43 protein-coding genes (2 of these 43 running past the window's edge) are annotated in these 57,671 nt (G+C 71.3%); 30 read left to right on the plus strand and 13 right to left on the minus strand.

The genetic code is table 11. The annotated features are described in order from the left end of the window. Together AC0VX6_RS04210 and AC0VX6_RS04215 are read left to right on the plus strand one after the other, a co-directional pair. A protein-coding gene (locus AC0VX6_RS04210; protein ID WP_013151193.1) for a hypothetical protein crosses the window boundary here: on the plus strand, positions 1-294 show its 3' portion. The gene continues 24 nt to the left of window position 1, outside the view; 294 of the gene's 318 nt are visible here — the last part of the coding sequence; its start codon lies beyond the left edge, outside the window; its stop codon occupies positions 292-294. A gap of 18 nt (positions 295-312) precedes the next feature. Then, the gene (locus tag AC0VX6_RS04215; protein WP_475467412.1) at positions 313-4,956 is read left to right on the plus strand and encodes a TcpE family conjugal transfer membrane protein; all 4,644 of its coding nucleotides are present in this window, start codon (positions 313-315) and stop codon (positions 4,954-4,956) included. 192 nt (positions 4,957-5,148) lie between these two features. On the opposite strand, the gene thpD is transcribed toward AC0VX6_RS04215, so the two are convergent. Beyond that, positions 5,149-6,057, minus strand: a complete 909-nt coding sequence (gene thpD / locus AC0VX6_RS04220; RefSeq protein ID WP_274976277.1) for an ectoine hydroxylase — start codon at positions 6,055-6,057, stop codon at positions 5,149-5,151. A 511-nt stretch (positions 6,058-6,568) separates the two neighbouring features. On the opposite strand from thpD, the gene AC0VX6_RS04225 reads away from it, so the two are divergent. From AC0VX6_RS04225 to AC0VX6_RS04240, 4 genes are all read left to right on the plus strand, one after another. Further along, complete coding sequence (locus AC0VX6_RS04225) at positions 6,569-7,231, plus strand: HNH endonuclease family protein (RefSeq protein WP_274976278.1); 663 nt, start codon at positions 6,569-6,571, stop codon at positions 7,229-7,231. A 196-nt stretch (positions 7,232-7,427) separates the two neighbouring features. Then, positions 7,428-9,902: an ATP-binding protein gene (locus tag AC0VX6_RS04230; RefSeq protein ID WP_274976279.1), complete on the plus strand. Its 2,475-nt coding sequence runs from the start codon at positions 7,428-7,430 to the stop codon at positions 9,900-9,902. Between the two features lie 272 nt (positions 9,903-10,174). Beyond that, positions 10,175-11,206, plus strand: coding sequence for a hypothetical protein (locus AC0VX6_RS04235; protein ID WP_475467413.1), 1,032 nt, complete (start codon positions 10,175-10,177; stop codon positions 11,204-11,206). A 163-nt stretch (positions 11,207-11,369) separates the two neighbouring features. Next, the gene (locus AC0VX6_RS04240) at positions 11,370-12,662 is read left to right on the plus strand and encodes a DUF6891 domain-containing protein (RefSeq protein ID WP_475467414.1); all 1,293 of its coding nucleotides are present in this window, start codon (positions 11,370-11,372) and stop codon (positions 12,660-12,662) included. 94 nt (positions 12,663-12,756) lie between these two features. On the opposite strand, the gene AC0VX6_RS04245 is transcribed toward AC0VX6_RS04240, so the two are convergent. Beyond that, positions 12,757-13,260, minus strand: a complete 504-nt coding sequence (locus AC0VX6_RS04245; protein WP_274976282.1) for a DUF3995 domain-containing protein — start codon at positions 13,258-13,260, stop codon at positions 12,757-12,759. 94 nt (positions 13,261-13,354) lie between these two features. Continuing rightward, entirely contained in the window at positions 13,355-15,364 is a 2,010-nt protein-coding gene (locus tag AC0VX6_RS04250) for a serine/threonine-protein kinase (RefSeq protein ID WP_475467415.1), read from the minus strand. Positions 15,365-16,192: 828 nt separating this feature from the next. Between AC0VX6_RS04250 and AC0VX6_RS04255 the strand changes: the two genes are divergently transcribed. The 4 genes from AC0VX6_RS04255 to AC0VX6_RS04270 are packed head-to-tail and all read left to right on the plus strand — an operon-like array spanning position 16,193 to position 21,193. Continuing rightward, positions 16,193-18,550 carry a type IV secretion system protein gene (locus AC0VX6_RS04255; protein WP_475467416.1) on the plus strand — a complete coding sequence of 786 codons (2,358 nt, stop codon included), beginning with the start codon at positions 16,193-16,195 and terminating at the stop codon, positions 18,548-18,550. Between the two features lie 19 nt (positions 18,551-18,569). After that, positions 18,570-19,247 carry a hypothetical protein gene (locus tag AC0VX6_RS04260; RefSeq protein ID WP_475467417.1) on the plus strand — a complete coding sequence of 226 codons (678 nt, stop codon included), beginning with the start codon at positions 18,570-18,572 and terminating at the stop codon, positions 19,245-19,247. Positions 19,248-19,251: 4 nt separating this feature from the next. Then, the gene (locus AC0VX6_RS04265; RefSeq protein WP_475467418.1) at positions 19,252-20,430 is read left to right on the plus strand and encodes a C40 family peptidase; all 1,179 of its coding nucleotides are present in this window, start codon (positions 19,252-19,254) and stop codon (positions 20,428-20,430) included. Next, positions 20,423-21,193, plus strand: coding sequence for a hypothetical protein (locus AC0VX6_RS04270; RefSeq protein ID WP_475467419.1), 771 nt, complete (start codon positions 20,423-20,425; stop codon positions 21,191-21,193). Before AC0VX6_RS04265 ends, AC0VX6_RS04270 begins: the two co-directional genes overlap by 8 nt. 78 nt (positions 21,194-21,271) lie before the next feature. On the opposite strand, the gene AC0VX6_RS04275 is transcribed toward AC0VX6_RS04270, so the two are convergent. Continuing rightward, the gene (locus tag AC0VX6_RS04275) at positions 21,272-21,823 is read right to left on the minus strand and encodes a thymidine kinase (RefSeq protein WP_013151206.1); all 552 of its coding nucleotides are present in this window, start codon (positions 21,821-21,823) and stop codon (positions 21,272-21,274) included. Positions 21,824-22,440: 617 nt separating this feature from the next. Between AC0VX6_RS04275 and AC0VX6_RS04280 the strand changes: the two genes are divergently transcribed. Beyond that, a complete protein-coding gene (locus tag AC0VX6_RS04280) occupies positions 22,441-23,292 on the plus strand; it encodes an ion transporter (protein WP_475467420.1) in 852 nt (283 codons plus the stop codon). A gap of 102 nt (positions 23,293-23,394) precedes the next feature. Here AC0VX6_RS04280 and AC0VX6_RS04285 read toward each other — a convergent pair whose 3' ends face one another. Together AC0VX6_RS04285 and AC0VX6_RS04290 are read right to left on the minus strand one after the other, a co-directional pair. After that, positions 23,395-23,649, minus strand: a complete 255-nt coding sequence (locus AC0VX6_RS04285) for a DUF397 domain-containing protein (RefSeq protein WP_475467421.1) — start codon at positions 23,647-23,649, stop codon at positions 23,395-23,397. After that, on the minus strand, positions 23,646-24,509 hold the full coding sequence (locus tag AC0VX6_RS04290; protein WP_274976290.1) for a DUF5753 domain-containing protein: 864 nt from the start codon (positions 24,507-24,509) through the stop codon (positions 23,646-23,648). Before AC0VX6_RS04290 ends, AC0VX6_RS04285 begins: the two co-directional genes overlap by 4 nt. A gap of 224 nt (positions 24,510-24,733) precedes the next feature. Here AC0VX6_RS04290 and AC0VX6_RS04295 point away from each other — a divergent pair, with 224 nt between their 5' ends. From AC0VX6_RS04295 to AC0VX6_RS04325, 7 genes are all read left to right on the plus strand, one after another. After that, a complete protein-coding gene (locus AC0VX6_RS04295; RefSeq protein ID WP_274976291.1) occupies positions 24,734-25,285 on the plus strand; it encodes an ATP-binding protein in 552 nt (183 codons plus the stop codon). Positions 25,286-25,399: 114 nt separating this feature from the next. Then, complete coding sequence (locus tag AC0VX6_RS04300; protein ID WP_475467422.1) at positions 25,400-25,987, plus strand: hypothetical protein; 588 nt, start codon at positions 25,400-25,402, stop codon at positions 25,985-25,987. A 397-nt stretch (positions 25,988-26,384) separates the two neighbouring features. Next, positions 26,385-27,887, plus strand: a complete 1,503-nt coding sequence (locus AC0VX6_RS04305) for a hypothetical protein (RefSeq protein ID WP_274976292.1) — start codon at positions 26,385-26,387, stop codon at positions 27,885-27,887. Positions 27,888-28,035: 148 nt separating this feature from the next. Beyond that, positions 28,036-29,046 carry an STM4015 family protein gene (locus AC0VX6_RS04310; protein WP_274976293.1) on the plus strand — a complete coding sequence of 337 codons (1,011 nt, stop codon included), beginning with the start codon at positions 28,036-28,038 and terminating at the stop codon, positions 29,044-29,046. Between the two features lie 156 nt (positions 29,047-29,202). After that, positions 29,203-30,213, plus strand: a complete 1,011-nt coding sequence (locus AC0VX6_RS04315; protein WP_475467423.1) for an STM4015 family protein — start codon at positions 29,203-29,205, stop codon at positions 30,211-30,213. A gap of 147 nt (positions 30,214-30,360) precedes the next feature. Continuing rightward, positions 30,361-30,588 (plus strand): hypothetical protein, encoded by a 228-nt coding sequence (locus tag AC0VX6_RS04320; RefSeq protein ID WP_274976295.1) that lies wholly within the window; start codon positions 30,361-30,363, stop codon positions 30,586-30,588. A gap of 273 nt (positions 30,589-30,861) precedes the next feature. Beyond that, on the plus strand, positions 30,862-31,485 hold the full coding sequence (locus AC0VX6_RS04325) for a DUF5956 family protein (RefSeq protein WP_475467424.1): 624 nt from the start codon (positions 30,862-30,864) through the stop codon (positions 31,483-31,485). 31 nt (positions 31,486-31,516) lie between these two features. Here the strand turns inward: AC0VX6_RS04325 and AC0VX6_RS04330 are convergent, their stop codons facing one another. Then, positions 31,517-32,368 carry a hypothetical protein gene (locus AC0VX6_RS04330; protein WP_475467425.1) on the minus strand — a complete coding sequence of 284 codons (852 nt, stop codon included), beginning with the start codon at positions 32,366-32,368 and terminating at the stop codon, positions 31,517-31,519. 273 nt (positions 32,369-32,641) lie between these two features. After that, entirely contained in the window at positions 32,642-33,808 is a 1,167-nt protein-coding gene (locus tag AC0VX6_RS04335; protein ID WP_475467426.1) for a DUF695 domain-containing protein, read from the minus strand. 233 nt (positions 33,809-34,041) lie between these two features. On the opposite strand from AC0VX6_RS04335, the gene mnmA reads away from it, so the two are divergent. From mnmA to gatA, 7 genes are all read left to right on the plus strand, one after another. Further along, positions 34,042-35,130: a tRNA 2-thiouridine(34) synthase MnmA gene (gene mnmA / locus AC0VX6_RS04340; protein WP_274976299.1), complete on the plus strand. Its 1,089-nt coding sequence runs from the start codon at positions 34,042-34,044 to the stop codon at positions 35,128-35,130. A 172-nt stretch (positions 35,131-35,302) separates the two neighbouring features. Continuing rightward, a complete protein-coding gene (locus AC0VX6_RS04345) occupies positions 35,303-35,833 on the plus strand; it encodes a DedA family protein (protein ID WP_274976300.1) in 531 nt (176 codons plus the stop codon). A 59-nt stretch (positions 35,834-35,892) separates the two neighbouring features. Beyond that, on the plus strand, positions 35,893-36,936 hold the full coding sequence (locus tag AC0VX6_RS04350) for a methionine synthase (protein WP_475467427.1): 1,044 nt from the start codon (positions 35,893-35,895) through the stop codon (positions 36,934-36,936). A gap of 40 nt (positions 36,937-36,976) precedes the next feature. Beyond that, complete coding sequence (gene ligA, locus AC0VX6_RS04355; protein ID WP_475467428.1) at positions 36,977-39,313, plus strand: NAD-dependent DNA ligase LigA; 2,337 nt, start codon at positions 36,977-36,979, stop codon at positions 39,311-39,313. A gap of 308 nt (positions 39,314-39,621) precedes the next feature. Next, the gene (locus AC0VX6_RS04360) at positions 39,622-41,670 is read left to right on the plus strand and encodes a putative bifunctional diguanylate cyclase/phosphodiesterase (protein ID WP_274976303.1); all 2,049 of its coding nucleotides are present in this window, start codon (positions 39,622-39,624) and stop codon (positions 41,668-41,670) included. A 143-nt stretch (positions 41,671-41,813) separates the two neighbouring features. Continuing rightward, positions 41,814-42,113, plus strand: a complete 300-nt coding sequence (gene gatC, locus AC0VX6_RS04365; protein WP_013151219.1) for an Asp-tRNA(Asn)/Glu-tRNA(Gln) amidotransferase subunit GatC — start codon at positions 41,814-41,816, stop codon at positions 42,111-42,113. 2 nt (positions 42,114-42,115) lie between these two features. Then, the gene (gene gatA, locus AC0VX6_RS04370) at positions 42,116-43,615 is read left to right on the plus strand and encodes an Asp-tRNA(Asn)/Glu-tRNA(Gln) amidotransferase subunit GatA (RefSeq protein WP_274976304.1); all 1,500 of its coding nucleotides are present in this window, start codon (positions 42,116-42,118) and stop codon (positions 43,613-43,615) included. A 378-nt stretch (positions 43,616-43,993) separates the two neighbouring features. Here the strand turns inward: gatA and AC0VX6_RS04375 are convergent, their stop codons facing one another. Next, a complete protein-coding gene (locus tag AC0VX6_RS04375; RefSeq protein WP_475467429.1) occupies positions 43,994-45,229 on the minus strand; it encodes a thioester domain-containing protein in 1,236 nt (411 codons plus the stop codon). 990 nt (positions 45,230-46,219) lie between these two features. Between AC0VX6_RS04375 and AC0VX6_RS04380 the strand changes: the two genes are divergently transcribed. After that, positions 46,220-47,020: a CPBP family intramembrane glutamic endopeptidase gene (locus AC0VX6_RS04380; RefSeq protein ID WP_274976306.1), complete on the plus strand. Its 801-nt coding sequence runs from the start codon at positions 46,220-46,222 to the stop codon at positions 47,018-47,020. Between the two features lie 46 nt (positions 47,021-47,066). Here the strand turns inward: AC0VX6_RS04380 and AC0VX6_RS04385 are convergent, their stop codons facing one another. The 4 genes from AC0VX6_RS04385 to AC0VX6_RS04400 all read right to left on the minus strand — a co-directional run bounded on the left by AC0VX6_RS04385 (position 47,067) and on the right by AC0VX6_RS04400 (position 51,306). Continuing rightward, entirely contained in the window at positions 47,067-48,005 is a 939-nt protein-coding gene (locus AC0VX6_RS04385; protein WP_274976307.1) for an SRPBCC family protein, read from the minus strand. Continuing rightward, positions 48,002-48,247, minus strand: coding sequence for a hypothetical protein (locus tag AC0VX6_RS04390; RefSeq protein WP_274976308.1), 246 nt, complete (start codon positions 48,245-48,247; stop codon positions 48,002-48,004). Before AC0VX6_RS04390 ends, AC0VX6_RS04385 begins: the two co-directional genes overlap by 4 nt. 242 nt (positions 48,248-48,489) lie before the next feature. Continuing rightward, positions 48,490-49,728: a thioester domain-containing protein gene (locus AC0VX6_RS04395; protein ID WP_475467430.1), complete on the minus strand. Its 1,239-nt coding sequence runs from the start codon at positions 49,726-49,728 to the stop codon at positions 48,490-48,492. 408 nt (positions 49,729-50,136) lie between these two features. Continuing rightward, a complete protein-coding gene (locus AC0VX6_RS04400) occupies positions 50,137-51,306 on the minus strand; it encodes a thioester domain-containing protein (RefSeq protein ID WP_274976310.1) in 1,170 nt (389 codons plus the stop codon). A gap of 298 nt (positions 51,307-51,604) precedes the next feature. On the opposite strand from AC0VX6_RS04400, the gene gatB reads away from it, so the two are divergent. The 4 genes from gatB to AC0VX6_RS04420 form a co-directional block, all read left to right on the plus strand. After that, positions 51,605-53,101, plus strand: a complete 1,497-nt coding sequence (gene gatB, locus AC0VX6_RS04405) for an Asp-tRNA(Asn)/Glu-tRNA(Gln) amidotransferase subunit GatB (RefSeq protein WP_274976311.1) — start codon at positions 51,605-51,607, stop codon at positions 53,099-53,101. Positions 53,102-53,683: 582 nt separating this feature from the next. Then, positions 53,684-56,389, plus strand: a complete 2,706-nt coding sequence (locus tag AC0VX6_RS04410) for a putative bifunctional diguanylate cyclase/phosphodiesterase (RefSeq protein ID WP_274978049.1) — start codon at positions 53,684-53,686, stop codon at positions 56,387-56,389. Between the two features lie 62 nt (positions 56,390-56,451). After that, the gene (locus AC0VX6_RS04415) at positions 56,452-56,691 is read left to right on the plus strand and encodes a hypothetical protein (RefSeq protein WP_475467431.1); all 240 of its coding nucleotides are present in this window, start codon (positions 56,452-56,454) and stop codon (positions 56,689-56,691) included. Positions 56,692-57,102: 411 nt separating this feature from the next. Next, positions 57,103-57,671, plus strand: the start of a protein-coding gene (locus AC0VX6_RS04420; protein ID WP_274976313.1) for an acetolactate synthase large subunit. Its footprint extends 1,192 nt past the window's final position; the window shows 569 of its 1,761 coding nt (coding positions 1-569); it begins with the start codon at positions 57,103-57,105; the stop codon falls past the right edge of the window.

Consider the following 57,671-nt stretch of genomic DNA (forward strand, 5'->3'; position numbering starts at 1 on the left):
CCGGACGTGTTCCACGCCGCCGGAGGTGCCGACCTGCTCTTCCTCGCGGCGCAGACCACCGAGAACGCCCCCGACACCGGTGGCCTCGCCGACTTCCTGAGGGGCTTCTTCGGGCCCCTCTTCCTCGTGATCGTCTCCATCGTGGCGGTGTTCTTCCTGTTCACGAGGGAGATCACGAGGTTCGCGCAGTTCATCATCCTGGCGATCTTCATCGGGATCGTGTTCTACGTCCCCGGCATCATCGAGGTCATCGCCGTGGCGCTCGCCCGAGCGATGGGCGTATCGACCGAATAGGCGAGGGAGGCCGGGAACGTGGACCTGCCCACGTACACCAACATCTGGCGTATCGAGAAGCGGCTCTACAAGCTCTACGATTTCCGGCTGCCCATGCCGCTCCCGGTGGGCACCTTCGGGGTCGCCCTGGGCGTGTTCGCGCTCTGGGTGGTCCTGCTCAGCCTCGTCAACGCGCCCTTCGTGTTCGGCAACGGCTGGCACCTGGTGCTGTGGGTGGTCCCGCCCGGTGTGATCACCGTGCTGGCCACCCGGCCGGTGATCGAGGGCAAGCGCCTCACCGAGCTGCTCATCTCCCAGGCGCGCTTCCTGGCCGAAGCGCGGGTGTACAACCGCCTGGCCCCCGAGTACGAGCCCTCCGAGGCCCGCGTGACCGTGCGGGTGTGGCACCGCGACCCCGCGGCCGGTCCGCTCCCGTCGGCGTCGCGGCGCCGCCCCGAACCCGAGCCGGAGACGGCCGGGGACGGGATCGCCGAGGCCGCTGACACCGCGGTCCGCCCCTCCCGCTCCGATGCGCCGCCGCTGCTCGGCGTGCGCGGTCCCGCCGACGGTGTTCCGGCCGCCGAGGCCGAGGAGCAGGCCCCCGCCCGGGCAGGCTCCGGGAGGCCGGACCGGGGACGGGAGAGGGTCCCCGCCGAGGCTCCGCGCATCCGGTCCCGAGACGACGAGGAGACCGGGAGACGGGTTCCGGCCGGGGCGAAGGCCGCCCCCACCCACACGGATACCGTGGCCGCCGGGGCCGAGAGCGCCCCGGCCGAGCCGAAGGCCGTTCCCGTCCGCTCGCGGGTCGCTTCCGTCCGATCAGAGGCCGCTGCCGTCCGGACCGAGAACGCTGCTGCCCCGGAGCGGGAGGCCGCGGCGGAAAAGGCCCCGGCCGCCCCTGAACGCGCCCCCGTGGCCGTCGCCGCGCGCCCCGACCCCGAGGACCGGCGCGCCCCGTCGCTACCGCGCGAGGAGCGGACCGACGCGTCCGCCGCCTCCGGAGGCGGCGGCGCGGAGTCCGACGGGCCCCGGCGCGGAGTCGGCCGCCGCGTGCTCAACTACTTCGGCTTCGCCCTGGGGTCCGGACCGCGTGAGCCCCGGGAGGAGGAGCCCCGCGGGCCCGAGGCGGACGCCGGGGAGGATTCCGACGACGGCTTCGCGCGGGAGAGGATCTACGAGACCGAGGGCGAGGAGCAGCGCGACAGCGACGCGTGGTTCGCCCGCCTGCGCGCCTCCTCCGGCGAGACCCCCGTCGGCCTGACCTCCAAGAGCGCCTACAGCGTCGGCGACACCGCTGCCATGAGCCGGGGAGAGCTGGCCGACGCGGTGGAGGAGCGGCGCGCCTCCGGCTCCGACGAGGAGGAGACCGCCGCCGCCCGGCGCCTGCGCGGCCGTACGCAGGGCCTCAGGGTCGCCAAGGACCTGGAGGAGCAGCGCCGCACCGAGCGCGTGCGCGAGCGCGGCCCGAGGGAGCTGCCGTCCTCCCGAGCCCGGGGCCAGGGGCTTCCCGGCACCGGTGAGGAGACGGAGCGGCCCCGGCGCACGGGGCGCCCCCACGCCGCCCCGTGGGAACTGGAGAAGAAGGCCGAGCCCGCACCCGGCTACGGCGACCTGTCGGACTACGCCGCCCGTTACGCGGCGGCCACCGGCCGCCCCCCGGCCGAGGCCGGTTCCCTGCCCTGGCTGCCGCCCTCCTCCGCGGCGCCGCGGGAGGAGGCCGACGCGACCGCGGACGTGGACCCGCCCGCCCGCACCGACCGGCGGGAGGACGCGGTCGGCGCCGAGGACGCCGCGAATGGGGCCGGTGCGCCCGAGACCACGGACACGGACGCGACGGCGGACACCGCTCCTCCGGTGACGCGTGCGGCACGGGACACTGCGGAGGACGGGCCCGGAGCACCCGCGGAGGCCGCTCCCGGCACGGGTACGCGGGACGCCGAGGCCTCCGGGCGCGCGCCCGCCTCCGAACCGGAAGGCCCCTCGGTCGCCCCCCGCCGGGGCGCCACCGCGTCAGAGGATGCCGGGCGCCGGCCCGTTACGGGAGACGAGGAGACCGTCGCGCTGCGCGGCCTCGCCGGACGCGGGGACACCGCTGAGCCCGAGGACCTCGTCGAGCACCGGTCCACCACGGGGCCCGAGGGCACCACGGAGCTCGGGGGCACGGCAGGGCGTGCGAACACCGCCGGGCCCGGGGACGCCACCGGGGTCGGAAGCCCCGCCGGGGCCGGGGAGACCGTCGGGCACCGGCCCGCCACAGGGCGCGGCGACGCCACTCCTTTCGAGGACACCACCGAGGACGGCGACACCACCGGCACCGAGACAGCCGCCGCGCGGACCGCTTCCGGTGGCGCGGACACCCGTCCCGCCGTGGACCCGGAAGCCCCGGACACGGAGGCCCGGGGCGCGGTCTCCCGGAGCTCGGAGGTCCCGGACACGGAGGCCCGGGGCGCGGTCGCCCCGGACGACACGACCACGCCGGGCGCTCCCGACGCGCGGGTCGCTCCGGACACCGGTGTGCCCGTGGCCCCCGCGGCCGAGCGCTCCCCCCACAAGCCCGCCCTGGAACTCGACCACGGCACCGGCGAGCAGGACGCCATGCCCGGGAAGCCGCGCGAGGAGTCCCAGGACCGCGGTCCCGAGTGGAACGAGCACATGTCCGTGCTCGACAACCACCTCATCACCGCCGACACCCCGGCGCCGCCGCGCCCGAAGTTCGCCGACGCCGTTCCCACCCAGGAGCGCGACGCCAAGGACCCCTCGCGGTGGTTCGAGGACGGCAGGAAGCGCCACCCCGACCAGCCCAAGGTCGGCGACCGGGGCAACCCCCTCATCCCCGCCAACGAGCTGCGCGAGGAGAACACCGACCCGGAAGCCGCTGGGGACGCCGCCGGGGCCGCCACCGGCGAGGCGGTACGGGACGCAGGACCGGCCGGGCGGGCCCCCGCCGACGAGCCCAAGCCGCCCACCCAGCTCGACCACGGCACCGGCGAACTCGTCAGCTTCGTCGAGGTCCGGGACGACCGCGGGCGCGGGGACGGCAACGTCCGCGTGGACCCGGGCGCCGACCAGGTCCGCCGACGCACCGCCTCCGACCTGGAGAGGGCCGAGGCCGAGGCCCTGGCCCGCCGCCGACGGAACGTGCGCGGGGAGGCCCGCGGTCCCGGCGAGGCCCGGGAGCCCGACGGCGCACCGACCCGTGCGGCCTCCGGTTCCGCCGGAGCCGACCGGGGCGACGCGTCCTTCCGCGCCCGCTGGAGCATGCGCGCCACCGGCGCCGCCGCCGGGGACGCGGACACCGCCGCGAAGCCCGACTCGGCCGCCGACCCCCGGAGCGAGCACCGGAGCGTCGGGACCGCCCGCGCCGATTCCGGGACGCGGGAGCAGCGCACCGGCGCCGCCCGGGACCCGAGGGCCAACCCCAGCATGGCCGACGCCCTCGCGCAGGAGCGGCCCTCCTCCGAGGAGGAGCGGACCTCCCCGCCGACCGGCCGGGGCGCCGAGGACACCGGGCGGACCGAGGACGAGGCCGTCGCGGGCCGTCCCGCCCCGACCGCCGGCCAGGAGCACCCCGCCGAGGAGCCGCGGGAGTCGGAGGACCCGCACGACGGCGTCTTCCACCGGGTGGCGCAGAACGCGCGCAGGCTCGGCCAGCTCTTCGGCCAGCCCGCGCCCGGCGAGGAGCCCGAACCGTCCGCGCACGAGCCCAGGACCGCCCTGGAACTCGACCACGGCACCGGCGAGCAGGAGCGCCTGGGCGACACCCCCAACGGCGTTCCCGCCCACCGGGCCGAGGAGCCCGAGCCCCGGCGGCGGTCCGAGGAGCCCGCCGCCAGCGACTCCGGAGGCACCCGGGGCTGGCGGCGCCTGGCCAAGGTCGTCACCGGCGGGACGGCCCCCGTGCGCTCCGACCTGCCGCCCAGCGACATCGAGCGCCTGCGCACCCCGCTGGACGGCCCGCGCAGTCTCGTCGTGCTGGGCTGCACCGGCGGCGCCGGGCAGACCGTCACCGCGCTGATGATCGGCCACACTCTGGCCGCGCACCGCGACGACCTCGTCGTCGCCGTCGACGTCAACCCCGGTCCCAACGGCCTCTCCCGCCGCGTCGGCGCCCAGACGCCCGAGACCCTCACCGGGCTGCTGGCCAACGCCGAGGCGATCCAGGACTACTCCCGGATGAGCGGCTACACCAGCCGGACCGCGACCGGCCTGGAGGTCGTGCAGACGCTGGACGACCCCTACGTGCAGACCCTGGACGACCGCGACTACGGCCAGCTGGCCTCGCTGCTCGGCGGGTTCTACGGCGTCACCCTGCTGGACCCGGCGGCCACGGGCGTGGCGCGGGCCCTGCCGGTCGCCGACGGGCTGGTGCTGGTCGCCCCGGCCAACGCCGACGCCGAGCGCGCGGTCTCCATGACCTTCGACTGGCTGGACGGCAACGGCTACGGCGCCCTGCGCGCCAGGTCCGTGCTCGTGGTCAACGGGGTCAGCAAGCGCAGCCTCCAGGACGTGGACGCCGCCGAGCGGGTGGCCCGCGGCCGGTGCCGCGCCATCGTCCGCATCCCCTGGGACGACCACCTCGGCTCGTCCTACACCAGGATCGACGTGGGCGCCCTGCGCCCCGCAACCAAGCGCGCCCACGGCGCCCTGGGCGGGGTCCTGGTCAACTCCCTCACCCAGCAGTAGCGCCGGAGGCGGGCCGCCCGGGTCCCGGACGCGGGCCCGGGCGGCTCCGGCTCCGGGGCTTCCCGGCACGGGAAAACCCCCGTGCGGGGCGGGCTCGGGGCCCGCCCCGCACGGGGGCGCTGCATCATGCCTTCCGGGCGGGCACGCGTTCCGCTCGCGGCGGTCGGCGGCCGCGCGGCGCGCTCGGGCGCGTCAGCGGCCCACGGGGGCGAACTCGCGCGCGGAGAGGAACTCCGGGCGCGGGGCGGGGGCGCTGAACGGTCTGTCGCAGGCGTTCTCGACGCTGTTGAAGACGATGAAGACGTTGGACCGGGGGTAGGGCGTGATGTTGCCGCCCGAGCCGTGCATGCAGTTGGAGTCGAACACGGTCACCCCGCCGGCCGGGCCGGTGAGCACGTCGATGCCGTGCTGGTCGGCGAGGTAGGACAGGGAGCTCTGGTCCGGGGTGCCCACGTGCTGGCTCTTGAGCGAGTCGCGGTAGTGGTCGTCCGGGGTCTCGCCCACACAGGAGACGAAGGTCCTGTGCGATCCCGGCATGATCATCAGCGCGCCGTTGTGCGCGTAGTTGTCGGTCAGGGCGACCGAGAAGCTGACCGCCCGCATCCGCGGCATGCCGTCCTCGGCGTGCCAGGTCTCGAAGTCGGAGTGCCAGTAGAACGAGCCGCCGCCGAAGCCCGGTTTGTAGTTGACGCGGCTCTGGTGCACGTACACGTCCGAGCCCAGGATCTGGCGGGCGCGGTCGACCAGGCGGGGGTCGTTCACCAGGTCGTCGAAGACCTTGCTGACCTTGTGCACCTCGAACACCGAGCGCACCTCGTCGGAGGAGGGCTCGACGACCACGCGTTCGTCGCCGCGCAGTCCGGGGTCGGAGCTCAGCCGCTCCAGTTCGGCGCTGTAGGCCCCGACCTCGTCCGGGGTGATGAGGGCGTCGATCTGGGTGTAGCCGCGCTCACCGTAGGCGCACAGCTCGTCGTGGGAGAAGGGGCCCTCGTCGGTCCCCCAGACGGCGGGGTCCCTGCGGTACAGCAGGGCGGGTTCGGTGCTCTTGCGTGTGGGGTATTCGTCCGCGGTGCTGGTCGGAAGGTCCATCTGCAGAGTCATGGTCGATCCCCTGACGGGGCTCATCCTCTCCGATGTCGACGGTTTCTCCTACGACATGCGAACTTAACAAAGGACAGGCAAGCCTACTTACGGCTTCTTTATGTGCGGTGTTTAGTGTCCTTTTTGTCGGGTATGACAGTTATACTATATGGGGGGAAACCGTGAGGGCTGCCGGTTTTCCTTTCCGCTCTTATCCTTGCCTCGTGGACGGGTCCGGTCGTTCACCTGCGCGGGGTCGCAAAGAGTGAACATTCATGAACTGAGAGTGAGTCTTCCCAGGTCGTCCGGCTGCACCCTTCGCCCCCGGGACCGCTTGTGAAAGAACACACTTTTGCTGTGTGCTAGATCACACGAATAAGGTTCAGGGACTGGTGCAGAACTCCGGGAGAACGGCCGGGACGTCATCCCCGATTCCGGCGGAATTTCCCGAGGGGTACTGGTGGGAGAGGAGCGGTTGCCGCACAGTGGTGGGGTCCGTGCTTTCCTCCCACCCGCTCACAGAGGAGAAAACGTGCCCTCCCCCCGCCCCCGTGCGCTTCCCCGTGCGCTCGCGGCACTCAGCGCCGCCGTACTCGCCGTCGTCCTGGGCTGGTCGGCCCCGGCCGCCGCCGACCACGTCCTGCCCCCGGGCATCCCCGGCACCTCCACCGCCCAGAGCCAGCTCGACTCCCTCACCGTCCGGGCCAAGGGCCCCCAGACCGGCTACGACCGCGGCCTCTTCCCGCACTGGAGCGTCGTCGACAGCCCCTGCACCGCCCGCCAGTACGTGCTCGTCCGCGACGGCCACGACGTGGTGACCGACTCCGACTGCCAGCCGACCTCCGGCCGCTGGTACAGCACCTTCGACGACGTGTGGTGGGACGGCGACGTCTCCCAGATCAGCGTCGACCACATGGTCCCGCTCAGCGAGGCCTGGAAGACCGGTGCGGCCGACTGGACCACCGAGCGGCGCCGCGACTTCGCCAACGACGTCGACTCCCCCCAGCTCTGGGCGGTCACCGTCAGCAGCAACAGCGCCAAGGGCGACAAGGACCCCTCCCAGTGGATGCCGGACAACACCGCGATCCACTGCGACTACGTCAAGGCCTGGATCAACGTGAAGCACCGCTACGACCTCACCGTCACCTCCGCGGAGAGGTCCGCCATCCAGGACACCGTCGACACCGCCTGCTAGGCCGCCACCGCCGCAGGTCGGGCCCGTCTCCTCCCGGGGGACGGGCCCGACGCCGCCCTCCGGGGTTCTGGCGCGCCGTAACCCCGTCCACTTCTCCCGTTCCGGGGCGATACTCCACTATGAAGGGGGCGAGGGCGGCGGGTCCGGGTAGGAACGACGGAACCCCGCCACGCGACGCGACCAGAAGGGCGAAGAGATGACCGGCACCAGGGGGACCCGTGGCGCGACCCGCCTCGCGGTCCGCTACTTCGACGACCGCGTGCTGTTCAGCGACAGCGAGGCCTGGGCCTACTTCCGCCTGCCCACGGTCTCCTACGAGTTCACCACGCCCGAGGAGCGCCAGGCGCTGGCCACCAACGTCACCATCGCCCTCGCCGCCATCCGCATGAACGACGCCGAGGTCCACCTGCGCGTCGCCCACCGCACCTATCCGGCCGCGGAGTGGGCCACCCGGCTCGACGCCACCTCCGACTCCGGCCCCGGCTGGTACGACTACCTCGACGAGACGTACCGGCACGTGTGGGCCAAGGACTTCTGGACCAAGGAGGTCTACCTCGGCGTCCGCCTCGGCCAGCGCAACGCCGGCGCCGGGCTCGGCCTGTTCTCCCAGCTCTTCGGCGCCTACCAGCGCACCGAACAGGTCCTGGGCATCAACGACGACGCCGTGGACGACCGCGAGATCGCCCGCTGGACCGACCAGGCCGAGCGGCTCGGCCGCGCCCTGGCCGCCAGCTCGCTGCACGCCCGCCACGCCACCTCCGACGAGATCGCCTGGCTCATCCGGCACGCCGTCAGCGGCACAGCCGAGGAGATCCGCCCCTCGGCGGCCGGACGGCGCACCTGGGGCCGCGGCGAGATCGAGGCGCTGGTCGACGGCGTCGTGCACAACGGCCGCTCCGCGCTGCGTCTCGAACAGCCCGCGGGGTCCACCCACGTCGCGTTCCTGTCCTTCTCCCGCTTCCCGGACCTGATGCCCTTCCCCGACGGCGAGCCCTGGATGCACCACGCCGACGCGCTCCCCTTCCCGGTGGAGATGTCCCTGCGGATGAAGCTCATCCCGCCCGCCAAGGCATCCAAGGACGTCGGCCGCAAGCTCGCCCACGCCCGCGACATGGACGCCCACATCCGCGAGGCCGGGGTGGAGGCGCCCATCGCGCTCGCCGAGCAGATCGACGCCGCCCGCATGCTGGAGCACGGCATCACCAAGGAGCGCCTGCCCTTCGTCTACGGCTGGCACCGCCTCATGGTGTCCGCGCCCACCGAGCGCCTCCTCGGCCAGCACGTCGAGGCGGTCATCGAGCACTACCGCGACATCGGCATCGACGTCATCAACTCCACCGGCGACCAGTTCTCGCTGTTCAACGAGTCCCTGCCCGGCGACCGCATCCGCCTCAACGCCTACGCCCAGCGCCAGCCGCTGCGCACCATCGCGGGCGGCATGCCCACCGCCACCGTCGACGTCGGCGACCGCGTCGACCACTCCGGCGGCGGCTGGGTGGGACCCTACGTCGGCGAGACCATCGGCCGCGCCCGCTCCATCGTCCACTTCGACCCCATGGTCGCCGCGGCCCGCAACCGCCCCACCGCCATCGCCATCACCGGCGAGCCCGGCGGCGGCAAGACCACCCTCGCCCTCCTGCTCATCTACCAGCTCGCCCTGCGCGGGGTCACCGTCGCCGCCATCGACCCCAAGGGCGACGCCGAGTCCCTCGTCGAACTCCTGCAAAGACGCGGCCGCAAGGCGCGCATGATGTCCCTGGGCTCGGCCCAGCCGGGCCTGCTCGACCCCTTCGCCTTCGGCGACGACCTGTCCGCCAAGAAGACCATGGCCACCGAGACACTGCGCCTGCTCCTGCCCCGCATGAGCGAGGAGCGCGAGTCCGCCATGATCCAGGCCGTGGCCGCCGTCGCCAACCAGCCCCAGCCCTCCCTGGCCAAGGTCGTGGACCACCTGGTCTCCTCGCCCGGCGCGGCCTCGCGCAACCTGGGGGCCGTCCTGCAGTCCATGTCGGAGATGCGGCTGGCCAGCCTGTGCTTCGACCCCCAGGGCGAGGCGCGGATCGACACCGAGGGCTGGACCACCGTGTTCACCCTGGGCGGGCTCACCCTGCCCGACTCCGGGGTGGGCCGCGACGACTACTCCTACGAGCAGCGCCTGTCCGTCGCCCTGCTCTACCTGGTCTCCCAGTTCGCACGCCGCCTCATGAACGGCCTGGACCGCCACCTGCCCAAGGCGATCTTCCTGGACGAGGCATGGGCGGTCACCTCCACGCCCGAGGGCGCCAAGCTCGTCCCCGAGGTCTCGCGCATGGGCCGCTCCCGCAACACCGCGCTCATCCTCGTCTCGCAGAACGCGGGTGACCTCCTCAACGAGCAGGTCACCAACTGCCTGTCCTCGGTGTTCGCCTTCCGCTCCAGCGAGCGCTTCGAGGTGGAGAGCGTCATGTCCCTGCTCGGCGTGGAGACCAACGAGGACCACCTCGCCGTGCTGCGCAACCTCGGCAACGGCGAGTGCCTGTTCCGGGACCTGGACGGCAGGGTCGGGCGGATCGGCGTGGACCTGGTCTCGGAGAACCTGCTGCGCTGGCTGGACACCAACCCCACCCGCCAGCGCCCCGGCGAGGAGGAGGGGGACCTGGTGCCCGCGGGCGGACGCGACGAGCAGCTCTAGGCGGTCATCCCAAACTGTTGCGGATGTGACGCAGGAGCCCTCTCCTCCCGGTGATCCTGCTGCTGGAGGCGCTGTGGAACGCGGACAGCGCCTCTGGACGCGGGATCACCGGGGAGGGGGCGGGCGGGCGAGCCTTTCCGGTCACGGGGGTGCGCGGCGCCTGGTTCGGGGCGCTTCCGGGTGGGAATCTCCTACCCTGTCGGGTTCCGCCCCGGGTGCCCGACCTCCCCAGCCCCGGCATTCCGACCCCCACCGCTCACGAGGGACCGCCCATGCGTGAGGACGCCATCCGGCCGCGACCTGTCATCGACCCCGCCCTGCCCGCCCGCCAGCGCCTGGAGGCCCTTCCGGGGGCGCAGCCCCCGGGGCCCCCGCCCAGAGGCGGCGGGCCCCCCGAGGCCCGCCCGCCGAGGCTGTCCGACAGCGGCGTCCACCTGCTCGGCGTCGGGTTCACCACGACCCTGGCCCTGATCACCGCGGGCTGGTACCTGGGCATGGTGATCGCCAGCGTCAGCCTCGTCGCCTACGTCGCCGCCCTGGCCTTCCGGCGCGACGCCCACCCCGCCGTGCGGGCCGCGGGCGCCGCGGCGGGAGCGGGCACACTGGTCGCCGCACCGGCCTGGCTGATGGACGTCGTACCCCAGGACCCCTCCCCGGGCATCCCCTGGGTGGTCTTCGGGGTGCTCGTCGCCGTGGTCACCGCCGACACCCTCACCTCGCGGGTGCGCCGGACCGACCGGGAGCGGCACCGGGAGCGGGTGGTGCTGCCCGACGACGTCAGCGAGGGCGACCACGCCCTGCTGGTGGAGGTGCAGCGCACGATCGACCTGGTGCGCGGGGCCCGGGCCGAACTCGGCGGGGAGTCCCTGGACACCGACCGGGCGCTGACCGTCCTGCACGAGCAGGAGTGGCGCCTCGCCTCGCTCCTGGCCCGGCAGCGCGAACTGCGCCGCTCCCACCAGCGCCGCTGGCAGCGGGCGGTCTCACCCCGCGTCAGGGAGGCGCTCAAGCCCCAGCGCGAGCACCTGCACGCCGTCGAGGAGGCCGTGCGCGCCCGGGTCGCCCAGATCACCGAGTACGGACGCCTGGTCGAGCAGGCCGTCGCGGCCCACCGGGAGTGGGAGCAGTGCCAGGAGGCGGTGGACTCGACCGCGGAGTACACCGAGCACCTGGCCGCGGCGGGCTTCCTGGGCGCACGGGCCGCGGACGTCGCCGAGCTCGCCGCCACCGCCGCCCTCGCCCGGCAGGTCCGCGACGAGCGCGTCAGCCGCCTGGCCGGGTACGACCTGGTCGCCCACGGGTGAGCGCCCGCGGGCACCGCGTCCGGGGGGGCTCGGGGCTGCGGCCGCCGGCCGCCGGCCGCCGCGGCACCGGTTGTGACCAGCGTCGCGGTAGTTGTCCGGATGCGGACAGTGGTGACTTCGGCAATCGTCCCCAAACACCTCCCGCGTCTGACACATTGGGCGAATGAGTGAAGTCAGGGAGAGCGTCCACCCCCTCACCTCCGCCAAGGAGACGGTGGCGGTCGGGGTCGCCTCGGGCCGGGACGGGTTCGTCGAACTCCTCCGGGACGCCCGCCGGAGCCTGCTCGACACGCTGGAGGACGGCGACCCCGGAGCGCGGGAGGTCCGCGAGGCCTCCGCCCAGCTCCACGACCACGTGGACCGGGCCCTGGCCGAGCACGTCCAGCGCCAGCGCCGCTGGTCCGCCCGCACCGACGGCGAGCGCCTCACACGCGCCTTCCGCGCCCTGGACGAGTCCGGCGTCATCGCCCGCGAGGAGTTCACCTGCTGCGAGCGCTGCGCCAGGACCGCCCTGGAGGGCGAACTCGCCGCCCGCAACTCCCGGCCCGCCGACACCCCCGCGCGCGGGTACGCCTTCTACCACGACCAGGACGCCGCGCACGCGGTCGCGGGGTCCTCGCTCACCATCGGCTTCGGGGCCAGCCACCCGATCCGCCGCGCGGCCGTCGGCGAGGAGGTCGCCGAGGCCCTGCGCGCCCACGGGCTCACGGTCGAGTGGGACGGCGACCCCGACCGCAAGCTCCACGTCGGCATGGACTGGAACCGCCGCCGCTTCGGCCGCGGAGCCGCCTTCCCCGGGCCCGCCGTGGACGGCGAGCCCATGGTCCACGTGTCCTTCAACAACCCGGGGCCCTACGAGGTCCCCGACTGGGTCTCCCACTACCAGGGCCGCGTGAGCGTCCGCGAACTGTCGCGGATGGTCCTGCCCTGGCTGCCGCGCTTCTTCGTCGCCACGCTGAGCAGCGACCGGGGCCACAGCATCGCCCTCGAACGCGACTTCGACCTCCTGCGCGTCCGGCACGGACCGGCGCTGTCCCGCGAACGCGTGGAGGAACCCCTCAGCCGCTGGGTGGTGGGCGCCGTCTGGCCGCGCGAGGAGGCCCGCTCCGCCCACACCGGGCTGCTGGAGGTCCACTACGCGGACGCCGCCGAGGAGGGCCTCGGCTTCATGGACTACTCCGAACCCCTGGAGACGGCCGCCGCGCGCCTGGTCGTCCACCGCCTCACCCCCATCAAGGGCACGTTCGCGGTCTTCAGCGCTCCCGGCGGCGCCGTCGTGCAGATGGTGTGGGAGAGCGGCCCCCGGCTGTGGATGGAGACCCCCTCGCCCTCCGAGGCGGTGTCGCGGGGCCGCCACGTCACCCTCTCCGAGGCGGAGGAGACGGTGCGCGTCCTGGCGGAGGAGGGGCGCGTCATCCTGGGGGAGCTGGGAGAGCTGAAGGTCACCCACTGGTGAGCGGTCCGGGGCGGCGCAGGGACCGGTCGGCCCCACGCTCGCGACCGGTTCCCGCGGTGGTCCCCGGCGCTGACCGGTGTTCCGCGGCGCGCCCTCAGGAGTCGCCGCTGCCCGCTGCGCGCGTTCGCGCGAACCCCAGCGCGGCCAGACCGAAGACGAGTCCGCCGACCAGGAACCAGGGGTTCCACAGCAGCAGCGTCCACATCCGCTGTTCCGGGCTGACGGCGATCTCCCGGCCCGCGGGGTCGGCCAGCAGCATCACCTCGACGGTGACGGCGCGCAGCAGCAGCACGGCGCAGACGCACCAGCCCAGGGTCCTGACCAACCGCCCCGTCGGGCCGGTGGGACGCGGTCTGGAGAGGAGCCAGCCCAGCGCGCCGCCGACGAGGCACAGCAGCCCTACGCCCCACAGGCCCACCGCCACGAACCAACCGGGGCGTTCCGCGGCCACGGGGCCCGCCGAGACGTCCAGGCCCCAGTTGCCGCCCAGCGCCCAGTAGAGGTGGAGCACGGCGAAGGCGACCGCCCAGGCGCACGCGACGCGCCCCCACAGCCCCGACGCCGCCCTGTCCCCCCGGTCCCGTGGTTTCTCGTGCATAGCGAGCAGCATGCCACCGCCTCGGCGCTCCGGCGCCCACGGCGCCGTCAGAACCCCGGCCCCCGGGTCCTGCGCGAAGGCGCCAGGGGCGACGTCAGCGGAAGCCCGCCCCGAACCCGAAGTAGGCCCGCGCCCGCGCCGGAATCAGCAGCAGGCCCGCGACCGCCAGGTTCACCAGCAGCACCAGCACGTAGACCGGCAACTGTTCGGGGGCGTAGACCACCACCGTGAACATGTTGAGCACCAGGACCACAGCCGCCACCATCTGCAGGAGGACGACGCCCCCGTAGACCAGCCGCGACCGGGTCATCAGGGCGGGCGCGGCGACCGTCGACAGCAGACCCCAGACGTAGAGCTGGGCCAAGGAGGCCCCGTTCACCCCGGTCCCGCCGGTGGACTCCACGGTGTACAGCAACGCGAGGACCAGCAGGTAGAGCCCGTTGAGGACCAGCATCACGGCCGCGGTGACCACGGTCGCGGGCATGCCCCTGCGGGGGCGCTCCCACGGCATCCGGGCGCCGGCGGCCGGGCCGCCGTGCCCGGGGAACATCCCCGGGTGCCCCGGGCCGCCGACCGGCTGGCCGGGAAACGGTCCGGGCAGCGGGCCCCGCCCCGTCGGCGTGCCCGCGGAGGGGAAGGGGAGGGAGAACTGGCCGGTCGCCCCGGGGGGAGGGGCCGGCTGCGGCCCGGCCTGGTGGCCGATCGCGTGCGGCGCCTGCGGGTAGGCACCCGGACCCGCGCCGGGGCCGTGCGCGGCCGTACCGCCGGCGAGGTTCGGACCGGTCTGCCCGCCCGGGAAACCGGGACCGTGGGGACCGGAGGGGAATGCGGGGTTGTGGGGTCCGCCCGCGAACCCGGGGCCGTTGGGGCCGCCCGGGCTGTGGGGGCTGTGGGGCCCGCTCGGGAACGCCGGGGCGCCCGGTCCGCCCTGATGCCCGCCGGGGCCGTTCGGGCCGCTCGCGAATACGGGGCTGTCGGGGCCGCTCGGGGCCGCGTGCCACGGCGGGTGGGGGCCGGAGCCGGGAGCGCCCTGGCCCGGGCCTCCCTGCCCGGGGGCTCCCGGGCCCGTGGCGGGGAACGGCGGCCGATAACCCCCCGAAGGACCGGTGGGCACGGCGCCGCCGGGCCCGCTCCGGGTCTCGCTCCCCGGAGCCTTCCACGACCCGCTGTCCGCGCCCCGGGGGCCGGTGAGGGGCACGGGTCGGCCTCCGGGGCCGGGGGAGTCCTGCGCCCGGGCGCCGACGCCGCCGTCGTCCCTCTGCGCCTGCTTCTCCCGCTCCAGGAGGGCCAGCGCCTCGTCGGGGCCGGGCCGCGCCGACGCGTCCCTGGCCAACAGCGCCGCGATCAGCGCCCGCAGCGGCGCGCTCGCGGGGCTGTGCTCCACGTCGTCCAACGACAGCCGCGGGGGCATCGGCGCGGTCAGCACCGCGCTGATGATCCCCGTGATGCTCTCCCGTTTGAAGGGCGAGCGCCCCTCCAGGAGCGCGTACAGGGTGACGCCCAGGCTCCACAGGTCCGACGCGGGCAGCGCGCGCTTGCCCTCGAACCGCTCCGGCGCCATGTACTCGGGAGAACCGATGTACACGCCGGTCTGGGTGAGGGCGGCGCCGCCGTCGACGTTCGCGATCCCGAAGTCGGTCAGCACGGTCCGGTCGTCGTCGGTGAGCATGATGTTGGCGGGCTTGACGTCGCGGTGGGTGACCCCGCCCGCGTGCACCGCCTTCAGACCGCCGAGCAGCGACCTGGCGGCCTCCTCGACCCGCTCCACCGGCAGCGGACCGTGGTGGTCCAGTTGGTACTGGAGGGACTTGCCGCTGAGCAGCTCCATCACGATCCACGGGCTGTCCTCGTGTTCGAGGACGTCGTGGACCGTCACCACCGCCGTGTCGCTGATCCGTGCGGTGGCCTGGGCCTCGCGCAGCGTGCGGGCGTGCGCCTCGGCGCGGGCCTCGGGGTCCATGCCCTGGGGGAGGAGGACCTCCTTGACGGCCACGTCGCGCTGGAGGGAGGGGTCCCAGGCGCGCCACACGGTGCCCATCCCGCCGGCGCCGAGCCTCTCCCGCAGCTCGTAGCGGCCGACGGAGGAGTGACCGGAGGCGGACATAGGCGCGCATCCCTTCGGGGGGTCGGGAGAGGGGTGACGATGCGCAGGACAATCTATCCGAGAAAAGCCCTACAGCAGCACTTTGTGACACTCGTCCGTGTTTCCTGAACCATTCTCCCTCGATTGCGGACAGTTCCCCACACCCCGGTGCGAGGGTGGCCGGTAGCGGTCACCCGCGCGGTGGGTGCGGCGCGGAGAGGGGGCGGCGGGCACCCGCCCGACGCCGCTGTCCGGGCCCTCGCGGAACCGCGTCCACGACGGCTCCGAGTCGGGCGGGTCCAACGCGGTGGTCGGCAGGGGAACGAGGGGCTGTCCGGACGGGGAGGGACTGGTGAGTCGGAAGGGGGCAGGGCGATGCCGTTGTGGACCTAGGTCAGGTTTCGGTCCTGCGGCAATGCGGACTCGGGGTTCCACCGAAGGCGGATCTGGCATCGGGTGCCAGTCCGTTTGATGGCCCGATGTCCGCTTTTGGTGGCGAAACTGAATGTGACGCCCCTCATAGTGCGGAGGGGGCTAGGAAATTGTGGCCTTGTGGTTTCCGGGTGTTTCGGAAGACCATTCACGCCCACTACCTGCGTAAACGTTGACAGAGGCGGTCTTTGTCCTCCAAGGTCTGGCCGCATCGGGGGAGAGAAGGGGAAAACCCGACGCGTTGCGACCGTTCCCCGACCCGGTGATGACGCACCATAGAGGATGGGGTAGAGACATGCGGGGGCCTTGCGGTCGCGCACGACCGCGTGCGGTGTGCACGTGTGTACGTGCGCGTCGACGGGGCCCCGGTGTCTGCGAACATCGCCTTCGGCCGAACCACGACGCAGGAGCCAGCAGATGACGCATCAGCACGTCCGACGGCGGGGATGGCGACGCCTCCTGATGACGTTCCTCATGCTGACCGGTCTCGTGGTGCTGCCCCTCAGCGGGGCGCAGGCGAACCCGCTGTGCCCGGGCGAGCCCGCGCCGCTGCCGGAGTCGGCGGGGAGCGGTTCCGACGGCCTGCTCGTGCCCCCGCAGTCGCAGTCCTCCATCGAGGGCTCCACGGACGGCCTGCCGCCCGACGCCAGCATGTACGGCCAGTACGGCACCGCCGGACAGCAGTGGCACATGATCACGGAGTCCTGCGTCGACGGGATCAGCAACGGCGCGCAGGCGACTCTGGCCAACACGGCCTGGGACCTGTCCAAGACCATCAACCAGTCGACGATCACGGTGTACCAGGCCGCGACCTCCGACGGCCTCCTCGCCAGCTTCAACGAACTCGTCGAGAACGTGGTCGTCACGCTGAGGGAGGGCATCTGGCGCCCGCTGATCCCCACCGTCGTCATCCTCGGCGCCCTGTGGTTGGGCTGGTTCGGGCTCATCCGCAAGAGGATGACGCTCACGATCGAGTCCAGTATCTGGATGATCGCGGCGACGGCTCTGGGGCTGTGGATCCTCGTCAACCCGGCCCAGATCATGGGTATGGCGAGTGGCCTGGTGAACTCCGGCAGTCAGCTGGTGACCAGTACGATCGGGCAGGTGCCCTACGGGGGAGGGTCGGGGACCTGCCCACCTGGTGCAGAGCCTCCTGAGCGTGCGGATTGGGAGTCCGAGGCCGACTTCCAGGTCAGGCGCAACGCGGACATGCTGTGGTCCAGTCTCGTTTGCCAGCCCTGGGTCGCGGGGCAGTTCGGAAACGGGGATATCGCAGAGATCGCTGCGCAGGAGCACGCGACGGATCTGATCGCGGCCCAGGGGATCAATCGTATAGAACAGCAGCAGATTGCGGACGGCGAGGCCGACGCGACAACTCTCGTTGAAGAGAAGCAGCAGTCCTACGAGGAAATCGCTTCAAGTGTCGAGGCATCTTTTCCCAGTGTCTACCCCCTCTTTTCGGGTGATGATCAAGGAAGCCGCCTGGGAGTGGCCACACTCGCGCTTTTCGCCTCGGTCTTCGCCGGGGGACTGATCCTCGCCGGGTCCGTGGCTCTCATCGTGTTGAAGATCGCCTTCCTGCTGCTCTTCCTCCTCGCTCCCATATTCCTGCTCATCGGAATCCACCCGGGCTACGGGCGCATGGTCCTGCTGCGCTGGGTCGAGCTGATGATCGGCTTCCTCCTCAAACAGATCTTCGTCGTACTCCTGATCTCGCTCCTGGTCATGTGTTACGGCATGGTCATGTCCACCAGCCTCGGTTGGGGCCTGCAGATGATCCTGCTTGCGCTCTTCACCGTGGCCCTCTTCGTTTACCGCAAGCCCTTCGCCTACCTGTTCTCCTCAGTCAACGCGAACACCTTCACCTCGCGCATCGTCAGTGACGCCGCGCAGAGCCAGGCGCTCAGCAGGAGCGCGGTGGTGCTGCCGCCGGTCGCCAACCTCAAGGCCCAGGCCTGGGGGCTGCGCCGGGGACCGCAGATCGCCGGAGCGGCAGCCGGAGTCCCCGCGGGCGGGGGAGGAATCCCGAACGGCGGTGTGGACACCGGGGTCGGCGACGAGGTCCCGGCCGACGGCGGTCCGGTCCGCGCGGACGGAGCGCGGGCACGCGGCACCGCCGGGTACGGCAGGGTCCGCGACAACGCGGCCCCGCCCCTCAACGTCACCAGGAGCGCTCCGGCTGGCGGAGGCGCCGGTGGCGGCGGAACACGACCCGCCGGGCCCGCGCGCAGTGGTGACCAGGCACCGAGCCTCTCCGGTAACAGTGCGGCCTCCGGGTCCATCCCGCCCCGGCCCAGCGGCGGTTACACCGGTACCGGCGACAGCGGCTGGGCCTCCGTGTTCGGTACCGGTTCGGGGGGCCGCGGCGGCTCCGAGCGCCGGGACGGCGGCGGTGGAGGAGGCGGCTCGGTGTTCGGCGGGAGCTCCCCCGCCGCCGGGAGCGGACGCGCCGCGAGTTCCGAGCGGCCCGACCCCAGTACCGGACAGGGCATCTTCGGCGGTCGCGCGGACACCCCGGCCCGGGGCAACCCCAACGCCCGCGCCTCACGCTGGGGTGCTCCGAGGGACCGGCGCGAACGCCCCGCACCCCAGCGTCCCGCCCGTCCCGCGCCCTCCGGCGAGAGCCGGGGGCGAGGCGACGGCGACGGCGGCTGGCTGACCGGTTCCGGCAAGCGCAAGGACAACGCGCCCATCACCCCCTTCTGGGGGGAGAGCAGTTCTTCCACGACGAGGGACCGCAAGCGGGACGTCCCCTTCTGGTTGAACGACGACTGACGAACAAAGGCCCGAAGCGATGCCCAACCCTCTCCCCGAACGCGCCCAGCGGGCTGTCTTCATCGGACTGATCGTCGTGCTGGTCGTGTTCGGGCTCTACCTCAGCCTCGGAGGCTTCGGGGGCGCTGAGGAGGAGGACGCTCCCTCCGCGGCCTCCCCGGAACCCGAAGCCGCCCAGGAGGAGCCGCCGGGCGGACCCGGCGGCCCGGACGGGCTGTCCACCGTCGAGCCGAGCCCGATCCCGACCACCGCCGCCGAGGACGTGGACGTCCTCGACTGGTTCCCCTTCACGGAGGCGGAGCTCCAGGCGGCCGGGGCGGCGGCCCGCGCCTTCGCCGAGGCCTACGGGACCATCGACTACACCCAGTCCCCCGAGTCCTACTACGCCTCGATGGAGGAGCTGGCCACCCCCGAGTTCGCCGGGGTTCTGGCCGAGACCAGCAGGGTTGGCGCCTTCTGGAGCCAGATGTCCGAGGCCGGGGCCGTCGCCGAGGGGCGGGCCCAGATCGATTCGGTACGGACCTTCGGCGCCGACTCGGTCACCTTCGTCGTGACGGCGCAGTCCATCACCGAGACGGGGAGCGCCGAGTTCGACGAGAACCTCGGTGAGTTCGCCGTCACCGTGGTGCGCAGCGGCGGCTCCTGGAGGGTCTTCGACTTCCAGCCCGCCGATGCCGGGCAGTTCGGAGAGGAATGACCCCGTGATCTCCCTTTTCACCCGCAGGCTCTCTGACAGGGGCGCCGCGGGCCTGTGGTTCGGCGCCATCGTCGCCATCGCGGTCGCCCTGACGACCATGTTCGCGATGTTGGTGATCCCCGTGATCACCAACACCACACAGCAGATCGGCTCCATGATGGCGAACGGCCTGGTCTGCGGCCCGGACGCGGACGCCGAGCAGCCGGACGCGAGCGGCTACGCCATGAACTCCATCCCGGAGAACTACCTGCGGATCTACACGGAGGTCGGGGAGGATCGCGGGATCCCGTGGAACATCCTGGCGGGTGTGGGCCAGGTGGAGTCCCACCACGGGCGCTGGGAGGGCCCGGGGATCACCGAGGGGCACAACGACTGGGGTGCGGCCGGACCGATGCAGTTCGGTTCCCTGGATGGCTCCGCGGCGGGCAACAGCTGGGGCGGCGAGCCCGTGCAGCCGGTGGACGAGCGCCCGGAGCAGGGGTACGGCGTCGACGGAAACGACGACGGCATCGTCAGCGTCTACGACCCCGCCGACGCGATCCCGGCCGCCGCCGACTACCTCATCGCCCACGGTCTGAAGGAGGATGTCCGTCAGGCCATCTACGGCTACAACCACGCCTGGTGGTACGTGGACGACGTGCTGGAGTGGGCAGAGCAGTACGCGGAGGGGGCGTACGACACGTCGGGTTCCATCGAGACCGCGGTCGCCTGTCAGCTCGACGCGCAGGGCGCCCCGATCGGAAGTGCACCGGACGAGCTGACCCAGGCCGTGGTCGACTGGGCCCTGGCCCAGCGCGGGAAGCCCTACATCTGGGGAGGTATCGGGCCGGTCGGGTTCGACTGCTCTGGTCTGATGCAGAAGGCCTACGAGAGCATCGGTGTCACCATTCCGAGGATCTCCCAGGACCAGTGGGGTTTCGGCCCCGAGGTTTCACCGGGAGAGGAGCAGCCCGGTGACCTGGTGTTCTTCCATGTGAGTCGGGCGGGGGAGCCCCCCGGACCGGGACACGTGGGAATGGTGATCGGTGACGGGCTGATGGTCGAGGCCTGGTGCACCAACTGTGGGCCGATCGCGGTGCGCGAGTACGATGACCCCAATCGTGCGGATGTCATGGGTTTCACCCGTCCACTTGAGCACCCGGACGTGCAGGCCCAGTTGGAGGCACAGGACAATCGTGGTTGACCAGAAGGCACCGTCAAGGAAGCAGGGACTGCACGGCTGGAAAGCCGCCGCAGCGGTTTTCGGATGCGGAACCCTGGCGGCCTTCGGTGTCTTCGGAGTGCTGGTCGGCGTGGTCAGCCTCTTCTTCAACTTCACTTCCGACGGTATCGGAACGGACCCCGACACCTCTGCGGGAAACCCGGCTGAGCAGATCGGTGAGCCCAGGTCCTCTCTGGCCGAAGAGGAGATGAATGTCTGTCAGGAAAATCTGGACCATCTGTCCTCCATCAACACCACACGCCAGGACGGCGGGGAGGACTACGTTGACACCGCTACCGGTGGGAAACCAGAGATTGAAGGTGCGGAGAGAGTAGTCCGGGACCATTGTGTCTGGACGATTATTCCGAGTTCGAATTCGGCACCTTGGGATTTCCATTTCTCCTATGAGGCGGTTATCGATGCCCAGGAAGGGGATTCCGCTGAGGAGGTCGCGTCGTCCAGATATGAGGGGTTGCGGTCAGGGCTCTCCGATGAGCTGGCCGAGGTGGAATCCGAGAGAGAAGCCGATTTTGGAGATAAGTCCTATGCGGTTTACGGAACCGGAGATCAGGGGCAGTCGGTGTACATAGCTCTCATCCAGACGAGGAGTGCTGTGTACCAGATTCGTTTTGACGAGCAGGCAGAGACTTCGGCCGGTTCCATATCGGAGAATGAGTTCACGAACGAAGCAAGGAAAATTGCAAGCTTCCTTGGACACGGGTTCGAGTACTGGATCCCGGAGTGAGGCGACAGGCCGGAGCCCGTCGGTTTTCCTGCGGCTACGGTGCCCGGACGGCCGTGGGCGTCCGCGGCTCTGGTCCGGTCAGGCGACTCCGGCCATGAAGTGGTGGCGGCACAGGGTGGCGTACGACTCGTTGCCACCGATGTGCACCTGCTCGCCTTCGTAGATCATGACCCCGTCCACCACGCGCGCGTTGTGGGTGGCGCGGCCGCCGCACCAGCAGCGTGCGGACACCGGCAGGACCTCGATCTTGTCGGCGAGTTCCACCAGGCGTTTCGAGCCGGGGAACAGCTGCCCCTGGAAGTCGGTGAGGATCCCGTAGCAGTACACGTCGATCCGCATCCCGTCCACCACCCCCGCGAGCTGCCCCACCTGCTTGTAGGACAGGAACTGGGCCTCGTCGCAGATGACGTAGGGGGCCTTGCGGTCGGCGATGTCGTCGTACAGGTCCAGGTCGTCGCCCACCTCCACGGCGGGGGACTCCAGGCCCAGGCGGGACGAGATGATGCCCGCTCCGGCACGGTCCTGCTTCGTGTACAGCACCCCTTCGCCGCCGCGTGAGTGGTGCTCCTGGAGGGCCATCGTGCTCTTGCCCGAGTTCATCGAACCTGTGAAGTACTTCAGCTCCGCCATGTCTCTTCCTGGGTCGCGGGCGCTGGCGCTGTCGACGGCTCGGGCTCGTCACCGTGTCGGGCTTCCTGCCGTGGCCAGCAGTGAACATACCAGTGACGTGCAGGACCTCCCGAACCAACGCCCATCCGCCCGCGCACCCTCGCACGCCTCTTCTCCCTCCTCCTCACGGCCCCCCTCGCGCCTCTCATCGGGAAGGCCCTTCCGCTCAGGAGGAGTGCCTCCAACGGGCGCGGTGTTTCCGGTCTCACCGGCTTCGGTCATTGATCGGACCGAAAGCCGTGATGTGGGATACGGCACCTGCCATTTCCTCTTCCGTCACCTTCTCGGCGACCGCCCGAACCAGTGAGGGTGTGCCTTCCGTGAAGCGTGGGCACGGGGTGGGGCGGCTGCTGCTGTGAGCGTGAAGGTGTGTGTGGCTGGCCAAAGGCGGGTGCGCTGCACAGAACCGAGCCCGGTTCGATATATTTGAATACTCCATGTCCGAATCACTCGGAAGTGGAATTGCGGAGGGGGAATCGGCATTGCGGCGTGCTCAGATCACCAGACTTGTGGAGAGTCAGTGGTTCTCCAACATCATGCTCGCGGTGATTCTGGTCAATGCCGTGATTTTGGGTTGGATGACTTATGGGGGTTCTGCCCTTCCGTATCTGGTGATCATCGAGTACGTCGTCGTCGGCGTGTTCGTCGTCGAGATGGCCCTCAAGATCCACGCCTGGCGGGGACGGTTCTTCCGGAGCGGCTGGAACTGGTTCGACTTCCTGGTGGTGGCGATCTCCGTGATCCCGGCCACCGGCCCGTTCGCCGTGCTCCGCATCCTGCGGGTGCTGCGGATCCTGCGGGTGATCACCGCCGTCCCGCAGATGAGGCAGATCATCACCGCGCTGTTCAAGGCCATGCCGGGGGTGGGGACGGTGATCGGCCTGCTCCTGGTGGTCATCTACACCTCCGCGATCATCGCCCACCAGCTGTTCGGTGAGGCCGTGCCCGAGTTCTTCGACAACCTGGGCACGTCGCTGTACACGATGTTCCTGCTGATGACGACGGAGGGCTGGCCGGACGTCTCGGACGCGGTGCTGGCGGAGCACCCGACGGCCTGGATCTTCTTCGTCTGCTACATCGTGCTGACCGCGTTCATCATGCTGAACTTGGTCATCGCGGTGATCGTCACGTCCCTGGAGCAGGAGATCAGTGAGGCTCGCTGGGCCGAGGACCAGGAGCTGGAGGAGGTCCAGCACGAGGCGGTCATGAACCGGTTGGTAGAACTCGGGCAGCAGGTCGAGCGCTTGGACCGCATGCTGCGCGAGCGGGACGCGGATTCCGGCACCGACGGCCTTCCGGGGAACGTTCAGGCGGACCAGGCGACGCAGACAGCCCAGGCCGTCCAGACGGTCCAGCCCGGGGAACCTGCCGAGCCCATCAGGCGAGGGAACGGGGACACGGCGCAGCCGCCGCCTTCCGCTTCCCTGTAGCGGAACACCCGGAGGCCCAGGGGCGGGCTTCCGGGTGTCTGCGTGCCTGTGTCACGCCTTGTGGGTCAGGGGCGGCGGGGAGGACGGGAGGGTGTGGGGTGTCTACAGCTTCCGGCCGCGAGCGGCGTTGAGGAAGGTGGTCCACTCGGGGGCGGGGAAGGGGAGGTGCCCGGCGTCCGGATGCTTGGAGTCGCGGATGGCGGCGCCGCAGGGGAGGCCGCCGACCTCCACGCAGTCCACACCCTGCCCGCTGTATGTGCTCTTCCGGAAGTCGGCAGGGACGTGCGCGACCTCGACACAGTTGACACCTCGACCGCTGTAGCTGCTCTTGTAGAAGGACAGGCTGTCGGCTTTCATCGGTGGTTCTCCAGTCTCCTGATGTGATTGTGGATGATGTTGGCGGACTCCAGGGCGCTGACAGCTGAGCCCTGTATATCCCCAAAAGTGGCGATATACATCTCTACATCATCGTTTTCTTCGAGGTAGAGGGCATCAGACAGAGTCTCGATGCAGACGATGGGCGTATCCAGAGGGCTTGGGAAGTCCAGGATCATGAAAGAAGCGGTGAAACCAGCATGTGTTCCTTTGTCGAGCGGAAGTACCTGGATATCGATGTTCGGAAGCTGGGCCATGTACATCAGGTGCTTCATCTGAGCCAGCATCCCGCTGCGTCCCCCAACCGGGCGTAGGAACGCAGCTTCATCAATGACGGCACGAAGGTGCACAGGGTTGAGTCTGACCAGGATCTCTCGGCGAGCCATCCGTGCCTCGACATGCCGTTCAATCTCCTTGGGATCTGTGTAGCGGGCACCTCGGAAGATGTCAGCTGTGTACTCGGGTACCTGTAGCAACCCTGGGATGGCCTGGACGTCATAGGACCTAAGAACCGATGCTTCTGTTTCGAAGTCCGGCAGCGTCTCGTTCTTGAAGACGTCCTTGTACTTGGACCACCAACCTCGCATGCGGGCGTCCTTGGCGAGCGCTTGCATGGATGAACGCTTCTCGGGGCTGGTGATGCCGTACAAGTCCATCAAAGCATCCAGGTCATCAGTATTTATCCGTTTTGATGTCTTTGTTTCCATTTTGGTGATTTTGGGAGAGCTCCAGCCAAGCTCCTTGGCGGCTCTGGCTGCGGTGTAGCCAGCGGCTTGTCGTGCGTTGCGGAGTTCGGTAGCGAGGCGGCGAAGGCGCAAGGAAGGGCTTCGGGGATCTTGCATGCTGTGAGCCTAATTAGTTACTCGTAGGTAGGATTCGAGAAGCGCTTGCATAACTCGAATGATAACGGTTAGCTTGAGGGTGTAGTCACCGAGGGATCACACAGGGTTCCTGTCGGTCAGGCTACGACCTGCCCGTGCCGCGCATCACGTCAACCGTGAGACTCCTTCGACGGGTACCGCGAAACCCCTGCTCATGACCTGCCATGCCAAGGAGTGTGTTCGTCATGCCCGCGAAAGCCCCGCTGCCCATGCCCGCGCTGGGTGAGGCCACGGTCCCGCTGACCAGCTTCATCCGGCCCGCGCACCGCCACTACTTCTCCAGCCAGCCCGAGCGGCCCAACTACCGGCTGCGCCGCTACGACTTCGCGGGGACCCCATCCGTGATGCCCCTAGTCCGGGCGTTCCTGGACACCTGCGCCGCCGCGAAGTCCGCCGACTACCGCTACCTCTTCACCCTGCTGGGCAGCGAACTCGCCAACAACAGCATCCGCCACAGCCTCTCCGGCCGTCCCGGCGGCACCTACACCCTTCTCGTCCACCGCCACCGCGCCGGGCTGCACCTGTCCTGCCGTGACCGGGGCGGCCTGAGGGAGAAGGACGCCTGCCTGCAACCCCGGGCGAACGGGCTGGACCTGAACGCCGAATCCGGTCGGGGCCTGGCCATGGTCAACGCCTTCGCCTCCGAGTGGGGCGACAACGGCAACGCCCACTTCCGCACGGTGTGGTTCTACCTGGCCTACGACCTCACCGGAAGCCAGTGGGAATCCAGCAACTGAGCCCGCATCGACTGACCTGAGACGCAAGACGGGCCCAGGAGAGCGCACCACCGCTTTTCCCGGGCCCTGAATCCCCAGAAACCAAACCAGTCATAAGCAAGGAAAGAGGATCTGATGCAGAACCCTATCCCCTCGCCGCGCCCCTCCGAAGGCGTTCGGCCCATGCCGCGCCCGCTCCCGCGCCGCACCCCGCTCGTCGGCCCGGTCTGCCCGACCTGCGAGCACCCCTCCTGCCGGACCCGCCGCGCCCAGCAGCTTCCGCGCCTGGGCGGCCACCGCGCCGAGTTCGCCCACGAGCACGCCCAGGCCGCCGCTGTTCAGGCCCGCCACCGCGACCTGACGATCTGGTGGGGCGAGGCCACCCAGTCCTTCTGGATCGCCGGTCCGGCCGGGCTGACCGAGGCCGCCGACATTGACGCCCTCCTCCTCGCCCTGTGGCCGCACGGCACTCCGCGCAGTACCTCGCAATCCGCGCCGGATACCGACCCGCCCGCCGCCCGGCCCTGGGCCCGACCGGCCATGGGTCCCGCTCCGGCCTCCACCCCCGCGCCCATAACCACCCTCGCCTCCAAGCCCATAACCACCCTCGTCCCGGGGCTCACGACCGCTCCCTCCTGCGCACCTGCCTCCGCCAGGATCCGCAGGGACCCCCGCACCGGACGCCGCGCCTTCGGCCGCCCGCGTGCTTCCACACCCGCCTGACCGGTCACGGGTCCCCGCTGCTGCTTCCAGCGGTACGGGAGCGGCAGCGGGGACCCGGCCGTCAGACCTCCAGGATCTCCAGAGACGGCAGGGCTTCTACGATGGCGACCGTTTCCATGCTCACCGTGACGATGTGCCCGAGGAGGCCGATGATGTGGCAGGAATTCTCGGAGGTCCCCTTGCCGATGCCGTATGCCTTGATTCGCTGGTCGCGGGCGTGTGAGGCTAAGTTGTCGAAGGCCGCCTCTACGGCCTCGTCCTGGTTTCGCGTAGTTCCTTATTCCTTGTGCGGGGTGTGTTCAGGCTCGACCTCCACATCGAATGCAAGCCTGGCTGTCCCCCACCCGAGCAGGCTGTCGGCGATCTCGTTCAAGCCCATTAAAGAAGGTACGGAAGCTTGAGAAATAACAAGACAACCTCGTTTCTTGTGGTGCTCATCGTGCCACTGCTGGTCTCGTGTTCCGTGTTCCCTGGCTGGGGGGAACCCGAGATTGACCACGTCGTCCTCGCTGATCCTGCCGACCCCCTTGAGGTTCCGGCGAATGTGGGTTCTGTGGGCTGGACGTGGAGTTCTCCGGAGGGGACAAGCGTCAGGCACGTCAGCCCCACGTCATACGGGTTGTCCGTGTACGTCTCCGACGGGGTGATCGGTGTGAGTGGAGAAACTGGGGAGGAGCTGTGGAGATATCGGCGCCTGGGTGAGAAGGCGACAAGCATGAATATCACCCCGGACGGCGAAACCGTCGTTGTGTCGTACAGCGCCCACGAAAAAGAGACCGAGGGTGAGGAGGAGCCACCTCCCATCCATGAGGTCGTGCTTCTTGATGCTTCCACTGGTGAGATCAGGGGAGGTCAAGTCGTAGAGTTCGCCCACATGCCTTTCGATGGCTCTGGGCCTTCTTCTTACGCGTCAGGGAATGAAAAACTAGGTGTGTTGTCCAACGATTCTCGGATCATCTACCGAGATCATGAGTCAGGAGGAGGGGAGGTTGTTTCCCTGGGGTTAGGCAACGATGAAGAACTCTGGTCTGTATCTCCAGGGCAGAGGGGAGGGGGTGAAGAAAGATATTTCGTCGCAAGGAATTCTGTGTTCTCCAGGGGTGTACTGATAGTTTCCAGTAGCTTTGTGGACGAGAGTGTCCTGGAGCCTGGAGGGCTCAGTGGGGTGAAGGATCACACGCTTGCCCTGATCGGGCTTGACATAGAAACCGGGTCTGAGCTGTGGCGGCATGAAGTCGAAGTTAATGCGGGCATCGATCTTACTCCGTTTGATTTCGGAGTCGAGCCTAATTCGGGTATGGTTGCGGCTGCTGCCAGAGGAAGCGACTACCAAGAAGAATGGTTGCTGGATCCGGTGACCGGAGAAGTCCTCGCGGATGCGGATTTCTTCACTGGTGAGAGTGGCACGGCGTTCGGAATCCTTGAGGAAGCCATCGTAAGCGTGCGCAGCACCTCCGAGGGGGGAGGGTCCGGAAGTCTCGAGGAGCTTGAGGAGAGGGAGTACGAGCACGAGTACTCCTATTCCGACCTGTCCGGCGAAGTCCAACACTCCGTAACCGTTCCCGCTTCGGAACCCCTGGACCGCTCGCGCGGCAGCTTCACTCTGGCGCTGGAGGAATCAATCGCATGGCTCGACGTCAACGAGAGGAATACGGACGAGCTGTCGTGGAATCCAGCACAGTTGGTGGTCACTGATTGGGACAGCGGGGAATCGCGCGTCATCGATCTGGGGGTCGAAGTACAGAGGCGGCCGGACAACGACGGACCACGAGGTGTTGTTCCGGCGTTGGGCCCCCCGCCGGAATCCATGCTCCTCGCCCCTGGTGCCCTGGTGATCACAGAGGACCCGAGCAAGGAGGAGTACGAGTCCCCCCGTCGTCTTGTCGGTCTTGTCCCCTGACTGAGGCCGGGGCTGGTGGTGGCCGGGCCGATCACCGGTGCTCTCCGGCCGGGCGCGGCTTCCCGCGTATCGGCTGGCCTCCGCTCTTCCACGTCTGTCTCCCGGAACTGCTAGGTATGGGGACATTCCACCCCTGAAGGGATTACCTATGCCTGAGCTCACCGAGTTCGCGGGTCTGCCCGTGGTCGAGTTCCCCGCCAGCGGCACGACGGAGGAGCGGCTCGAACAGATCCGTAAGCAGGGAGGGAATCCGCAGGCTCCCGGCTCCGTGGCTTGGCGGCTGCGGACCAGCGACGGCGCCAGGAGGGTCCGTGAGGAAGGGTGCGAGGAACACGTCTCCCGTTTCCTGTCCATGGTGGACACCGCGCAGGTGAGGGCGCTGGTCATCGGTGCCTGGGGCTATCCCGCCCAGGGAGGTCCGGAGGCTTTCCTGGAGGCGCTGATCGAGCACGCCGACAAGCTGCCGAATCTGCGGTCCGTCTTCGTCGGCGACATCGAGATGACGGAGAGCGAGCTGTCCTGGATCAGCCAGAGCGACCTGGCACCGCTAGTGGCCGCCTTCCCGCAGTTGGAGGAGCTGACCGTGAAGGGCGCCGACGGCATGCGAGGCCGGCTCGGGCTGCACGTGCCCTCGCACGCCTCGCTGCGTTCCCTCACCCTCCAGAGCGGTGGCCTGCCCGGTCGGGTCGTGCGCGAGGTGGCGTCCTCGGGGCTGCCTGCTCTGGAGCACCTGGAGCTGTGGCTGGGGGTGTGGGACTACGGCGGCGACACCTACCCGCAGGACCTGGCGCCGGTGCTCTCCGGTGAGGTGTTTCCCCGGCTGAGGTACCTGGGTGTGCGCAACGCCGAGGGTGCGGACGGGTGGATTCCGGCGCTGGCCGAGGCTCCTGCCGTCAAGCACCTGGAGGTGCTCGACCTGTCGTTGGGGATCTTCACGGACCGGGGCGCCCGGGAACTCGTCGACCGGGCCGAGGCCTTCTTCGGGTTGCGCAAACTCGACCTGCACCACCACTTCATGAGTGAGGAGATGGAGGAGCGCGTGCGGGCCGCGTTCTCCGGAACCGGGGTCGAGATCGATCTGTCCGACCGGCTGGAGCCCGAGCAGGACGAGGACGACGACGAGGACGATCCCTACTACTACACCGCGGCGGCCGAGTAGCCCGGCCGTGCCCGGCCGGGTTGAGGCGTGTCGTCCTGGAGGGCGGTCGCAGGCCGTCACCCCCGGGGGCGGAAGACCACCGAGCCCCCGTCTGTCGCCCGGAACTGCTAGGCATGGGGGACATTCCACCCCCTGAAGCTTGAGAAGAGAGCCCTCATGTCCGATCTCACCGAGTTCGCGAGTCTGCCCGTGGTCGAGTTCCCCGCCAGAGGCACGTGGGAGGAGCGGCTCGAACAGATCCGGAAGGGGGGTGCAGACCCGCGCGACCCCGCCTCCACCGCGTGGCGGCTGCGGACCAGCGAGCACCTCCACACGATCCCCGAGGACAAAGGGACCGACTACTTCGCCCGGTTCCTGTCCGAGGTGGACCCCGGGCAGCTCACGGCACTGGTCATCGGTGAATGGGGCTACGCCTCCGACGGAGGTCTGTACCAGGCCGCGGACCTGCTGGTCGAACACGCCGACGCGCTGCCGAACCTGCGCTCGGTCTTCTTCGGTGACATCACCTTCGACGAGTGCGAGCTCTCCTGGATCTCCCAGCCCGACCTGGGACCGCTCGTGGCCGCTTTCCCCCGGTTGGAGGAGCTGACCGTGAAGGGCGCCGACGGTATGGAGGGCCGGCTCGGGCTGCACGTGTCCTCGCACGCCTCGCTGCGCTCTCTCACCCTCCAGAGCGGTGGACTGCCCGGCCGGGTCGTGCGCGAGGTGGCGTCCTCGGGCCTGCCCGCGCTGGAGCACCTGGAGCTGTGGCTGGGGATGGAGGAGTACGGCGGCAGCGCCTCTCCGCAGGACCTGGCGCCGGTGCTCTCGGGGGAGGCGTTCCCCCGGTTGAAGTACCTGGGGGTGCGCAACGCCGAGAAGTGGGCCGAGTGGGTCCCGGTGCTGGCCGGGGCGCCCGTCGTCAAGCACCTGGAGGTACTCGACCTGTCCCTGGGCATCCTGACGGACCAGGGCGCCCGGGAGCTCGTCGACCGGGCCGAGGCCTTCTCCGGTCTGCGCAAGCTCGACCTGCACCACCACTTCATGAGCGAGGAGATGGTGGAGCGGGTGCGGGCCGCGTTCGCCGGGACCGGGGTCGAACTCGACCTCGACGAAGGCAGGGACGACGAGGACGAGGACTACGACGAGGACGAGGAGCCCTACTACTACACCGCGGCGTCCGAGTAGGCGGGTCGCGCGCCCGGCGGGAACGGCCGGGCCGGGGCTGAACGGGGGCCGCGCGTCCTCGTCCGTCGCCGTGTGTACCCGTAGGGCGGGTTGGGCAGTGGGATTCCGGCAGCGGAAAGACGCGACAACGACAGCGAGGAGGTTGTCATGGCTGAGCCCGAGAGCCCGCTCAAGGACAAGAACTACAACCTGGTCTGGGCCGTCCACCAGTCGCTGGAGAACGTCTGGCGCCTGGAGGGCTACATCAAGGACGCCGAGAAACAGGGCGACGACGAGCTCGCCCAGTGGTTCCGCCGGATCCAGGAGAACAACCAGAAGGCCGGCGACCAAGGCAAGAAGATGCTCGTCGAGCGCATCAAGAAGGAGAACGGCTGAGGCACCGCGAAAGCGGCTCCACCAGCCGAGGCGGTTGACTCCGCCCCTCTCCTGATCCCGGCACCGAAAGGCGCCCCCGGTTCCGACCGGGGGCGCCTTCGCGCGTGCCGGGGCTCCGCGCTCCGTGCGCGGCGAGGCCTCCGCGTGCCGGTGGTGGTGGGCGCGTGGCCGCTCCCGGCCGCACGGCCGGTCCCTTCGCCCCTGGTTCCGGCCCCCGCCGCGCGATAGGAACGGGCGGTACGCACCCCTCGAACCCCGGGAAGGCTGCTGCGCATGAGCGACGGGCCGCGAGACGACCACCGGACCTCCGGGAATCGGAAGGAGACCACGGCGGAGCTGGTCCACTTCCACGTGGGCGGGCGGCGCAAGGACCTGAGCGGGCGTTCGTGGTCGGAGTACCCCGTCCTCCCCCTGCCCCCGCACGAGACGGACACCGGCGAACAACCCGGACTCCGCGGCAGGAGGTTCACCGAGGTCCCCGAATCCGGCTGGCACGCCCTTGTCGCCTGGGCGATCGGCCCCGAGCACGCCGTCCGGTGCACGGAGCGGCGCACGCCCTCCCCGGTCCACGTGACCTGTGAGAGCCGCGGAAGGCGCGTCCAGCGGTGGGAGGAGAGGACGCGCACCGACCGGGCGGGCGTCGACCGCGACATCGACGAATTCCTGACGGAGGCCGGGGTCCCGCACCAGCCGTGCGGTTACCGGTGGTTCGCCGAGCTGCCCGAGGGGTTCCGCGACGGCGACCACCTCTTCGGCTCCTTCTCGTCCCACCTGGCCTCGGTCGGCTCGGACGAGCGGGACCCGCCGGGGATGCGGGGGGCCATGAGGGACCTGGCCCGCCGCCTGTACGGCGACGCCGGCCGGTCCGCGTTCCCGGACCCGCCCGGCGGCCCCTGAGGGGTGTTCGGGGACGGCCCCGCGCGGCGCCTCACGCGGTGACGGCCTCCACGAGGTCGCGGCGCTCACCGGGCTCCTCTGGCCGCAGCGCCCGGGACACCCCGAGCAGGTCGGTGGGCGTGCCCGGCTCCGGAAGCAGGATCGCCACCGTGCCGTCGTCGAGGTGCGTGCGCAGCTCGCTCGGGTGGCCGTCGGCGTGGTGCACGACCACCGCCTCCCCCAGGTCGCGGCACCACGTGCCGGGGAAACCGCAGCCCTCGTCCAGCCCGGCTTCGGCCGAACGCGCGCCGTCCCACGTCAGCACGTGCAGCGGCGCCCCGTTCCCGTCGCGGTAGGTCAGGCGCAGGCCGTCCTCCACCTCGTGCACCTGGGCCAGCGACCAGCCCGGGTGGTCCAGCACCGCGATGGTCCGCTCGAAGGACATGATCTGCGCGCGCGAACGCTCGTCGGCCGCCCGCGCGAGCACCGCGTCCCCCACGGCGGGCAGCGCCGCGAGCAGCGCGGCGACCACCGCCACGGCGGGCAGCACCCCCGGCCGCCAGCCGGCGGACGGCCGGTCCAGCAGCATCGACGCGCCCATGCCCAGCGTCGCGACGGTCCCGGACAGGAAGGCGGTGTTGGCGGCCGTTCCCCAGGGCAGCGGCCTGACCTGCGGGGCCAGGAACGCGACGACCACGGGCGTGACCACGGCGGTGGCCGTCACGAGCGCGGCCGACGCGAAGGGGTGGTTCACGCCGGACCTCTCCAGCCACTGGGCCGACAGCCAGAACATGAGCAGGACGCCTCCGGCGACCACCGGCGCGAGCAGCAGCACCCCCTGCCCCGCGCCGCTCATCGTCAGGGCGCGGGCGGTGTCCCAGACCCCCACGGGGAACAGGGACATCAGCGGAGCCCCCACCAGGCACAGGGCGAGGACCGCGCCGACCGCGGCGACCCGAGGCCGACCCGATGGTGCTCGTGGCAGCACACCGTCCAAGGCCGCATCATCCTCCTGGCGGAAATGACACGTTACGCCTGTTGTGACTTGGGTGCCAGATGTGCAAGGCGGGATTTCGGGTTGACCCCGGCGCCCCCGGAGTCGGCGGCGGACCAAGAACCGGTGATCCGTTGCCTTCGCGGCGGTGAACAGCCGTCCCGGCCGCGTCTCGGCCGCGCCCTACTCGCCCAGCTGGCGGCGGAACGGCCTGCGCGCGGTGTTGAACTGCGCCCAGGACGGGTCGAGCTGGCTGCGCAGCTTGACCTCCCCCTCGGACCAGTCGGTCAGCACGGCCTCGAACTCGGGCAGCGCGCCCGAGTCCGGGTCCAGGTAGTAGCGGTAGTCGCGCCTGCCGCCCACGGTCTGGCGCATGAACAGCGCGCCGTTGTCCCCCAGCACACCCGAGATCCGGGCCTCCAGGTCGTCCAGCGCCGAGGCGGAGGCGCCGGTGGGCAGCCTGTCCTCGTCCGTGTGCGTGTACGGCACGATCACCTGCACGAACAGGGTGAACGCCGGGAAGTCGCGGCGGGTCAGCGGGTGGCGGAGCAGGATCTCCACCGCGCCCTGGAGGGGGATTCGCCCGTGCAGCGTCGCCCAGCCGCCCGATCCGCCGAGCATGTCCGCCATCTGCCGCACCACGGCGGGCATCGATGTGGGCGGCAGCGGGTCCAGCGGCGGCTCGTCCAGCGGCGCCGTCTCACCGATCCACCGCACCCGGTCGTCCTCACCCAGCGCCAGCAGGGTGACGTGCTCGGCCACGGCGGCGCGCGTGCTCTCGGGCAGGAACATGTTGTCGGGGTGGTACACGCCCACCTCGACCTTGCCGGTCGCGTGGTCGACCCGCATGGACACCGACACGTGCGACAGGTCGAGCCCGTGGTCGTCCAGGTTGACGGTGGAGGAGAGCTGGTCGTGGTCGGCGGGCCGCACCGGCCGGAACAGCCACCGGGGGTCCTCGGGGGCCGAGCGCGCCCAGCGCTCGGACAGGATGCGCGCCTCCTCCGAGCCGCCGGGGCGCAGCGTCAGGGCGTAGGCGGGGCCGTCGGTCAGCCGGGAGGGGTCGTCCAGGGCGGCCAGCTGCTCCAGGAGCTTGCCCGGGTCCACGTCGGTCGACAGGTCGAGGTCCTCCAGGCCGCCGCTCGGCTTCGGTGCGCGGCCCACCTCCCACTCCATGTCCGGGTGGATGGAGCGGACCAGCGCGGTGACGCGCTCGGACACCTCGGCGGGCACGGGCTGGTCCGACTCGACCGCGCTGGCCAGGGCCTCGCGTTCGGCGGGCCAGGCGTCCCAGAAGGCGGTGACTGAGGAGGTGGAGTCGGCGGAGCGGCGACGACGGAACAGAGCCATGCCCCGATTTTCGCAGAAGCGGACGACCACACTCGCCGCCGCGTCCGGGGGTCGTCCGGCGGACGGTTCGCCGCCCCGGGAGCGCGGCCCGGTCCCGCCCCGGGCGCCGCCGTACCCCTCCTACCGGGACCGCCCGTTGACCCCGGCCCGAGTTCTCCGTCCCCCCGGTCAGGAGTTCCCGTCCCCCCGGGCGGGGTTTCCGTCCCCCCGCGAACGCATACCCTGGAACCACTATGACTTTGCGTGTACTCGCCGCCATGTCGGGCGGGGTCGACTCCGCGGTCGCCGCGGCCCGTGTGGCCGAGGCGGGCCACGACGTCACCGGTGTCCACCTGGCGCTCTCCAAGAACCCGCAGTCCTACCGCACGGGCGCGCGCGGCTGCTGCACCGTGGAGGACTCCCACGACGCGCGGCGGGCCGCCGACGTCATCGGCATCCCCTTCTACGTGTGGGACATGTCGGAGGAGTTCGACCGCGAGGTCGTGCAGGACTTCGTGGCCGAGTACGAGGCGGGCAACACCCCCAACCCGTGCCTGCGCTGCAACGAGAAGATCAAGTTCGAGGCGGTGCTGGACCGGGCCGTCGCCCTGGGCTTCGACGCCGTGGCCACCGGACACCACGTCCGCAAGGTCGATGGGCGCCTGGTGCGCAGCGTGGACGCGGCCAAGGACCAGTCCTACGTGCTGGGCGTGCTCAACGCCGAGCAGCTGGAGCACGCGGTGTTCCCGCTGGGGGACTGCACCAAGGACGAGGTGCGCGCGGAGGCCGAGCGGCGCGGCCTGTCGGTGGCGGACAAGCCCGACAGCCACGACATCTGCTTCATCGCCGACGGTGACACGGCGGGCTTCCTCAACCGGCGCATCGGCGAGCGGCCGGGGCCGATCCGGGACGAGGACGGCACGGTGGTGGGCACGCACAACGGCTCGCACACCTTCACCGTGGGCCAGCGCAGGGGCCTGGGCCTGGGCGGCGCCGCCCACCCGCGGTACGTGCTGTCCATCGAGCCGGTCGACAACTCCGTCACGGTGGGGCCGCGGGCCTCCCTGCGGGTGGACGCCATCACCGGCGTGCGCCCGGTGTGGAGCGGCAGCGAGCCCCTGACCGAGCCGACCGACTGCCACGTCCAGCTGCGCGCCCACGGCGAGGTCTACCCGGCGAACGTGTGGCAGCGCGAGGGCGACGGCGGCCCCGAACTGGTCGTCCGGCTCGCCGAGCCCGCCACAGGTGTGGCCACCGGACAGGCCGTGGTGGTCTACCAGGGCGACACGGTGCTGGGGTCGGCCACGATCTCCGCCACCTCCAGAACCGGGGCCGCGGTCTGAGGGAGGCCGGTTCGGCGGTCCGTGCGAGCGTGTGCACGGGTCGCCCGGAGCGGCCGCCCGGGGGCGCGACGGCGGCGGAGTGGGCTGTCCCACCTGGTTCGTCGCCCGCGATCCCTTGCCGAACTTAGGTAAGGCATAGCATAGTTGCGGGGCGAGGTGAGGGGGCCTGCCCATGCCGGAGTTCGATTTCCTCGACGGCCAGCCGTTCTGGATCGTCTACTTCACGCTGCTCGGCGTGGTCCTGTGCCGTGCCCAGGCCACGTACTGGATCGGCCGAGGCCTGGGCGCCGGGGTGACCCGCAGCCGTATGGGCGCCAGACTCGGCCCCCGGCTGGACGCCGCCCGGCGGCGCATCGACCGCTACGGCGCGCCCGTGGTCACCCTGAGCTTCTGCACCGTCGGCGTGCAGACCGCCGTCAACCTCGCGGCGGGCGCGATGCGCATGCGCTTCCCGCGCTACCTCGCCGCGATGTTCGTCGGCTCGCTGATCTGGGCCGGCCTGTGGGGCGTGGTCATCGGCGGCCTGGTGGGCACCTGGTTCTCCCTGTTCCTGGACTCGCCGTGGGCGGCCCTCGGCGTGGCCGCGCTGGCCGCGGCGGTCGTGGCCGTGATGGTGCTGCGCGCCCGCCGCTCCCGCACCGCCGAGCAGGCCCCCGAGGAGCCCGAGGGCGCCGCCGACCCCCATCGCGCCTCCGCGGGTTAACCCCGACGCGTCCCGACGGTAGCGCCCGCCCGCTTCGCGTTGCCCTAACCTTGGGCGATGTGAGCGAACAGCACCCCTACCCCTGGCCCGCCGCGTCCTCCACCGGGGTCGGGTCCTGGCCGGGAGAGGACCCCGACGAGGCGATGCGCACCGTCCTCGGTGAACTCCCCGACCTGCCGCACCTGCCCGAGCTGCCCGCGCGCGGCGTCGGCGCCGACATGGTCGGCCGCACCTGCGGCCTCCTGGTGGAGTTCCCCGTGGAGGTCCAGCCCAGCGGCTGGCGGGCCGCCGACAGCCCCGGGCGCGACCTGGGCCGCGCGGCCAGCCTCATGTCCTACGACCTCGACGCCCTCACCGAGCACGCCCACGGCTTCACCGGAACCCTCAAGGTGCAGGTCGCCGGGCCGTGGACCCTGGCCGCGTCGGTCGAACTGCGCAACGGCCAGCGCCTGGCCTCCGACCCGGGGGCCTGCCGCGACCTGGCCGAGTCCCACCTGGAGGGCGTCCTCGCCCACCTGGCCGAGGTCCGCAGACGGGTCCCCGGCGCCCGGCTCCTCGTCCAGGTCGACGAACCCTCCCTGCCCGCGGTCCTGCTGGGCGCCCTGCCCACCGCCAGCGGCTACGGCCGCCTGCCCGCCGTCGACCGGGTGCGCGTCGAGGCCGCCCTGCGCCTCCTCTTCGCCGCGATCGAGGGCACCGGGGCCGTCCCCGCCGCGCACTGCTGCGCCCCGGGCGTCCCCGTCGACCTGCTGCGCCGCAGCGGCGCCCGCGCGCTGGGCCTCAACGCCCTCCTCCTCACCCGCGACCACGACGAGGCGGTCGGCACGGCAGTGGAGGCGGGCACCGGACTCCTGCTCGGGGTGGTCCCCTCCACCGACGACGCCGCGCCCGCGCGGACCGCACGAATGTCCGACCCCGCCGCTACTGTCGATCCTGTTCGCGAGTTGTGGAACCGGCTGGGATTCTCCCCCGACCTGCTCTCCCGCGCGGTGGTCACCACACCCACGTGCGGGTTGGCGGGCGCCTCGCCCGGCCACGCGAGGGCGGCCCTGAACGCCTCCCGAGCCGGTGCCCGGGTCCTGCGGGACGAGCCCCGAAGGTAGCGCCCGCAGCAGGCGAGCACGAGAGCGAGAAAGGTACCGAGTGAGCGCGCCCGACACCACCACCGACATCCCCGACGAGGTTCGCGCCCGGCACACCGAGCTGTGCCGGGAACTGGACGACCACAGTTACCGGTACTACCTGGGCACACCGGTGGTCTCCGACGCCGAGTACGACACCCTCATGCGCGAGCTGGTCGGCATCGAGGACTCCTACCCCGCCCTGGCCACCCAGGACTCGCCCACGCAGAAGGTCGGCGCGCCCATCAGCGTCGACTTCGCCGCGGTCGAGCACCTGGTGCGGATGGAGAGCCTGGGCAACGCCTTCGACGTCGGCGAGCTCAACGCCTGGGCCGACCGGGCCAGCGCCGAGGTGCCCGTCAACGGCTACCTGTGCGAGCTCAAGATCGACGGCCTGGCCGTGGACCTGGTGTACGAGAAGGGCCGCCTCGTACGCGCCGCCACCCGCGGCGACGGGCGCGTCGGCGAGGACATCACCCTCAACGTGCGCACCATCGGGGTCGTCCCCGAACGCCTGGACGAGAGCGTGCGCCCCGCGCCCGAGCTGCTGGAGGTGCGCGGAGAGGTCTTCCTGCCGGTGGAGGACTTCGGAAAACTCAACGAGCGCATCACCGCCTCGGGCGAGCACACCCCCTTCGCCAACCCCCGCAACGCCGCCGCCGGGTCGCTGCGCCAGAAGGACCCCCGAGTCACCGCCACCCGGCCGCTGTCGATGATCGTGCACGGCGTGGGCGCCTACTCTCCGGCGGAGGACGGCGGCGGGGACGTGGCCTTCACCAGCCAGTCGCAGGCCTACCGGCTGCTGGGTGAGTGGGGGCTGCCGCTCAGCGACCGCTACCGGGTCGTCACCACCATGGACGAGGTCCGCGAGTACGTGGGGTACTACGCGGCCCACCGCCACGAGCCCGCCTACGAGATCGACGGCATCGTCATCAAGGTCGACGACTTCGCCCTCCAGCGGCGCCTGGGCTCCACCAGCCGCGTCCCGCGCTGGGCGATCGCCTACAAGTACCCGCCCGAGGAGGTCACCACCCGCCTGCTCGACATCAAGGTGGGCGTGGGCCGTACCGGGCGCGTCACCCCCTACGGGGTCATGGAGCCGGTGGTCGTGGCCGGGTCCGAGGTCGAGTTCGCCACCCTGCACAACGCGCGCGAGGTCGAGCGCAAGGGAGTGCTCATCGGCGACACCGTCGTGCTGCGCAAGGCGGGCGACGTCATCCCCGAGATCGTCGCCCCGGTGCTCGACCGCCGCGACGGCACCGAGCGGGCCTTCGCCATGCCCGAGTCCTGCCCCGAGTGCGGCACCGCGCTCGGCCAGCAGAAGGAGGGCGACGTCGACCTGCGCTGCCCCAACGCCCGCTCCTGCCCGGGCCAGCTGCGCGAGCGCCTGTTCTTCGTGGCCAGCCGCAAGGCCCTGGACATCGAGGCGCTGGGCTACGTGGCCGCCACCGCCCTCACCCAGCCGCTGGAGCCCGCCCGGCCGCCGGTGCGCGACGAGGGCGACCTGTTCGACCTCACCGTCGACATGCTGCTGCCCATCCGCACCCACGTGCTCGACCCCGACACCACCGAGCCCAAGACCGACCCCAAGACCGGCGAGCCCAAGGTGGTGTCCTTCTTCGCCAACAAGAAGGGCGAGCCCAAGAAGACGGTCGAGAAGCTCTTCGAACAGCTGGAGGAGGCCAAGTCCAAGCCGCTGTGGCGGGTGCTGGTGGCGCTGTCCATCCGGCACGTGGGCCCGCGCGCGGCGGAGGACCTGGCCCGCCACTTCCGCTCCATGGACGCCATCCGCGCGGCCAGCGAGGAGGAGCTGGCGTCGGTCGACGGCGTCGGCCCGACCATCGCCGCCTCCATCCGCGAGTGGTTCGCGGTGGACTGGCACGCCGAGATCGTCCGCAAGTGGGCCGAGGCCGGGGTGCGCATGGAGGACGAGGACGACGGCTCCAGGCCGCGCCACCTGGAGGGGGTCACCGTGGTGGTGACCGGTTCCCTGGAGGGCTTCAGCCGGGACGGGGCCAAGGAGGCGATCGCCGAGCGCGGCGGCCGGGCCACGGCGTCGGTGTCCAAGAAGACCGGTTTCGTGGTGGTCGGCGACAGCCCCGGCTCCAAGTACGACAAGGCCGTCAAGCTGGGGGTGCCGGTCCTGGACGAGGAGGGCTTCCGCGTCCTGCTGGAGGCCGGCCCCGAGGCGGCCGAGTCCAGGCGCGTCAACCCCGCGCCCGAGGAGCCCGGTGCCGAGGCCGCCGCGGTCGCGGAGACCGGGGACGGGACCGCCGCCGACGCCGTCCCCGCGACAGCCGGGACCGGAGCGGCCCCGACCGCCGCCGACGCCGAGGAGGCGGTCGGGGACGGGGCCTGAGGGGGCGGGCCGCACCCGCTGAGCACGGCCGCGGAACCCGGGGCGCACCGGACCCGCGGCCGTGTCGGGCCCGCGTACCTTTTCGGGGATCTCTCACCACGCACAGCCCCGCATTGGTTAACTGATAGTTCCTGGCAAGCGACAGTTGGTGACGAAACCGCGTAAGGTGGACAGTAACGCACAGGATGCGGGTGTATCCGAAACCGGAATTCGGCCATGAGGGGTGGCCGGGTACCGGCAACCCCGAGCAGGAGCGACGGCACCGTCCGGCGCCGCCGTACTCCGCGGCCCCCTCACAAGGACCAGGCATGAAGGATCCCAACAGCACAAGGGACATCGGTCCCCGGGCCGGGACACCGCTCTGGCTGTACATGCTGGGCGCCACGGCCGCCGGGGCGGTCCTGCTCCTCGTCTCCGGCCTCGGTCTGGGGGCGGACGAACTGCGCGCTCTCGCCGTCGAACCGCTCACCTGGGTTCTGCTGTGCATGATCGTCCTCGGCGAGCTGCGCCCCCTCACCCTCCCCGGCCAGGCGCCCGGCGACGGCGTGCCCACCTCGCTGCCCTTCTCCCTCGCGCTCGTCATCCTGCACGGCCTGCCCGTGGCCGCCCTGGCCCAGGTCACCGCCACCGCGGTCTCCGGGTTCGCGCGCGGCCACGCCCCCCACCGCATCGCCTTCAACGCCGCCCAGTACACGCTCTCGCTCGGCGTCGCCGACGCCGTCCTGCGCCTGCTGCTGCCCGGAACCGTCCAGGGCACCTGGCTGCCCGCCGCGGGCGAGCTCCTGACCGTCGCCCTCGCCGGAGCGGGCTACTTCGCGGTCAACCGCGTCCTGGTCCTGTGCGCGGTGGCCATGCACGAACGCGTGCCCCTGCGACAGGTCATGTCCAAGGGCCTGGCCCAGCAGCTGCACGTCAACGGCGTCCTGCTCAGCCTCGCCCCGCTCGTGGTCGTGGCCGCGACCCACTCGGTGCTCTACGTCCCCTTGTTCGCGCTCCCGCTCGGCGCGCTCTACACGAGCGCCATGCTCTCGGTCCAACGAGACCACCAGGCCAACCACGACGAACTCACCGGCCTGGCCAACCGCAAGCTCCTCACCATGCGCGCCCGCGAGGAGATCGCCCACGCCCAGCAGCGCGGCGGCAGCGTCGGCCTGCTCCTGCTCGACCTCGACCGGTTCAAGGAGGTCAACGACACCCTGGGCCACCCCACCGGCGACCGCCTCCTCCAGACCGTCGCGCGCAGGCTCACCCACAGCGTCCGCCCCGGAGACCTCGTCTCCCGCCTGGGCGGGGACGAGTTCGCCGTCCTGCTGCCCCAGGTCCGCGACAACGCCTCCGCGTGCGAGGTGGCCTTCCGGCTGCGCGGCGCCCTCGCCGAACCGGTCCGCCTGGACGGCATGGACTTCGACCTCCAGGCCAGCATCGGCATCGCCCTGCACCCCCACGACGCCCCCGACTTCGCGCTCCTCATGCAGCGCGCCGACGTGGCCATGTACGTCGCCAAGGCCGACCGCACCGGCGTGGAGTCCTACGACCCCGGCAAGGACCGCAACTCCACCGCCCGGCTCAGCCTGTACACCGAACTGCGCCGCGGCCTGTCCGAGGGCGCACTGGAGATGCACTACCAGCCCAAGGTCGACCTGGGCGACGAACGCCCCGTCGGCCTGGAGGCCCTGGCCCGCTGGCGCCACCCCACCCGCGGACTGCTCACCCCCGAGGAGTTCATGCCGGTCGTGGAGCAGTCCAACCTGCTGCGCGCCTTCACGGGCCAGGTCCTGGACATCACCCTGGCCCGTGCCGCCGGCTGGCACGCCGAGGGCCTCGACCTGCCCGTCGCCGTCAACCTCGGCGTGCGCGAACTGCTCGACCCCGCGCTGCCCGCCACCGTCGCCTCCGCGCTGCGCGAGCACGGCGTACCGGCCGACCGGCTGGTCCTGGAGATCGGCGAGCACGCGCTGATCACCGACACCGACGCCGCCACCGCGGCCGTCCGCCGCCTGCGCGACCTCGGCGTGGGCCTGTCCCTGGACGACTTCGGCACCGGCCACTTCACCCTCGCCCAGCTCGCCGGCCTGCCCCTGGACGAGGTCAAGATCCACGAGTCCTTCACCGCCCGCCTGGTGGACCGGACCGACAACGGCCACACCGTCGTCCGGGCGGCCATCGCCCTGGTCAAGGCGCTGGGCATGCGCGCCACCGCCGAGGGCGTCCAGAGCGGCGAACTCGCCCGCGCCGCCCGCGACACCGGCTGCCACGCCGCCCAGGGCCACCACTTCTCCGCGCCGCTGACCGCCCGGGAGGTCGCCGACTGGGTCGCCGCCCGCGACGGCGGGACCGCGGCCGGCACCCGCGTCTGACCGGGGGGCCGCCGAGCGGCGCCGACCCGGGGCCCGCACCGGTCGGCCGACCGGCGTTCGCCGACCGACCGGCGCCGGGACCGACCCCGGAGCCATAGGATTGATCCCGATAGTCCTTCCGCCGAAGAAACGGTTCGCATTCCATGACCGCCATCACCCGCGATGAGGTCGCGCACCTCGCCCGGTTGTCGCGGCTGGCGCTCGACGAGAGCGAGCTCGACACGCTCGCCGCCCAGCTCGGTGACATCCTGACCGCCGTGGCCAAGGTGCAGGAGGTCGCCCAGGGCGACATCCCGCCCAGCTCGCACGCCCTGCCGCTGACCAACGTCTACCGCCCCGACGAGGCCAGGCCCGGCCTCGCCCACGACCAGGCACTGGCCGGTGCCCCGGCGGTGGAGGACCAGCGCTTCCGGGTTCCGCGGATCCTCGGGGAGGGTGAGTAGCGGTGAGCGACGTCATCAGCCTGACCGCCGCCGAACTCGGCGAGGCCATCAGGGAGGGGCGGGTGACCTCCGAGGAGGCCACCACCGCCTACCTGGACCGGATCGAGTCCGTGGACGGCGAGATCAACGCCTTCCTGCACGTGCGCCGCGAGACCGCGCTGGAGCAGGCCCGCGCGGTGGACGCCCGCCGCGCCGCCGGTGAGGAACTGGGCCCGCTCGCCGGCGTCCCGGTCGCCCACAAGGACGTGTTCACCACCAAGGACATGCCCACCACCGCCGCCTCGAAGATCCTGGAGGGCTGGCAGCCGCCCTACGACGCCACCGTCACGGCGCGCCTGCGCGAGGCCGGTCTGGTCATCCTGGGCAAGACCAACATGGACGAGTTCGCCATGGGCTCCTCCACGGAGAACTCCGCCTACCAGGTCACCCGCAACCCGTGGGACACCGGCCGCATCCCGGGCGGCTCCTCCGGCGGCTCCTCCGCGGCCGTGGCCGCGTTCGAGGCGCCCCTGGCCACCGGCACCGACACCGGCGGCTCCATCCGCCAGCCCGCCGCCGTGTGCGGCCTGGTCGGCGCCAAGCCCACCTACGGCGGCTCCTCCCGCTACGGGATGATCGCCTTCGCCTCCTCCCTGGACACCCCGGGCCCCTTCGCGCGCAACGTGCTCGACGCCGCCCTGCTCCACGAGGCCTTCTCCGGGCACGACCCGCGCGACTCCACCTCCATCGACGCCCCGGTTCCGCCGGTCGTGGACGCCGCCCGACTGGGCGACGTCGAGGGCCTGCGCGTGGGCGTGGTCAGCGAACTGGACAGCGACGGCTTCCAGCCGGGCGTGCGCCAGCGCTTCCACGAGACGCTGGAGCTGCTGGAGTCCCTGGGCGCGAAGATCGTGGAGCTGTCCTGCCCGAGCTTCGACGCGGCCCTGTCGGCGTACTACCTCATCGCTCCCAGCGAGTGCTCGTCCAACCTCGCCCGCTTCGACGCCATGCGCTACGGCCTGCGGGTGGGCGACGACGGCACGCGCAGCGCCGAGGAGGTCATGTCGCTGACCCGGGCCCAGGGCTTCGGCCCCGAGGTCAAGCGCCGCATCATGCTGGGCACCTACGCCCTGTCCAGCGGCTACTACGACGCGTACTACGGCAGTGCCCAGCAGGTGCGCACGCTGATCAAGCGCGACTTCGACGCCGCCTTCGAGAACGTGGACGTGCTGGTCTCGCCGACGACGCCGACCACGGCGTTCCCGATCGGCGAGCGCGCCGAGGACCCGATGGCCATGTACCTGGCCGACCTGTGCACGATCCCGTCCAACCTGGCCGGGAACGCGTCGCTGTCGGTGCCGTGCGGCCTGGCCCCGGAGGACGGCCTGCCCGTCGGCTTCCAGATCATGGCCCCGCCCCTGGCCGACGACCGCACCTACCGGGTCGCGGCCGCGGTCGAGCGCGCGCTGACCGAGCGCGACGGCGACCTGCTGGCCCGCAGCCCCTACGCGGTCGCCCGCTAGGAGCCAGCCGCCGCGGCGGAGTCGTCGAGCGCCCGCCGTCCCCGCGAGGGACGGCGGGCGCGGTGCTGTCGGCCTCCGGGAGTGCGTGGGCTCCGGCAGCGGTTGCGTTCGCTCCAGGGGCTCGGGGGCGGGGGAAACCGGGGGAGGGGCCGCCGCGCTCCGGCGACCGGCGGGGCGTTGTCCACAGGCGGAATCCGGGCTGGTGCGGCGTGTGCGCGCGGCTCTACCGTGGATATAGGGGGGTCCCCAGGCCTCTCGGCTTCGTGCTGCCCCCACGCCGCCCGGGCGGTGATCCGGGGCGCAACGCCGAGGACCCGCCCCGGAACTGTTCCGGAACGGGCCCTGGGTCACGACCGCCCAGCGGCGGTGGGAGGGGTGTTAGCCCTCCAGGTCCTGGCTGCCCGCGGCCTTGCGCTTGCGGCTCAGGTAGATGGCGCCGCCACCGGCGCCGAGGGCGGCCACACCGGCGGCCACCAGGCCGGCGAGCGCGCCGCCGGTCACCGGCAGGGTCGGCTCGTTCTGGTCGTCGGCGGGCTCGGACGGCTTGTCGACGGGCTCGGAGGGCTCGTCGCTCGGGGTCGGCTCCGGGCTCTCGGGCTCACTCGGCTCGGGGGACTCGGGATCGCTGGGCTCGGGGGACTCCGGCGGGGTCTCGCCGCCGCTCCAGGAGACCGAGGCCGAGGCGGAGACGGTGACGTCGCTGTCCTCGGCGGTGATCAGGGTCTGGGTCGGCTGGAACTCCTCCTCGCCCTTGAACAGGCGGCCCGACTGCACGGTGGCCGTGGTCTCCAGGGAGAAGGAGGCGGTGCCCTCCGCCGCGCCCTCCGGAACGGCCAGGCCGACGGTGTCGCCGTTGTTGACCGTGGTGACGGACTCGCCGCTCTCCAGGTTGATCAGCTCGATCTCGACACCCTCGGGGGCCTCGACGCTGACCTCGATGCCGTCCTCGTCGCTGGTCTCGACGAGGAACTCACCGATCGTCTCGCCCGGGCTGCCGGAGGCCTCGCCCGGGGTGATGCTGAGCGTGGGACCGGGCTCCTGCGGGAGGTCCTGGGCTTCGGTGACCAGGTAGTCGTAGACGGCCTTGACACCGTTCGGGTCGTTCGCGGTGACCTCGGCGCCGTTACTGAAGTGCCAGATGGCGGCCTGAGTGGCGGCGATGGCTTCTTCGTCACCGAAGTGGCGGGCGTTGCCCCGGTTCAACTCCGCGTTCTCTGCGAGCTGGGCGGCGCTGATGGTCGGGTAGCTGTTCTGGAGGATCCAGTGCACCTTGCCCGGCTCCGCGAAGTCGCCCCGGCCCGGGTAGTTCGCCCAGTCGTCCTCCAGGTACCAGGCGTTGTCCTTGATCCTGGTCTCGAGGTCGATGCAGTAGGCGGTGAGGGTGGTGCCGTCCTCCAACCGGAGGTCGAAGAGGCTCGTGCTCTCCATCTCACCGTTGATCCGGACGTCCGCGCCGGACGCGGCGGTGGCGGGGTACTGGGCGCGGACGGAGCCCTCGTAGGTCTCCACGGGGTCGGCGGAGGCCGGGGCGGCGAGCCCGAAGGCGAGGAGCGCGGCGGCGGAGGCGGCGAGAGTCGCGCGCCCGACGGAATGGGGGAGGGACACGTACGTCACGTCTTTTCCTGTGGGGATGTCACGGTGCCAACCCAGCCGTTCGCCATGGCCGGTCGCCGTGCGGCGGTCGGTGGTGGTCGGCTGCTGGGGGTGGCCAGGTAAACAGCGGTGTGCGGAGTGCCATGGAAGGGGCGGGGGCCACCCGGCCGAGAAGGCCTCTCCGGTGCGGTCGGTTGCGGGGACGGGCCCGGACCCGAGCCCGGGCCACAGCGGGAAGCTGTTAGCGCCCGTCCGATATTAGCGATATGTCCTGTCCCCTCCAACCCCGTGTTTCCGGGACCGCGGACCGCGTCCGAAGGAGGGCCGAGGGGCGTGCACAGAGAAGACGCCGAGCTCCCGTTCCGGGTTGTCCACAGGCGGGAACCGGATCTGGTGCGGGCTGTTCTCGCAGGTCTAACGTGGAAAACGGGGGGTCCCCAGGGATCCCGGCTTCGCGCTGCCCTCACACCGGAACGCCGGGTCCGCGCACTCTCTTCGCGCGCCAAACCGTGTGGAGGCGACCAGCGGCGGTCGAGGCCGCCCCGGTCCGTCACCCCCGGTTCACCGGACTTTCTTCGCCCGGCCCCCTCGCCCAGCCCTCACCTGGGCCCATTGCCCGACCCTCGCCCGGGCCACGCCGGGATCGGTCCGGGTCTGATTCGACCGATATCCGTGCCGCCCGTGCTCCTCCGGGTCAGAACCCGGGTGCGGAAAACAGCTCCGCGTTGGCCGCGATGGGGGGAGCATGGGTTGTCAGGAGCTTCCGACAGGAGGTCAGGAGGTTCTTCGCCCGTGTGCACCCTCGCGCAGCGGTCGCTGCTCCTTGGTCCGTGATTTTGTACCCATAGCGAGGCTCGACGGTCGAAACTCGCTATAGGTAAAAGATCATCGCAGGTCAGGGCTCTTTCGTCACGCTAAGAGCACTTCCGTTCAGCCCTTGTCCGGCACCTGTCGACGGACGCCCTGAATGCCCTTATGCCCCTTTTTCAACGGAGAGAAGTGAACGCTGCCATGGACACCACCAGTGCTCGCGACCCCGGCCGGGCCGCTCCCACAGGCGTCGGACGTCTCGGGCACCGTGCCGACCCGCTGCTGGGAACCCGGGTGCGCCTCCGGGACGCGGTGCTCCTCGGCGCGGTGACGGTGGTTTCCGGGGCGCTGCTGCTCGGCGCGGGGCTGCTGGTGGTCACCCTCACGGTCGCGGACTGGCCGCCCGCGGCCCGTGTCGTCCTCGCGTTCGGCCCTCTGCTGCTGCTCACCCCGCTGGTGGCCTGTGCCGCGGGCCACGCCCTTCTCATGCGACGCGGACCGCGCCTGACCCTGAGCGACGTGGGACTGGTGAAGCCGAACCGCGTCCCCGTCGGCCTTCTGCTGTGGATTCCGCTGGCCATCGCGTCCGCTGCGCTCTCGACGGGCGCCGCGCTCGGCGTGGTCTCCCTCCTGGGCGTCAGGCAGGAGGGAGGGTTTTCCTCGTCCTCGGAATTCTCCGGCCTCGTGGCGGAACTTCCGCTCCCCGCGAGCATCACCATCGCTCTGGGCACGGTGCTGCTCTTCCCCTTCTTCGAGGAGCTCCTCTTCCGTGGCATGCTCCACGGAGCCCTGACGCGCCACACGGCGCCGTGGGCGGCGGTCGCGCTCTCGGCCGTCGTGTTCTCCCTCGTCCACGTGGCTCCCCTGCTGATGCCCTACACCCTGGTCCTGGGCCTGTGGCTGGGGTGGCTGCACCGTCGGTACGAGTCCATCATCCCGTCGGTCGTGCTGCACTGTTGCAACAACGGACTGGCCGTGGCCATCACCCACGGCGTGCTGTGACACCGCGGCGGGCGGAGGGCCGTCGCCCGCCGCCCGGTGGGGCCCGCTACGACGCGGCGGCCTGGGCGATGGTCTGAGCGTGCCCCCGGAGGTTCTGCCAGGCGATCCACCGGACCACGCGGCTGGCGATGCCCCGGGGCTTCAGGGCGTTGCGCCAGGCCCGGCGCAGGTGCAGCCTGGAGCGGTCTCCCAGTGGTTCGATGACGATGCGCAGTGTGCGACCGCTGTCGTCCTGCGTCCAGGTGACCTCACGGCCGGGGACGCTGTGCGTGATCGACTCCCTGGTCGAGTCCTCCGTGACTCTGTTGGTCAGCTCCACGACACCGTCGCCGAGCTGCCGCGACGAGACGGAGGCCGGATCCCACTCGCCCCGGCGCTCCGGGTCGCTGACCAGTTCCCAGACCCGTTCGGGTGACACGGGCACCTCAAGGTCGTAGGTCGTGTACTCCCAGCCCTCGGGCGGCTGTTCGGAGGCGTCAGCGCTGTCCGCCGAGGACGGCTTCGGGCCCTGCGGCCTCTCCGCCAGCTCGCCGAGGTCGCGCCGGAGCCGGTCGGTGTCCGCGCCCAGCCGGTCCAGGACCCGTCGCACCCGGCCGCCCTCGTCGTCGATCAGCGCCGCGAGCAGGGACGCGTCGCCCCCGGCCGCCGGGATGTCGTACTCAAGCTCCTCCAGACGGGGAGTGGACCGAAGCCAACCCTTCGAATCCTCGACGGACGGAGCCGGCACGGTGACGTCGACCCCCAGCATGGCGAGGTCCTCGCGGAGGATCTCGTCGATCGCCGAGCGCGCTTCGGCCAGGCCCACCCCGGAGTCCATGAGCAGACGGGCCCCCGGACCGCCGGTGACCAGCACACCCAACAGGAGGTGCTCGAAGTCGACTTCGGCGTGGCCCGCGCGGGCGGCCTCGTGGCTCGCGGCCCCAAAGGTCGCGATCCGGTCGAAGTGCCTGTTGATCAGGCCCTGCTTCGCCGACGGGTTCGTCATCGTTGTCCCCTCCTGGCTGCTTCGATGTGGCTCAACCGTTTTCCGTACTTCTTGTGGACGGCCTGACGGGTCACCCCGAGCGCGGCGGCGATGGAGCTCCATGACTCGCCCGACCGCAGCGCCTGTTCGACCTGCCGCAGCTCCAGAGAGTCGACCACCGCGCGCAGGGAGGCGACGGCGCGCAGCCCCTGCACGGGGGTCGATGTGTCCGAGGCGGTGGCCGCCAGCTGTACCGCATCCATGGCGTCAACCTAGGTTGCGCGACTACGGTTGTCAACCTAGGTTGCGCACCCTCGTGTTGTCAACCCGGGTTGCGCGCATGCCGGAGCGCGCCCACCCGGCGGGCGGACGCGGTGCCCCGGCCATCCCCGGCCGCTCCGGGGCACGGCCGTCCGCCTTCCGGACAACGCGAAGGGCCCGTTTCCGTGGTCTCCCACGGAAACGGGCCCTCAGGCTCCACCGTCCTCGGACGGCGGGAGGGGGGTTAGCCCTCCAGGTCCTGGCTGCCCGCGGCCTTGCGCTTGCGGCTCAGGTAGATGGCGCCGCCACCGGCGCCGAGGGCGGCCACGCCGGCGGCCACCAGGCCGGCGAGCGCGCCGCCGGTCACCGGCAGGGTCGGCTCGTTCTGGTCGTCGGCGGGCTCGGAGGGCTTGTCGACGGGCTCGGAGGGCTCGTCGCTCGGGGTCGGCTCCGGGCTCTCGGGCTCGCTCGGCTCGGGGGACTCCGGCTCGCTGGGCTCGGGGGACTCCGGCGGGGTCTCGCCGCCCTCAGCCCAGCTGGCCATGGCCGAGGCGGAGACGGTGACCTCGCTGTCCTCGGCGGTGATCAGCGTCTGGGTCTCCACGCCATCGCCCTGGAACAGGCGACCGGCGAAGAACGTGGTGCTGGCGGAGAGGCTGAATCCAGCCTGGCCAGCCTCGGCGTCCTCGGGCACGAGGAAGCCGACGACGTCACCGTCCTTGACGGTCTCGACAAGCTCACCGTTCTCGGCGTAGACCAGCTCGACACCCTCGGGGTTCTCCTCGGCCTCCATGACCTGGAGCTCAGCGGCGTTGGTCTGGACGGTGAACTCACCGACGATCTCACCGGCGTTGCCGGAGGCCTCGCCCGGGGTGATGCTCAGGGCGGGGGCAGGCTCGGAGACGGGCTCGGCCGCGCCCACCAGGTAGTCGTAGAGCGCGGTGATGTTGTGCTTGTCGGCGCGGTTGTCGCCGGGGACGCCTTCCAGGGTGCTTCCGTTGCTGAAGTGCCAGATGGCAGCCTGGGTGGCGGCGATCGCCTGCCCCTCGGTCAGACCCTCGACGCCGGCCAGACCGCCCAGGGCGCCCAGGTCGGACTCGGTGGGGTAGGAGTTCTGGAGGACCCAGAGCACCTTGCCCGACTCGGCCTCGAAGTCACCCTTGCCGGGGTAGTCGGCCCAGTTGCCCTCGACGTAGGGGACCGTCTCCAGGTTGCGCGGGATGGGGGTCTTCAGGTCGATGCAGTAGGTCTTGAGGGTGCCGCCCTCGGCCAGGTCCAGGTCGAACAGCGAGGTGCCCGCACCACCCTCACCGCTCATCGTGACGGTGACGCCGCGGGCGGCGTTGTAGTTGTACGCAGCCTGGGTGGGGGAAGCGTCGGGGTCCGCGGCCGCGGGGGCTGCCAGGCCGAAGGCCAGGAACGCGGCTGCGGTGGCCGCCAGGCCGGTGCGGCCGACGGTGCGGGGGAGGGAGGAGATACTCAAATTGTGTCCCGGTGTGTTCTAGGGGTAACCGGATGGAAAAATGTCTGCCCAAAGGACGACGGGAACCGATGGGACGGACGGCGGTGGCCACGGCGCGACGGTCGCCGGGGAAAACCGGTGCCGCCTGCTGCGTTCACCCGTTCCGGGGGGTCACCACGTCGGGGGTCGGATCGTGGCGCCGTGTGGGGTGGGCGCGATCTTCCGGTGGGGCTCGCCGTGACGCGGGAGCCGGTCGCGCTCGCCGTGGGGCCAACGCTCGCCTGATACTAGCGATCCCCTTCGCTACTTCCAAGCTGGTTCGCGGAAAATGTGACCGGATACGGCCAGGAAAAAATTCCTCGCAGGTAGAACCGCATTATGTCGAAAAGCTATGCAACGAAAGCGGGAGTTCCGCGTCCCCCAGCGCGGTCAGTCGCGTCGTTTGCGTCCCACAACCAGGATGATCAGGCCGGATACCACCAGGGCCCCCGCGATGACCAACAGTCCGGACAGCCAGGTTCCGGTGACGGCCAGATCGTCCTCGGGGATTCGGTCCTCCGCTGTGGGAGATACCTCCTCGGCGGGAACCTCCTCCTCGACGGCCTCCTCCAGGGCGGGGGGCTCCTCCTCCGGCACGGGCTCCGGGCTCGCCGCGGCCACCGGCTCCTCGGTCTGCTCCGGATGCCACGTGAACGTCGCGATGGCCGAACTCGTCGCCGAACCCGCCTCCGCGGTCACCAGGGAGCGGGTGCGCACGCCGTCCCTGCCGGTGAACAGGCGCCCCTGCGGCAGCGGGAAGTCCCGGCCGTGCAGGTGCAGGGTCGCCACGCCCGCAGGGACCGACGGGTCCACGTCCAGGAAGACCCGCTCGCCGTCGCCCGTCTGCGTGACCGGCTCCCCGTCCGCGTCGACCAGCCACGACGCCGGGGCGCCGCGCACCGACACCGACACCGGCTCCGCTCCGGAGCTGTGCACGGTCAACGGCCCCAGCGGCTCCTCGGGGGCGACCGCCTCCACGTGGGACGGCGACACCGCCAGGGACCGGGAGACGGTGTTGTCCGGCGCGGACGCGCTGCCCTCCACCAGGTGGTCGTACAGCGCCATGACTCCCGGGTCGTTGGCGTCGGGGTCCGGCCGCACCCCCTCCAGCACGTGCCACAGGGCGGCCTGGGTGCCCGCGATCGCCCGTGCCTCGTCCAACCGGGGCAGGTCGCCCCCCTCCAGCAGGGACTCCAGACCGACCGCCGGATAGGAATGGGAGACGATCCAGTTCGCCCGGTCGGCGGGATCCGTTTCCTGTGGGGTTTCGGACCACTCCGGAACGTCCGACCACGCTGACTCCACGTAGGCCGCGTACGGGTGGACCTCCTCGTCCGCGGTCACCGTGTAGGCCCGGACCGAGGCGTGCTCGGCCACGCGCAGGCTGAACAGCGCCGTGTCGGCCTCCCGGCCGTCGGCGAGCACGAGCGGCGCGCCCTCGACGGGGTCGCGGTCCACGCGTGAGAAGTCGTCGGCGCCGGCCGCCGGAGCACCCAGCAGGGTGCCGATCAGGGCCGAGGCGGAAAGCAGCGCGGCGTACCGACGCGGGATGCCGGACATGCTCGTGCGCTCCCATGAGAAGGCGGCGGCCGCAATCCGGGGCCACCGGCGAAATCGTCTTCCTGGGCCACCCAGACTAACGGTCCGGCACCCGGCGGCAGCGGACATTCCCCTGACAGCGTCCCAATCGTGTACTGGCCGTGATGTCCGGTGACCTGGCCGTGACTCCGCTGTCGGGCACCCCACCCCCGCACGCTCGGTAGGCTGAACTGGAAGGTATGTCGTCTACGGAAGCGGGTTTGCGGCGATGGCCCACGCGGTACGTCCCAGCTCTGCCACGAACAGCGGTCCTGCGCCGGTGGCCTACGAGCAGGCACTGGCCAGGTACGAGCCCGTCCTCGGCCTGGAGACCCACATCGAGCTGGGCACCGCCTCCAAGATGTTCTGCTCCTGCCCCACCGCGTTCGGAGCCGACCCCAACACGCAGGTGTGCCCGGTCTGCCTGGCGCTGCCCGGCTCCCTGCCGGTCGTCAACGAGAAAGCGGTCGAGGGCGCCATCCGGCTGGGCCTGGCGCTGAACTGCTCCATCGCCCCCTGGGGCAGGTTCGCCCGGAAGAACTACTTCTATCCGGACATGCCGAAGAACTACCAGATCTCCCAGTACGACGAGCCGATCTGCGTCGACGGCCATCTCGACGTCACCGTCGACACCCCCGACGGCCCCCGCGTGTTCCGCGTGGACATCGAGCGGGTCCACATGGAGGAGGACACCGGCAAGACCTCCCACGTGGGCGGGGCCACCGGACGCATCCACGGCGCCGACTACTCCATCGTCGACTACAACCGCGCGGGCATCCCGCTGCTGGAGATCGTCACCAAGCCCGTCACCGGCACCGGCGACCTGGCGCCCCTGGTCGCCCGCGCCTACGCCGCCGAGCTGCGCGACCTGGTCCGCTCCCTGGGCATCTCCGACGTGCGCATGGAGGAGGGCTCCATGCGCTGCGACGTCAACGTCTCCATCAACCCGCTCGGCGCCTCGGAGTGGGGCACCCGCAGCGAGACCAAGAACGTCAACTCGCTGCGTTCGGTCGAGCGGGCCGTGCGCTCGGAGATCGAGCGCCAGGCGGGCGTGCTCGACGCCGGGCAGAAGGTCGTGCAGGAGACCCGCCACTTCCAGGAGAACACCGGCCGCAGCATCTCCGGCCGCTCCAAGGAGGAGGCACAGGACTACCGCTACTTCCCCGACCCCGACCTGGTGCCCGTCGCGCCCTCGGCGGAGTGGGTGGAGGAGCTGCGCGCCACCCTGCCGGAGCTGCCCGCCGCCAAGCGCGCCCGGATCCGCGCCGAGTGGGACCTCACCGACACCGAACTGCGCGACCTGGTCAACGCCGACGCCATCGACCTGGTCGCGGCGACCGTGGCCGAGGGCGCCCCGTCGGCCGAGGCCCGCAAGCTGTGGCTCAACGAGCTCTCGCGCCGCGCCACCGAGCAGGAGGTGGAGCTGGCCGCCCTGCCCATCACCCCGGCGCAGGTCGCGCGCGTCATCGCCCTGGTCGCCGAGGGCACGCTCACCAACAAGCTCGCCCGCCAGGTGGTGGAGGGCGTGCTGGCCGGTGAGGGCGAGCCCGACGCGGTGGTCGAGGCCCGCGGCCTCAAGGTGGTCAGCGACGACGGCGCCCTGGGCGCGGCCGTGGACGAGGCCATCGCCGCCAACCCCGACGCGGCCGACAAGGTGCGCGGCGGCAAGGTCGCCGCGGCCGGCGCCCTGGTGGGCGCCGTGATGAAGGCGACCCGCGGCCAGGCAGACGCGGGACGCGCCCGCGAGCTCATCCTGGCCAAACTCGGCGCGAGCTGATCCGTCACGGCGGCCTCCGTGCGGCGCCGGGCCCCTGTGCCCGGCGCCCCCGGTCCACCCCCCGTGGCGGACACACCCCGCGGACGGCCGTTCCGGGGAGGCCGTGCCGTCCGCCATCCGGTTCGTCCCGTTCTGTCGGTGCCGGGTGGCACCCTGCATGGGCCGTGGGTCAGCCGGGCGGGCGGTAGGAGCCCGGAACCCGCTTCCGGGGACCGCGCCGCGCCCGGAGAACCGGGGGCGGGCGCCCCGCGGAGCCGCGACGCGCCGGGGCGGACACCGGATGGGCGGGAGTCGGAGATCACTGTGGGTGATGGTTCCGTCGTCATCTCTCATCCGGTCCTCAATCGCTGTGTGACCTTGGTTGCGTAGGGTTGCGACGCACGGGGACGTGTACGGTCCCCCGGGCCGTTCCGTCACCGGGCCCGTCCCAGTCCCGCGAGATCCTGGGCGGCAGACGCGGTGCCGGGTGCTGTGCCGCGCCCGGACTCGAACGACGCGAGGTGGGTGCTCCATGTCCGAGGAGAGAGCGTGACCGCGGCAGGACGCCGCGTCGACCGTGACGTGCCCGCTGGGAGGTCGGTGATGGGAACCCGGGCGCGCCGCCTGTGGACTGTGGCCCTGGTGGCGCTGTTCCTGCTCTACCTGGTGGGGACCCTGGTCCCCTCGGCGCAGACCAGCGTGACCGCCGCGCTCGCCGAGTGGCCCACGTCCGTCGCGGCCGGGGCCGCGGGGCTGTCGCTGCTCTACGCCTCGCGCCGCTGGGCGGCCACCGGTGCCGACCGGGACGCCCACGCCGACGGCGCGGACGGGCCCTCAGCCCTGCGCCACCTCGGCTTCGCCGCGCTCGCCTGGTGCGCGGGTGGCGTCACTCACGGTCTGATCCGTCTGTTCAGCTCCGCCACGGCCCTGTCGCTCACTCTGGGTGACCTCTTCTCCCTCGCGGCCCTGCCACTCTTCGTGATCGGTTTCACCAAGTTCGCGCCGTGGCCGGGCGGCCTGCGGACCGCCGTGCGCCACGTCACCGACAGCTACGTGTGCGCCGCGGCGGTCTTCTCCGTGGTCTGGCTGCTGCTGTTCTCCCCGCTCTACCAGGAACTCGGCGAGGGCGCCGGGTTCCTCGGCTTCGCCCTGGTCTACCCGGTCGCCGACATCGTCGTGCTGTGCCTGCTCGTGCCGCTGGTCTTCATGTCGCCGCACAGCACGCGGCGCGCGGTGCTGGTGGCCATCGGCGCCCTCATCGTCATCGCCGGGGCGGACATCCTCGGCGCGCTCACCCGCCTGACCGGCCCGCCCGTCCTCGGCGGGGTCGAACACCCGGTCAGGTTCCTGGGCTTCGCCCTGCTGGGGGCCCTGCCGTGGCTCGTGGAGCACCGGCCCGGCACCGACCCGCGCCGGATCACCGGCCGGGGGCTCTACCGGTTCGCGCCCGAACTCGCCGCCATCGGCGCCGTGTTCGTGGCCGCCGTGGTGCTGACCGTGGCGGGGGTCCGCCTGGCCGGGGTGGCACCGGTGCTGCCGCTGGCCGCGGGCACCGCCGTGGTGGTGCTCCTGGTGCGCATGGTGGGCATGCTGGAGGAGAACTCCACGCTCTCCCGGATGGTGCGCAACCGCGAGGTCCACTTCCACGAGCTGGCGCGCAACAGCGGCGACGTCATCCTCGTGCTGGACCGCGACGGCGGCGTGAACTACGTCAGCCCGGGCACGGCCGAGGCCTTCGGCTACCGGCTCGACGACGTGCTCGCCGTCCCCGTCACCGAGCTCATCCACCCCGAGGACCTGGGACGCACCAAGGCCGTCACCGACCTGTTCGCCGGGCGAGGCGCCCAGGGGGTGCACATGCGGCTGCGGGTGCGGGCGGCCGACGGGACCTGGCGGCACACCGAGTCCACCATGTCCCTGTACGAGCAGCCCGGTGAGCCCGACCGGCTGCTGGTGACCACCCGCGACATCAGCGCGCAGGTGGCGCTCCAGGACGAGGTGGAGCACCTGACGTTCCACGACGGTGTGACCGGCCTGCCCAACCGCGCCTACCTGGAGGAGCGGGCCAGCGACGTCCTGGCGCACCGGGTGATCAACGAGGAGCCCGCGGGCGAGGTCGCGGTGATCTTCCTGGACCTGGACGGGTTCACGGCGGTCAACGACTCCGCCGGGCACGTGCGCGGCGACCACCTGCTCGGCCAGGCGGCCCGCAGGCTGCGCGGCGAGCTGGACTCCGACGCGACCCTGGCGCGCTGGGGCGGGGACGAGTTCGCGGTGCTGGTGGAGAACGTGCCCCGGGTCCAGCGGGTGGTGGACCTGGCCGAGCGCCTGGGGAGGGTGATCGCCTCGGAGCCGTTCCCGGTCGCCGACCGGGACATCATGCTGACCGCCAGCATCGGCGTGGCCTTCGCCGAGCCGGTCACCGACAGCGGCGAGCTGCTGCGCAACGCCGACGTGGCCATGACCCGGGCCAAGGAGCGCGGGGCGGGCCACGTGGAGGTCTACGCCGCGCACATGCACGACACGGTGATCTCGCGCCTGGAACTCCAGATCCGCCTGCGCGAGGCGCTGGCCAAGGACGAGTTCTTCCTGGAGTACCAGCCCGTCGTGGACCTGGGCAGCTCCCAGGTGACCTCGGTGGAGGCGCTGGTGCGCTGGGACCGCGACGGCGAGACGATCGGCCCCGAGGACTTCATCGGCGCGGCCGAGGAGTCGGGCCTGATAGTGCCGCTGGGCGAGCGGATCCTGCGCGAGGCCTGCGGGAAGGTCTCGGTGTGGCGGCTCTCGGACTGGGACATCGGCCTGTCGGTGAACCTGTCGGTCAAGCAGGTGCTGTCGCCGCGCTTCGTGGAGTCGGTGGCGGGGATCCTCGCCGAGTCGGGGCTTCCGGCCGAGGTGCTGACCCTGGAGGTCGACGAGGAGGTCCTGCTCGACGACGGCGGGGAGGCGGTGCAGCGCCTGGGCGAGCTGCGCGAGCTGGGCGTGCGGCTGGCCATCGACGACTACGGGATGGGTTACGCGTCCCTGGCGCACCTGCGCAGGCTGAGCGTGGACGCGATCAAGATCGACCCGTCGTTCGTGGCGGACCTGGGCCGCGACGACACGGTCACGCTGCTCACGCACACCATCATCCAGCTGGGGCGCGACCTGGGCGTGCAGGTGGTGGCCGAGGGCATCGAGCGCTCCGAGCAGCTGGAGCAGCTGCGGGCCATGGGCTGCGACCACGGCCAGGGGTTCCTGGTGGCCCGGCCCATGCCCGCGAGCGGTGTGGAGTCGCTCGTCGGCGGAGAGGCCGGGGTCAGCCTCTGACCGGACGGAACGCTGACCGCGGCCCCGCGCCCTCGACCGTTCTAAGCTCCCTGGAGGAGGTCATGGCCGTGCGTGACTACGAGTTCCGGACCGAACTGATCGGCCGCCCCTTCCGTGAGGGCGAGGCCAAGGGCCGGGCCGCTGGCCGGGCCGAGGCGATCCCGGGTGTGCTGGACGCCCGGGGGATCGCGGTGTCGAACGAGGTGCGCGAGCGGATCAACGCGTCCTCGGACCTCGACGAGCTGGACCGGTGGGTCCGCCGTGCGGCGAAGGTCGACAGCGCGGAGGACCTCTTCCTCTGAACGGGCGGACGACCGGGCGCTGACCGCGAGCCCCGTTCCGCTCCGCGGACTCCGGCCGACGCCCGTGCGGTGTGCGTCACACGAAACCGGGGTGACTTGTCAGCATTCGCCCATTTCGTAGGGGTTGTCGTGCCACCGAGGGGTGCCGCATGCTGACATTTCCGTCTCATTAATTGAGACAATATGTCGTTCTGGTTGACGGGTGCCCTCTCCGTCGGCCAATGTGGTCAGCATGCAGAGCAACTCCCTGATTCTCGTACTTGGTCGGCGCGCAGCCCGCTGAGTTTCCTCTGCTGCGCGCCACCCCTCAACCGCCGTCGGCGGTGGGGGTTTTTTTATTGCCAGGCCCAGAGTCAGACCCACCAGGCCAGAGCCCCCGTGCCGCTCTGACCCTCGCTGAAGGATCTTGAGATGACCGAGCAGATGACCGGCGCCCAATCGCTGATCAGGTCGCTGGAACAGGTCGGCGTTGACACTGTCTTCGGGATTCCCGGCGGCGCCATCCTCCCGGCCTACGACCCGCTCTACGACTCGGCCAAGGTGCGCCACATCCTCATGCGCCACGAGCAGGGGGCCGGTCACGCCGCCGAGGGCTACGCCTACGCCACCGGCCGCCCGGGGGTGTGCATGGCCACCAGCGGGCCCGGCGCCACCAACCTGGTCACCCCGCTCGCCGACGCGCACATGGACTCGGTCCCGATGGTCGCCATCACCGGCCAGGTCGCCTCCCCGATGATCGGCACCGACGCCTTCCAGGAAGCCGACATCTGCGGCATCACCATGCCGATCACCAAGCACAACTTCCTGGTCAAGGACGTGCGCGAGATCCCGCGGATCGTCGCCGAGGCCTTCCACATCGCCTCCAGCGGACGCCCCGGCCCCGTCCTGGTCGACATCTCCAAGGACGCCCTGCAGAACTCCGCCGAGTTCGTCTGGCCCGAGCGCCTCGAACTGCCCGGCTACCGCCCGGTCACCAAGCC

The organism is Nocardiopsis sp. iso_25 (assembly GCF_056173305.1).

Bases quoted from the DNA above. Each gene is read 5' to 3' on its own strand.
- thpD (WP_274976277.1), bottom strand. From the start codon at position 6,057: ATGACTCTGCAGATGGACCTTCCGACCAGCACCGCGGACGAATACCCC.
- AC0VX6_RS04230 (WP_274976279.1), top strand. From the start codon at position 7,428: ATGACCGGCACCAGGGGGACCCGTGGCGCGACCCGCCTCGCGGTCCGC.
- AC0VX6_RS04235 (WP_475467413.1), top strand. From the start codon at position 10,175: ATGCGTGAGGACGCCATCCGGCCGCGACCTGTCATCGACCCCGCCCTG.
- AC0VX6_RS04240 (WP_475467414.1), top strand. From the start codon at position 11,370: ATGAGTGAAGTCAGGGAGAGCGTCCACCCCCTCACCTCCGCCAAGGAG.
- AC0VX6_RS04245 (WP_274976282.1), bottom strand. From the start codon at position 13,260: ATGCACGAGAAACCACGGGACCGGGGGGACAGGGCGGCGTCGGGGCTG.
- AC0VX6_RS04250 (WP_475467415.1), bottom strand. From the start codon at position 15,364: ATGTCCGCCTCCGGTCACTCCTCCGTCGGCCGCTACGAGCTGCGGGAG.
- AC0VX6_RS04255 (WP_475467416.1), top strand. From the start codon at position 16,193: ATGACGCATCAGCACGTCCGACGGCGGGGATGGCGACGCCTCCTGATG.
- AC0VX6_RS04260 (WP_475467417.1), top strand. From the start codon at position 18,570: ATGCCCAACCCTCTCCCCGAACGCGCCCAGCGGGCTGTCTTCATCGGA.
- AC0VX6_RS04275 (WP_013151206.1), bottom strand. From the start codon at position 21,823: ATGGCGGAGCTGAAGTACTTCACAGGTTCGATGAACTCGGGCAAGAGC.
- AC0VX6_RS04280 (WP_475467420.1), top strand. From the start codon at position 22,441: ATGACTTATGGGGGTTCTGCCCTTCCGTATCTGGTGATCATCGAGTAC.
- AC0VX6_RS04285 (WP_475467421.1), bottom strand. From the start codon at position 23,649: ATGAAAGCCGACAGCCTGTCCTTCTACAAGAGCAGCTACAGCGGTCGA.
- AC0VX6_RS04290 (WP_274976290.1), bottom strand. From the start codon at position 24,509: ATGCAAGATCCCCGAAGCCCTTCCTTGCGCCTTCGCCGCCTCGCTACC.
- AC0VX6_RS04295 (WP_274976291.1), top strand. From the start codon at position 24,734: ATGCCCGCGAAAGCCCCGCTGCCCATGCCCGCGCTGGGTGAGGCCACG.
- AC0VX6_RS04300 (WP_475467422.1), top strand. From the start codon at position 25,400: ATGCAGAACCCTATCCCCTCGCCGCGCCCCTCCGAAGGCGTTCGGCCC.
- AC0VX6_RS04310 (WP_274976293.1), top strand. From the start codon at position 28,036: ATGCCTGAGCTCACCGAGTTCGCGGGTCTGCCCGTGGTCGAGTTCCCC.
- AC0VX6_RS04315 (WP_475467423.1), top strand. From the start codon at position 29,203: ATGTCCGATCTCACCGAGTTCGCGAGTCTGCCCGTGGTCGAGTTCCCC.
- AC0VX6_RS04320 (WP_274976295.1), top strand. From the start codon at position 30,361: ATGGCTGAGCCCGAGAGCCCGCTCAAGGACAAGAACTACAACCTGGTC.
- AC0VX6_RS04325 (WP_475467424.1), top strand. From the start codon at position 30,862: ATGAGCGACGGGCCGCGAGACGACCACCGGACCTCCGGGAATCGGAAG.
- AC0VX6_RS04330 (WP_475467425.1), bottom strand. From the start codon at position 32,368: ATGTCCCTGTTCCCCGTGGGGGTCTGGGACACCGCCCGCGCCCTGACG.
- AC0VX6_RS04335 (WP_475467426.1), bottom strand. From the start codon at position 33,808: ATGGCTCTGTTCCGTCGTCGCCGCTCCGCCGACTCCACCTCCTCAGTC.
- mnmA (WP_274976299.1), top strand. From the start codon at position 34,042: ATGACTTTGCGTGTACTCGCCGCCATGTCGGGCGGGGTCGACTCCGCG.
- AC0VX6_RS04345 (WP_274976300.1), top strand. From the start codon at position 35,303: ATGCCGGAGTTCGATTTCCTCGACGGCCAGCCGTTCTGGATCGTCTAC.
- AC0VX6_RS04360 (WP_274976303.1), top strand. From the start codon at position 39,622: ATGAAGGATCCCAACAGCACAAGGGACATCGGTCCCCGGGCCGGGACA.
- gatC (WP_013151219.1), top strand. From the start codon at position 41,814: ATGACCGCCATCACCCGCGATGAGGTCGCGCACCTCGCCCGGTTGTCG.
- AC0VX6_RS04380 (WP_274976306.1), top strand. From the start codon at position 46,220: ATGGACACCACCAGTGCTCGCGACCCCGGCCGGGCCGCTCCCACAGGC.
- AC0VX6_RS04385 (WP_274976307.1), bottom strand. From the start codon at position 48,005: ATGACGAACCCGTCGGCGAAGCAGGGCCTGATCAACAGGCACTTCGAC.
- AC0VX6_RS04390 (WP_274976308.1), bottom strand. From the start codon at position 48,247: ATGGATGCGGTACAGCTGGCGGCCACCGCCTCGGACACATCGACCCCC.
- AC0VX6_RS04400 (WP_274976310.1), bottom strand. From the start codon at position 51,306: ATGTCCGGCATCCCGCGTCGGTACGCCGCGCTGCTTTCCGCCTCGGCC.
- AC0VX6_RS04410 (WP_274978049.1), top strand. From the start codon at position 53,684: ATGGGAACCCGGGCGCGCCGCCTGTGGACTGTGGCCCTGGTGGCGCTG.
- AC0VX6_RS04415 (WP_475467431.1), top strand. From the start codon at position 56,452: ATGGCCGTGCGTGACTACGAGTTCCGGACCGAACTGATCGGCCGCCCC.